This is a genomic window from Nonomuraea phyllanthi (assembly GCF_006334985.2).
In the GTDB taxonomy this organism is placed as follows: domain Bacteria; phylum Actinomycetota; class Actinomycetes; order Streptosporangiales; family Streptosporangiaceae; genus Nonomuraea; species Nonomuraea phyllanthi.
In genome coordinates this window covers 1-57,671 of sequence record NZ_VDLX02000021.1, presented here as the reverse complement: position 1 = coordinate 57,671, position 57,671 = coordinate 1, and the positions used below count along the sequence as shown (strand labels likewise).

The following is a 57,671-nucleotide window of genomic DNA, read 5'->3' as shown; positions in this document are numbered from 1 at the left end:
GTCCCGCCCGTGGCCGGGAGCCAGGTCGTCGCCCCGGCGGTGCGGACTCGGGTCCGGCCCGCCAGGCTCGGCGCCGCGATCGCCGGAGGTGTCCGCCAGATCCGGTGAGCCGAAGTCGGACTGATCGCCGAGGTCCAGGCCGGTCGGCACACCACCTTGCCGGCCGGCCCGTGGGGACGACGGCCAGGACTCGGGGAGATCGCGGCCGGGTGAGAGATCGACGTCTGTGAGGTCGATCTCGGGGCCCGCCTGGGGGTTGATCCCGGGTGGTTCCTTCTCCACGGAATCGGGGAACCGCGGGAAGATCTCGGCGAGGTCGTTGTTGAGCGCGCGCAGGTGCCGGCCGGCCGGCTCGTCCTGCGGTCCGAATTCCCAGCCGTGGTCGATGGTTCGGTAGACGTCGGGAACTGAGTCGTTGATGCTGCCCAGCAGGTCGAATGTGACCTTGCTCCAGGATCCGCCGGTGTTCTCCACGACGTCCTTGTGGTGGCGCAGCGTCTCGCCGAGCGCGTCGAGCGGGCCGTCCATGCGGTCAATGCCGCCGCACAGGTCTCTGATCGTCACGTGCAGGAGCCGCAGCGCCCGCTGCGTGCGTACCGAGGCGTCGCCTTCCCAGATCCGGGCGAGCTCCGCGCTCACGTCGTCGATCGTGTCGAGCGTGCGGGCCAGTACGGTCGCGGCCGAGCGATAGGCGGTCGCGGCCGTCTTCACCCCGTCGGGGTCGAGCGACAAGAGGAAGGTCTTGATCTCGGCCACGCTCCGGCCGTCGTCGTCGACCTTGAAGTCGCCGAGGCCATGCCGGATCCAGTGTGTCTTCTTCGACGAATCGGCCATGACCCGCTACACGGGCCTTCCGTCGTTGAGGGTGGCGTCCGTGGCGTAGTGATAGACGCCGCCGGCCGATCCGATCAGCGCGATCGTGTCGCGGAGCCGCTGGTTCACCTGGTGGTAGATCGTGGTCAGCTCGCGATGGCCGGCCCGGAGCGTGCCGCTGAGATCCTGCCCGCCTCCCCAGCGCTCGATGCTCTCGAGCTGGGCCTGGAGCATCGACAGATCCGCCTTCGCCTGCAGGTCGAAGGCGGAGCCCTCGGCTTCACCGGCAAGCTCCTGAAGCCTTTCCTCGAGCAACCCCGCCAGAGCCGCCAACCGCTTCCTCAGGTTCTCTGGATGGGTTACGCCGTCCCGCTTCGGATCGAGGGCGGGCCAGTTCTTCGCACAGTGCTGGTGATCCTTGAAGGTCATGAGGCCCTTCCCCGTTGCGCGTCATGGCGGACAAGGAACGCTAGATCGGCCGGATCGACCGGTGAATCCGCAAGGTGACCAGTGTTGACCGGCCGGTGTCGAGGTCACCGCTCCGGTGCGGCGGTTCGCCGGAGCGCAGGCAGGACCCGGTCGGCGACCTCGGCCAGGGCCGCGGCGTGGTCGTCCGAGGCCAGGCGGAGGACCAACTGCCTGGCACCGGCCGCGACATACGACTGCAGCCAGCGCACGGCCTCGTCCGCCGGCCCGGCGAACATGGCCTGAACCTTCTCGACCGCTTCCAGCGGGGCGTTGTAATAGCGCTCGATACTCGCCCGCAACCTCTGCCGTGCCCGCTCGGGATCCTCGTCCAGGCACAGCGTGGCATACAGGGCGGGGGTGACCGGCCGTACGGCATGCTCCCTGATGACGGCCAGATCCCGGGCGTAGTCGGCGACCAGCGGCGGGTACGGCAGCCAGCCGTCGGCCAGGCGCGCCACCCGGCCGAGCCCTGGACCGCCGCCCGCCAGCCAGATCGGCGGCCCGCCGCGGCGGGCCGGCGCAGGGGCCAGGACGATCTCGTCGAAGGAGAAGTGCTCTCCTCGGAAGGACACGGGACATCCGCTCCACAGCAGCCGCATCGCCTCGATCGATTCCTCCAACCGGCTGACCCGGCGGCTGAACGTCACGTCCAGCGCGGCGAACTGCGCCTTGGTGGCGCTGTTGGGGAACCCGGCTCCCATGCCGGCGACCAGCCGGCCTTCGCAGAGCCGGTCCAGTGTGGCGAGCTGATGGGCCAGCAGGATCGGGTGGCGCAGTGCGGGCAGGAGCACGGCGGTGCCGAGCGTCAGCCGGGTGGTGGCCGCCGCGACCGCGGAGAGGACGAGCAGCGGATCGGGGCGCGGCCTGGTCAGCGGGCTTTCGCCGGCCCACACGGAGTCGAACCCGAGCGTCTCGGCCCGGCGGGCTTGGTCGAGCAGCGGTTCGAGGGTGTCCTCGCCGGCGAGGATGTGGTCGCGGGTGGGCAGCAGATAGCCGACATGGAGCCGGGTGCTGTGTCCACCGATGGCTTCGGGAAGCTCGGTCATGAGGTCACCGTGGGAGCGAATGCCGCCCGATGCAGGGAGACCCATTCGGCATAGGTGAACGCACGCCGTCCGGTGAGCTCCTCGACCGTGGGCAGTGTCGCGGCGGGCTCGCCGACTCTGGCCGCGAGCCCGTCGAGGAGCTCGTCGGCGGCCGGCGCCGGCATGCCGTGCTGGACCATCTGCTGCCTGACCGTGTCCCGGGGCAGCTCCTCGAACCGGACCGGCCGGCCGATCGCTTCCCCGATGATCCGCACCCGGTCGAGCTGGGTGAGCGACTGCGGTCCCGTGACGGTGTACGTCTCGCCGGCGCGCTCCTCGAGGAGGGCGTGGACGGCGACCGCGGCGATGTCGCGCGGGTCGACCGGGGCCAGCGCGGCCTCGCCGTACGCGCCGCGAACGACTCCGCCGCCGGCGATCTGGGGCGCCCAGGCGAGATCGTTGGTCATGAACGCGTCCGGCCGCACGAAGGTCCAGGGCAGCCCGGAAGAGGCCACGACCTGCTCGGCGCGCAGGTGCTGCTCGCCGATCCAGCCGCGCGAGGGAAAGCCGGCAGCGGCGGAGGACAGCAGGACGACGTGCCGCAGCCCGGCCTGCCGCCCCGCGCGGAGAAAGCCGGCGATCGCGTCGAAGACGGGGAACAGGAATACCTGCTCGATCCCGGCCAGCGCGGCGGGCAGGGTTTCCGGTCGGCTCAGATCACCCCGCACGACCTCGGCCTCGCCGGGAAGCGAGTGCTCGCCGGGGGCGCGGGTGACGACGCGGACCTGCTCGCCCGCGTCAAGCAGTTGGCGGACGATATTGGCGCCGACATTGCCGGTGCCGCCGGTGACCAGGATCACGGTGGGGTCTCCTTCGGGTTCGTCGGTCATCTTGCCTCCGGACGCTACGAGCGCGCGGCCCGCACCCGAATCCGTCAGACGACCGGCCCCCGCCACGGGGCGTTGACAGCAGACAATCGTTTGCATGCGCTCGTTTGCATCCAGGAAAGTACCGGTGCCACCCGGCGTCTCACGGTGGAGAACAGGAGACGAGCTGTCCGACCTGACGAGACACCTTCTCGCTCGCGAGATCACGGAACGACCGGTCTTGAGCTTCTGCACGTGAGCTTGGCGACGGTGTTCACGCCCTGATGGCCAGTTTGCCCGCAGAAGGACAACAACGGCGTCATCGCCGGCAGGCGGCCACGTTCGCCATGGCCGGGCTCGTACCGGCTGTCCGGCGACGGATCGCTTTGATGATCTCGTGCACCACCGAGGGGTCACCACGTCACCGGGAGGTGATGCAGCCCGTACACCTTCGCGTCCTCCTTGAACGCGCCGGAACAGCGTGGTACAGACGATCTCCAGCTCCAACCGGGCCAGATCCTGCCCCCAGGCACTGGTGAATGCCGTAGCCGAAGGCGAGACGCCCGCGCGCGGAACGGTGCGCATCCAGCAGGTCGGGATCCTCGAAGTGAGCGCCATCCCGGACATCGCCTCGTGGTCGAACATGTCTGCTTCCTGGTAAGTGACGACCAGGCGGTACAGGAAGCGGCGTATCTCGCCCATCGCCTCCGTGCCCCGAAGCGCCCGCTGCGCATCTGCCGCACCCGCTCGACCGTGAACTCGGTGGTGACCATGCGCCGGTGCGTGTTGTGCTCCGGGCGGCGCATGGTCAGGGTCGAGCCCTTGAGGCTCCGCCCGAATTGGCAGGTGCGCGGCATGGAAAACCTCGCTCGCACGCCTCCTCGTGAGCGTCGTGAACGGCGACTCGACCGTAGGGGGGTGCGAGTTGTGCCCCGAATCCGTCACTGAACAATCCGCCTCACGCTTCCGTTTCTTGAAGCGTCACCGCGTCGAGCAGCAGCCGGGCCAGTGGTTCGGGGTGGGTGACCATGATGTCGTGCGGGCCGTCGCACGCGACCGTGCGATATCCGATCGCCCTGGCCAGGGCTTCGAACGCCTGGGACGGCGGGCGGCAGCAGACGGCCGTGCCGCTGATCGTGTCGACCGCGCCGGTGAGCCGGCTGGGTTCGCTGAAGGACCGCAGTGCCTGGGGTCGCAGGCGCGTGGACAGCCAGCGGGCGTCCTCCTCGCCGGTGACGCCGTAGCGGGCCGGTGCGGGCGCGGGGATCGCGGGTCCGCCCTCGTGCGGCCGGGCCGCGCCACGAAGCGCGGCGACGAACGGCTCGGGTGCCAGGTCGAACAGACCGGCGCCGTCCGGGCCCGCCCAGCCGTCCACCAGGATGATGTGCCGCACGAGCCGCGGCCGCTGGTCGGCGGCCTGCCGTACCACGAGACCGGCGTAGCTGTGCCCGACGAGGACCAGGTCCGCCGCCGTCCGAGCGGCCTCGTCGAGCACGGCGACGACCTGCTCGGCGTGCTCTGCCAGTCCGGCGTCCGGGTCGAGGTCCGGCGTGATCGTGTGGTGGCCCGCTTCGTGCAGGTACGGCACGAGCCGGTCCCAGGCCGAGGGGCCGTGCCAGGAACCGTGTACGAGAACGAAGGTGGTCATCGGCGGGTCCTTCAGGTGAGGAATTGAACTAAGCACTTCCTGTTATTGAAGCACAAGATTCCAATTCTGAAAGCCCCTTGAGGAGGGTCAGGTCATGTGACGGATGCAGGGGAAATGCGAGTCGCCTTAGGTTCTCCGCAGAACGCATGACAACTCGACGAACGAGGTTTCCATGGGAAGAGGGTCGCAGCCGGATGAGGTGGTCCGCGGCTACGCCACCGCGCAGAGCGCGGGCGATCTGGTCGCCGTGGTGAACGCCTGCCATCCGGACGTGGTCCGGGAGTCGATCCCGTTCAGGCTGCTGTCGCGTGGTCGGCACCGGGTGCGGGAAGCGGTCGCCGCGCTGCTCCGTACCTTTCCCGACTACGACGTGCGGCTCGGCGAGTTGCGCCTGAAGGAGGAGCTGGTCGTGGGTACGGGCCTGATCAGCGCGACCATGGAGGCGCCGCTGGCCGGCCTGCCGGCCACCGGCCGCCGGTTCACGCTGTCGTTCGCGAGTCTCTGGAAGGTGCACGACGGGTTGATCCATCGCGAACTGCTCTTCTTCGACCTGAATCACATGTGCGAGCAGCTCGGTCTGAGCACCTGCGAGCTGGCCGCGCACCTTCGCTCATGGCGTCTCGGCCTCCAGGGATAGCGCGAGTTGCGCCAGCTCGCCCCGGCTCGCAACCTGGAGCTTGGGAAAGGCCTTGTGCAGGTGGTAGCCGATGGTCCGCGGGCTCAGGAACAGCTGGGCCGCGATCTCCTTGTTGCTCATGCCCAAGGCCGCCAGCCGGACGATCTGCAGCTCCTGGGCGGTGAGCTGGTCGATCAGGCCGGTGGGCGCGTTCGCTGCCAGGTGCCGTTTGCCGGCGGCGCGCAGCTCGCCCTGCGTCCGATCGGTCCAGGGGCGCGCGTCGAGGCGCTGGAAGATCTCCAGGGCCGACTCGAGCGGCTGCCGGGACTCGAGCTTGCGGCGGTTCCTGCGCAGCCATTCGCCGTAGAGCAGTTCGGTGCGCGCCCGTTCAAGCGGCCGGCCGCCCTGCTGGTGGAGCCGCACAGCCTGCTCGAAGTGGTCGCCCGCCTCCTCCGCCGAAGCCAGCAGCGCCCGGCATCGCAGGGCCACGGCCTGGGCCCAGGGCTGCCCGGTCGCCGTCGCCGACGCCTGCACGCGCGCCGCGGCGGTTCGGGCGAGGTCGGTTCGGTCCAGCCGGACCGCGGCCTCCACCACGTCCTGGGTGCGGTGCAGGACCATCATCGTGCGCGCCGCGGGGGAGTGCCGGTCGAACTCCAGCGCCCGGCGGACGATCGCCTCGTGTCTGCCGCCCGCGAGATCGAGCAGGTTGAGCGCTGCGCAACGTATGCCGCTGGTCGCCCCGTCGGTCACGTCCGCGATCTCGGCGGCGTGGGCCTGGCAGCGCTCCTCGTCGCCCTGGGCCGCCGCCACGTAGGTCATGATGCCGGTCAGCAGCGCCTGGTGATGGTGCTGGCCGATGTCCCTGGCGATGCGGTAGCCCTCCTGCGCGCTGGACAGAGAGTCGCGATACCGGCCCATGAACATCTGCGCGCGGGCCAGCAGGACGAGCGCCATCGGCAGCACGCCGACCGCACCTGAGGTGCGTGACTCGCGTTCAATGGCCACGGCCCGGTGGTAGGCGGCGGTGTCGTCGCCGATGACGAGGTCCCAGAGGGCCAGGGCGGCGCGGCGGCGGAGATCGGCCGGGCGGGCCGACTGGGCCAGCCCTTCGATCACCTCGCGCATGGACGACAGCGCGACGGGCGGCTCCTCGGCGGCCATCCGGCCGAGTCCGGAGGCAGCCCGCAGCAGCGGGTGCGCCCGCGGGATGCCGGCTGCACGGGTGGCGGTGCGGGTGACCGCGGCGAAGTCGCAGGCCAGCCAGGCGGCGGTGATCGCGTCGAAGTACATCTCGGCGGCCAGGTCGTCCGCGCCCTGCTCGCGTACCGCGTCCGCGGCACCGGAGAGAGTGGTGTGCGCGGTGTCGAGGTCGCCCCGGGCGGTGGCTACGGCGGCGCGGACCTGCGCCAGCCGGGCTGACTCGAGCGGCTCGCTCAGGTCGGGCGCCGCCCGGTCGGCGAGCGCTCCGGCGCGGTGATACTGGCCCAACTCGGCCGCGGCGCGCGCGGCGGCGGCCAGACGCCGGCCGCGCTCGGCCGCGTGCGGCGTGAGTTGGGCGGCCCGCTCGTAGGCGGCAGAGGCGCCGGCGTGGCCGCCCTTGCTCTCGGCCTGTTCCGCGCCGCGCTCCAGGGCCGCGGCCACGGCCTCGTCTGACCCGGTGGTGGCCAGGGCCAGGTGCCAGGCCATCCGGCCGACGGCGTCCGGATGGCCGTCCAGCGACTCGGCCAGCGCGCGGTGTGCCGCCTGCCGGGCCGCCGCCGGCGCGTGCTGGTAGGCCGCGGTTCTGACCAGCGGGTGGCGGAAGACGATCCGGCCGTCGGCGATCCGGACGAGCCCGGCGGCCTCGGCGGGCTCGGCGTCGTACAGGCTGCCGCCGAGCCGCTTGATCGCGTCGAGCACCAGGTCGAGGGTGCCGTCGTCGCAGGCCGCGACCAGCAGCAGCGTTCTGGCCTCGGCAGGCAGCGCGGCGATGCGCTCGTGGAAACTGCGCAGGATCCGGCTGGGCACCGGGCTCATGCCGACGGCGTGCAGCGGCAACTCGCCGGACCGCTGCGCGCCGGTCAGCGTGGCGGGCAGCTCGATGAGCGCCAGCGGGTTGCCCTCGGCCTCTGCGAGCAGGCCGCGGCGCACCTCCGGCGCGAGATCCGGGGCGTGTGAGTCGAGCAGCTGCTCCGCCGCGGTGGCTTCGAGCGCGCGGAGCTGGAGCTCGCGCACCCCGGGAGCATCGAACATCCCCTCGTCGTCGCGCGCGGCGAAAACCAGCACCACGCCCTCGGCGTCCAGCCGGCGCGCGGCGAACAGCAGCGCCTCCGCGGACGCCTGGTCGAGCCAGTGGGCGTCGTCGATCAGGCAGACCAGCGGGCGCTCGTCCGCGGTGTTGGCGAGGAGGGTCAGCACCGCCAATCCGACCAGGAACCGGTCGCCGGCGGCGAATCGCTCCAGGCCGAGAGCACCGCGCAGCGCGCGTGCCTGCTCCGTCGGTAGCGCGTCGATCCCGTCGAGCACCGAGTGCAGCAGCAGGTGCAATCCGGCGAAGGGCAACTCCATCTCCGGCTGGATGCCGGCCCCGCGCAGCACCAGCATCCGATCGCCGGCCAGCACCGCCGCCTGGTCGAGCAGGGCGGACTTGCCCACCCCCGCCGCGCCCCGCACGATGAGCGCACCGCTCACGCCGTTGCCCGCGTCGTCGAGCAGTCGCGTGATCACGGTCTGCTCCTCACTCCGTCCGTAGAGCATCGCCGTCCGCCTCCGTCGGTTCGTCCCTCAGGATAAGTCTTCGCGTGGAGACTCGAAAGTCTCCCCCCAGAGACATAATGCGCGAGCCGCGACTCGAGAGGAACGGCGGGGTGCCGTACGGGGGCCCGCGCCGTACGCCCGGTCCTCTGCCGGATTCGGCCAGGCGTCCGCGGTCCTGGAGTGGTCACCGCACCTGCACCGCCGGCAGGATCGCCGCGGGCGGCTGCCGCCGGCGCGTCCGATCTGGTCATGCGCCCGCCGGCCACCGACCAGCCGCGGGCCGTCCTGCCCGACGGCCACGACCTGGCCGTACGCCACTGCGTGACGGTCGCGGACCTGACCCGGCAGCCGTTCATCATGTGGACGGCCGGAGGTGAGCCGCTCATCATGACACGTGCGGGAGGCGGGCGCACCATCCTGCTCGCCCTCCCCGCCGACCCGCTCCCGGCGGCCGTCGCCGTCCTCCAACACGCGCTTGAAGGGATGTGCGGCGACCTGTGAAAGGCGCCTTGGATGACGAGTCGATTGACAGATTCCGCGCCCGCCGCCGCCGTATTAGCGTTCCGTCCCGGATATGGATGACCTGAGGAGTGGTGATGCGCGCGATCCGGCAGCGGGAATGGGGCGGAACCGAGTCGTTCGAGCTGGTCGATCTGCCGGTGCCGAAGCCGGGCCCGACCGAGGTGCTGGTGAAGGTGGCCGCGGCGAGCATCAACCCGGTCGATGTCTACACCTCGCGTGGACAGGCCTACAACATGGTGCTGAGCCTGCCGTTCGTCAACGGCTGGGACGTGGCCGGGGTGGTCACCGAGGTGGGATACGGGGTGACCAGGTTCAAGCGCGGTGACCGGGTGTTCGGTATGCCGTGGTTTCCCAGGGAGGCGGGCGCGTACGCCGAGTACGTGACCGCGCCGTCCAGGCACCTGGCCCGGATGCCGGAGACGATGTCGTTCACGGAGGCGGCGGCGCTGCCGTTGGCCGGGCTGACCGCCTGGCAGATGATCGTGGACGCGGCCGGGGTCGGGCCGGGTGCGCGGGTGCTGGTGTCGGCGGCCGCGGGTGGCGTCGGTCACCTGGCCGTGCAGGTGGCCAAGGCCCGCGGCGCGTACGTGATCGGCACCGCCAGCCCGGCCAAGCACGAGTTCGTCCGGGGGTTGGGCGCGGATGAGGCCATCGACTACACCAGCGTCGACCTCCCCGAGGTGGTCAGCGGTGTGGACGCGGTGATCCAGATGTTCGGCGGCGACGCGGCGATACGCGCGCTGGAGTGCCTGCGTCCCGGTGGTGTCCTGGTCAACGCACAGGGCGCCTGGACGCCGGGGATGATCGAGCGAGCGGCCGAACTCGGCGTGCGGGCCACCTGGTACCTCGTCGAGCCGGACGCCGACGGCATGGAGCGCCTTGCCGACCTGCACCAGAGCGGTCAGCTCGCAGTACACGTCTCCCAGGAGTTCCCGCTCGCCGCGGTCGCCGACGCACACGACCTGGTGGCGAAGGGGCGTACGGTCGGCAAGGTCGTCCTTACGGTCGGGGACCCCGGCGACGCGCCGGCCTGACTGTGACTCCGTGGTGTTCGGCACGACAACTCGCCGCTCCAGATGGTCGACGAGCCGTCGCACGAGGTCGTTCTCCGGCGCGCACCGTCCCGCGCTGACCAAGGCGTGCTGATCGAAGGGGTTGGCTGTGGCCCCCGCGCCATCGACGCGAACGCGACGTCGGCGTGGTCAGTGGACGCGGGAGCCGCCACTGACGTCGTAGGTGGCTCCGGTGATGCCGGTGTCGACGGAGTCGCGTGCGGCGTTGCGTGCGAACCGGGCGGGTAGGTCGGGGGTGGCGAGGAAGGCCCTGCCGTACGAGAGCAGGTCGGCGTACCCGGAGTAGAGAACGGCCGAACCGGCCTCCTTGCTCGCCGACCCGGGTTCTCCCGCGGTATCGGGCTGAACGAGATGGTGCGGATGATCGTCGATCTGGGCGCGCACAGCGCGCAACGGCAGGGCCACGGGCTTCTGGGTGAGCACCGCGACGGAACGGGACCGGTTCCCGGGACCCGGATCCGGCCGCGTCAAGGCGTACCGAGTTGGTCTTCCCCCGGGCGTGGCGGACGCATTCGATGACACGTCGAACCGGGACTTCTGGAGCCTGCACGCGATCGGAACCGTCTCATCCACCCCGGACGGCCACGACGGCAACGGGTTGAAGCCGGACTACGACTTCACTCAAAGATCTGCATGAAGGCGGAAGGACATGTCCACCGGACGCGCCTTGAGGTCGTCGACCGCAACGGGACCTTGCACACGATCGAGCTCGCATTCACCACCGAAGCGGGCAACCTGAGGAGGCGTCGCCGGTCCCGTGGTGACCCGGTTGGGGAGAAGGAGTTGTCCGGGCGAAGGCCTCGCGCTGGATCGCCGACCACAGCAACGCCGAGGGCCACGCCGGGAACGTGCGCGGCGCCGTCAAGGACGTCGACGTCTTCGTCGGGGTGTCCGCGCCGGGCATCCTGACCGGCGACGACATCGCCACGATGCCCAAGATTCCGGTGGTGTTCGCGCCGGCCGACCCCGGAGCCCGAGGTGTCGCGCGAGCACGCGGCCGTGGTGGCCACGGGGCCCGCGGCACAGTCCATCGAGGCGTGGCTCAGGGCGCGGAGAGGAAAAGAGGTAACACGACATCATCCACAATTCCGACGATCAACTCGTCGGACACCGGCGCAGCCCCGAAGAGGAAGTGCTCGTGTATCAGTGCCTGTCCAACCTCCAGCCTGCTCGATCTGATCGCCTCGCAGGCGACCTCGCCGCGTTCCGCGGCCTTCCGCACCACCGCTTCCATGACCCCCCTTCCGAGGCCGTGAACCAAGCTGCGAGCGTCCCTCATATGCTGCGAATCACTCGGCGCCTCGCTGAGCAGACCCCGCATCCCCTCGCCTGCCGGCCCGGAGAGCACATCGGCCATTCCGCGCAGCAACGCGAGCACGTCGTCACGGAAGTCGCCCGTGTCCGGTGTCTTCATTGCCTCACTGAACAGCGCGGCAACCACGGCGGCCACCAACGCCGTCCGAGTGGGCCAGCGGCGATAGATCGACGCCTTACCCGTGTGAGCGCGTTTGGCGACGGCTTCCACGGTCAGCCGCGGGTAGCCGGACTCGACCAGGTGAGCGACGACTGCGCGAAAGATCGCGGCCTCAAGTTCGTCGCCACGCCGACGTGATTTACGGCGAAAATCTTTGCTCATCACGTGAGAGCCGTTCTTTCGGTTCGGAATTCGGGGAGCACCTGGACGGCTTGTCGGCCGGAAATCGGCACGCCCGTCTCCCTGGCTGCCGGGCTTGGAATTGGTGACGCGCAGCGCCCGCTGCGGCCGGGTTCCGGCCCAGCTACGTACATCTGATCGCAGTCGAAGAAGAGCCGTTTCCGATGTATCAGTCATTCAGGGGTTGCCTGGATCGCAGGTGAAGGCAGTTCGAAACGTCACAGGGCGCGGGAACTGCAACGTGGACGCAATGTCTCCAGACTTGTGGGGACTTCGCAGGAACGCACCGCATCAATTACAGGTGTCGGCCGGAACCATGGCGACGACTGCATGGCCGTTCCGCCGAACGGCCGCTCGGGCCGGACGACGCACAACGCTATGCGACGAGCTCCGCCGTCGAATCGGTCACGTGACCAGTGCGCCTGCGCACGTCTTTGAATCGAAACGCCACGGTATGGTTGATCGCGCCTTGTGATCGTCAGGGTGCGTGCGTGAGTACGGCGCGTCCGGATCGTCAGTGGCAGCGACGTCATGCAAGGCGACGCGTGACATGGGTCTAAACTTGTCGGCATGGCCTTCACGGAGAGATCGGCGGCTACTCGATCGGCAATTCTTTCGGCTGCGCGAAAGCTTCTCGCCGAGCGTGGATATGAGGGCACAACTATTCGCGCGGTCGCCGGCATGGTCGGTATCGACCCGTCTATGGTGATGCGTTACTACGAGAACAAGGCGGGTCTGTTCAGCGCGGCCATTGATCTGGACCTGAATCTGCAAGAAGTCGAGCCGCCGGCGCCAGAAAAAGTGGGCGAGGTGCTCATCCGCCACTTCCTTTCCCGATGGGAAGGGAACCTGGCGGACGAGGCCATCATGCTCCTGCTGCGTTCGGCGACCACGAACCCTGTCGCAGCCGAGCGCATCAGAGCCATCTTCACGTCCCAGATCGCATCGTTCGTTGTTCGCGTGGCACGCTGTGACGACGCCCAGGCCACCCACCGAGCCGGCCTGCTGAGCACCCAGCTGCTAGGGCTCGCTTTCGTCCGCTACGTTGTCGAGCTCGAGCCCATCGTCTCCATGGATGTGGAAAAGCTGGTGCACGACATGGCTCCAGTGCTTCAGTACTATCTCGCCGGCGACCTCACCGTGCGGTGACGAGGCGCCTCACGCCCGCCTCAGGACGGCCATGTCACTGGGTCGGGCGTACGAGAAGCCAGGGGCGAGGTGTGCGGCATCCTCCACGACCAGCGGCGGCAACCTCGAGAACGCCGTACTCGCAAGATCGTTGGGATCATGCACGACTCAGCGTGATGCTGCGACATGTACTGTCACCCCGAGTCTGCGACGAAGCCGTTATCCAGGTAGACCGCCATCTGACTGGCCGCGCCGGCTCAGGCCGGACAGGTTTGCCGCCAGGCGGTGACGGACGAAGTACGACCGCCCGGCCAAGCTCAGGACGAGATTGCGGAGGGGGCGGCGGCTCGGCCCGAAGTTGGCCACCTCGGTGAGCCGGGTGACCTGCGACACCACGCGCTTGGCCACGTCGCGGCGCGCGGTGGCAACCTCTTCGAGGAGGGCGGAGGAGCCGCCGTCCAGGACGACATGGAGAGCCTCGCCGAGCAGGACGGCATCCTCGATGCCGAGATTCATGCCCTGGCCCCCGGCCGGCGAGTGCACGTGCGCCGCATCGCCGATGATCAAGACACGGCCATGGTGGAAAGTGTCGGCCACCTTGTGGTGGGCCAGGTGACGCGAGCCGTACACGACCTCCTCGACGATCGCCGGACGCACCTGCGCGCCGCGGGTGTCAAGCAAGTGCTGAACGAACGTCGCGTCGGGAGCCCGCGGCGCCGTGTCCACGGCGGCCACGATCCTGTGCAGGCCGCCGGGCAGCGGCGCCACCACGACGAGCCCGGCGCGGGAGAAGTAGAGGACCACCTCGTCGCAGGGCGCGTACCGCAGTCGCACGTCGGCCAGCGTGAACGACAGCGGATGGGTGCCACCGGAGAAGGGGATGCCTGCCAGCTCCCGGACTGTGCTGTTCTTGCCGTCGGCGCCGATCACGTAGGCGGCGCGGATCCGTCTGCCGTCCTCGAATGTGGCGGTCACCCCGCCGGGATCAGGATCGAGGCCGGTGACGCGGGCCGGTCTGATCACGTTGCCGCCCAGCTCCTTCAGGCGTCCCACCAGGAGCGCCTCGGTCTCCGCCTGGGAGATCATCAGTGTGTAGCGATAGCGGGACGGCAGGCCGTCGAAGGGCACGGGGATGAGCACGCGGTCGCGGTCGCGGACGGTGAACAGCGGAGTACGGACGCCGCGTGCCACGAGCCTCTCGCTGACGCCGTACTGTTCCAGCAGTTCCAGGGTGCGGGCGTGGACGACGGCAGCTCTGGATTCGTTCACGCCTTCGGGCAACTGATCGACGATGGTCATTCTGCGCCCGTGCTGGGCCAGGACGACTGCGGCTGACAGCCCGACGGGTCCGGCGCCGATAATCAAAACGTCTGTACTGGGAGCAGCCATGGCAGGACGGTAGGCTGCGCCGTTACGCCGTGAATCTGTCCTATGACTGGTCCGCAATGAGCGGCACCCTGGCACAGTGATCGCCCCATGCCATTTTCCTCTCATCAACTGGCACAGGAATCCGGTAACCCACCTCTACTCGACCCCGGGGCACACCAAGCTCTCCATCGACCTGGTGGCGCAAGCCAGGACGCTCGGAAAGGCGGTGTTGGCGGTGAGCTGAGGACTGGTCACCCGACAGATGCGGGCCTCCCACGCCCGTCCTTACAGTCGTCACATGCACATCTCCACGCCGTTCGTACTGGTTCACGAGCCCGGCACGGTCCTGGGTGTGCGATTGCCTGATGCCGGTCCTGCGCGCGGCCGGATGCGATGTCATCGCTCCCGCGCTGAATGAGAACGCCGAGCAGATCGCCCTCTGTCGCTGAACCGCTGTCGGATCATCAAGTACGGCATGCCGCTGGTCAACGTCCGCGCGTTCCCGCGCGGAATCTGTCGCATCACCTGTCGTATGACTGATGTTCACACGACTCGATCATCGGAGGGAGCATGAGAGGACAGTTCAGATTCGCCCTGCCGGCTGCTGCGGACAGCTCTGTCGCGGAGGCTGGAGGGGGCGAGGCACAGGCGGGCCGCCCGGATACGACGTTCGGCTCCCGCCCGACGCAACCCGCCAGGCAGTACTCACACTTGACCTGGCCCGACGTCGAGGTCTCCAGCGGCCACGCCGCTCCATCGTTGCGCATGGCCAAGCCGCTGATCTCCGAGGCGCCGGCCGAGGACTCGGCCATGCGGCGTGGTGTACTGGACGTCAACCACTGCAAGACCTGCGCCGGCGGGCACTGCGGGCCCGTCTTCGCCGATGGCGCGATACGGCTCTCCGCGGTTGGGGCGGCCGTCGAGCCTGTCGCCTTTCGGCCTGCCGCGTACGGCGAGCAGGTGGCTGGGCAGCACAGCGTCTCCACCGGCGTGGCAGCGGTGGGTTTCGGGACATGGCGGCAAGGATGACGGCAAGCGAGCGGTACAGCGTGTGCAACCTGTGCGAAGCGGTCTGTGGCCTGCGGGTGCGGGTCGAAGGCGAGCACGTGGTGTCGATCAAGGGGCTGGAGGAGGACCCACTCTCCCATGGGCACATCTGCCCCAAGGGCGTGGCACTGACCGACCTGCATCATGATCCCGATCGCCTGCGGCGTCCGGTCCGCAGGGTCGGCGACGAATGGCACGAGGTCGGCTGGGATGAGGCGTTCGATCTGGTCGCCGGTGAGCTGTCGCGTATCAGAGCCGAACACGGGCCCGACGCCGTCGGTGCGTACCTGGGCAACCCGGTCACTCACAGCCTCGGGGCGATGACCCATGCCCCGGCGTTCGTCGACTTGCTGCGTACCGGCAACAAATACTCTGCCGGCTCGGCGGACACCTGGCCGGCCCAGTTGGTGGCGCTGCTGATGTACGGCCACCAGTGGCTGCTCCCGATTCCCGACGTGGACCGCACCCACTACCTGCTCGTGTTCGGCGCCAACCCGATCGCCTCCAACGGAAGCCTCATGACCGCGCCCGGCTTCCCACGCAGGCTGCGTGAGATGCGCGGACGCGGTGGCAAGCTCGTGGTGTTCGACCCGCGCAGGACCGAGACCGCCAAGGTCGCCGACGAGCATCACTTCATCAGGCCAAGCGCTGACGCGGCCGTTCTGCTGGCGATGGTCAACGTGGTTCTGGAGGAGGGCCTGGCCACCCTGCCGGCTTACGCCGACGGGCTCGACGAGGTACGGCGGGGCATCGCCGATCTCACCCCAGCCCTGGCGGCGCGATGGTCGGGGGTCGACGAAGCCGTGATCAGGCGGGTGGCCCGAGAGTTCGCCATGGCGAAGTCGGCCACGTGCTACTCGAGAACGGGTCTGAGTACCCAGCGGTACGGCGCGCTCGCCCACTGGGCGGTTCAGCTGCTCAATATTGTCACCGGCAACCTCGACCGGCCCGGCGGCCTGATGTTCACCAGGCCGGCGGTGGACGGTATCGACAGCGGAACCCTCAAACCCGGATATATCGGCTCGCGCCGATCGCGTGTGCGAGGGCTGCCCGACTTCAGCGGCGAGTTCACCGTCGCCACGCTGGCCGACGAGATCGAGACGCCGGGCCCCGGCCAGATCAGGGCCCTCCTGACCGTGGCAGGCAATCCAGCGTTATCGGCACCCGGCGGTCATCGGCTGAATCGAGCGCTGGCAGGGCTGGAGTTCATGGCGGCGATCGACTTTTACGTCAACGAGACGACCAGGCATGCCCACGTCATCCTCCCACCAACCGGGCATTTTGAGCGCGACCACTATGACGTGCTCTTCAACGCGCTGGCTGTACGTAACACCGCGCGCTTCAGCCCCGCGCTGTTCCCGCGCTCCGCTGACGCCAGGCACGAGTGGCAGATCTTCCAGGAACTGGCCAAGCGATATCGACCGCGCGGCACAATGAAGGAGCGGCTGATGCTGTCGCTCAGCCCCAACCGCCTGATCGACCTCGGACTGCGGGTCGGGCCATATCGGCTTTCACTGCGCAAGCTCCGCCGTAACCCGGCAGGGATCGATCTCGGCCCGCTGAGTCCCGCGCTGCCCGGGCGGCTGCACACCCCGGACAAACGCATCGACCTGGGGCCACGCGAGCTGCTCGACGACCTGCCGCGACTGCGCGATTCTGCGCCGGAGGACGGCGAGCTGCTGCTCATCGGCCGGCGGCACCTGCGGGACAACAACTCCTGGATGCACAACAGCGGGCGCCTGACCAAGGGAGTACCTCGGCACCATCTGCTGGTCAACCCCGCAGATCTGGCCGCGTTCGGGCTGAACGACGGCGACACGGCATACGTGCGGTCGCGCTCCGGTGCGGTGATGGTCGAGGTCAAGGCCACTGACGAGATGATGCGCGGCGTGGTCAGTCTCCCGCACGGTTACGGTCACCAGCACCCGGGCACCCGGATGACCATCGCCTCCGCAGTACCCGGCGTCAGCGCCAACGACGTCACCGACCCCGCGGTGCTCGACGACGCCAGCGCCACGGCGGTGCTCAACGGTGTCCCGGTTCGGATAGAACCCGTGTGAAGCACGGCAGGACGGTCGCCAAGGCTGGGTCGTCGGTCGAGCGGAGCTCGATAGGTGGGTGGAGCAGCGCTCGGCGGAGGTCTTGCAGGGTGCGCGGGCCAGGTTTGCCAGTAGGCGGCCTTGACCTCGGCTTGGTCGCCGGCGCTGACCTTCGCGAGCACGTTTCTGGCGCGGTGAACGAGACACCTTTGGCGCGGTGAGGAGGGGAAGACCTGTTCGGCGGCGCTGATCAGGCCGGGCGCGCCGTCGGAGATGATCAGCAGCGGCGGTTCGAGGCCACGGGTGGTCAGGTCGGACAGGAGGTCGTACCAGGCGTCGGTGGATTAGGCCGCTGCGGCGGAGGGGCCGGCGAAGACGGGCTTGCCGGCGGTGGTTATGCCGCAGGCGGCCAGGATCGGCTCGGCGGCTGCCGTCGTGCATTCAGAAATGGTGTGCGTCCAGGAACAGGTAGTCCAGCTCGAGGTGTGTCAGGTCGCGGCGGCACCAGGCGTCATACTCGGCGCCCCACCACCTCGGCCCCGGCTGCGTGGTGATCGACGCCCATATTCGGATGCGCCGGTCGACGACCCGGCCTATGTCGGGACGGCGCCCGTACCGTCGCCTCGACGACGTCGGACGCCCGGTGGACGCGCATCACCGTGCGGGCGGCCGGTGCGTACAGTGCATATTCCTCAGAGCGGCGCACCATCAGGTCCAGGAAACTCGGCGTTGCGTAGCGCATGCCGTTGGCCCCTGGGCAGCGGGCGTCGGCGATTTGCCGGAGCAACGGGCGCGCCCGCTTTCGCCCCCCTCCTCCGCGCACGCCCCCGATCACGTCGTGCAGGAATGTCAGCCCCTTCTCAGGCTCCTCCGTCGCGAGCTGCCCGAGTCCCGCGACGGCCCGCCATAACGGGTGGGACCGCGCGCCTTCGGGCAGCCTGGCGGTGCGGGCGGTGATCCTGGGCAGTACCGGGTAGTCGCTGGCCAGCCGGCGGCCGCTGCCGCGCTCTTCAGCACGCAGGGATACCAAGAAACGAGCATGCGCCAGATCGCGCCGCGCACGCGGGCGTCGGCCTCGCGCTCGTGCGGCGGTTCTTCGGCGGGAAGGAAGAGCTGTTCAGAGCGCATGCGGGGGAGCACGTCCCCGGGACCTGCTCGGTATGCGGCCGGGCTCGACGTGATGGTGGGGGCCGAACGCCACGAGGTGGCGGCGTGTGTCGCCCCTGCTGTGCAGCCTTGCCTCACCGGTCGTGGGCCCGGTCATCTGTCAGATTCCGCCGGCGGCTCGGCATCCTAGCGTGAGGCGGCGTGACGAAGAAGAAGATCAATGTGATCGGTGGCGGGCTCGCAGGGCTTACGGCGGCCATCACCTGCGCGGAAGCGGGCGCGGAAGTCACGCTGCACGAGGCGCACCACACGCTGGGTGGCCGGGCTCGTGCCACGGCCCCACCGTACGTCGCCCATGAGGGTGCCCACGTCTTCTATTCTGACGGTCCCCACTGGACCTGGATGGTTGAGCGCGGGCTGACCGGCCCGCTCGGCCGGCCCTCCGCCAGTGACGCGACCAGGATCGGCTTCCTGCTTGACGGGCGCCTGCGCCGCCTGCCGCCCGCAGGTTTCCTGCGCATGATGCTCATGGGCAGGAACAGGAAGGCGCCCGTGGACGAGGACTTCTTCACATGGGCGACAGCCTTGTACGGCGAGCGCATCGCCAGGGTGGCGGCCAACGCCATCAGCGTTGTCACCTTCGACTCCGACACCGGGCGGCTCTCGGCTGCCTTCGTGTGGGACCTGCTGCGCCGCGTGTTCGCCCCCGGCCCTCCTGCGGTTCGCTGGGCGATCGGGGGATGGCAGGCGGTCATCGAGCGCATGATCACCCGCGCCCGCGACCTGGGCGTGCGCATCGAGCTCGGCTCCCGGATCAACGCGTTGCCTGACGGGCCCACGATCGTGGCGACCGAGCTGGCGTCGGCTCGCATCCTGCTCGGCGACGACTCCTTGCGCTGGGAGAGCGGCGACTGCGTCATGTTCGACCTGGCAGTACGTAGTAATCCCCGTGACCGGTTCATCTGCTGGGACCTGGACGCCGGCGGGTTTCACGAGAGCTACTCCATGCAGGACCCCACGATCGCGCCTTCAGGGGAGACGCTGTTCCAGATCGACATCCCCGTCCGCGAGGGTGAGGGCAAGTCGGCAGCGCGGGAGCGGGTCAAGGCGTTCGCGGACCGGACCGTACCCGGCTGGCGGCAGCGGGTGACCTGGCAGCGCCTCGGGTCGGCCAAGGGCAGGACGGGCGCGCTCGACCTGCCAGGGCTGACTTGGCGCGACCGGCCCGCCATCGACAGGGGCGACGGCGTGTTCTTGGCCGGCGACATGGTGGCCGCGCCCGGCATGCGCGGCGAGATCTCGGTCAACAGCGCGATCCGCGCCGCTGAGGGAGCGCTGGCCGCCTGGCGCATGGAGACCCCGAATATGCTCGGCTGAATGCTGAAGGCAGCACCTCATGCCTCTCGTTTCACTCCCTGCCGAAGTTCTCGACCGAAGCGGCAGCGAAGCCGAAATCGCGACGGTGGCCATCAGCACGTCCTGACGCTGGTCGCGTGGCAGGGGTCGCTGGTCACCTTATGGATTCCACTCGCGCCAGGCCCTTCCTGTAAGGCCTACGACGGTGACAAATTCGCTTCTCTCGCGGTCGCCGTAGTGGTGTTCGATCGAACGAACTCTGGCCTGCTTGCCGGTCTGGCGCAGGCGTCAGCGTATCTGCCCGCCCTTTTCGCCGGCCCCCTGCTTGGCGCCTTGGCCGACCGGTTGCCTCGTCGGGCGCTGCTCATCGGTTGCGATGTCGCCCGTCGGGCCAGAAGCGGATCGCCCGGGAATCTTGGGGGCCACGATCCCTGCGAACTTGTGAATGACGTGGTGGATTCCTCGCCCGACAGAGGACTGCCGCATACGCCTTCGGCGTGATCTCGGCACGGAATGAGCGAAGCCTCGCCTTGGTGCATCAGGAAACCCCATTGCATGGTTTCCGGCATCACGTCCACGACGCCGCGCCGACCGCTGCGAAGGTCGATTTCCCGCGCTGCGCGAAAAGGTCGCGGTCGGCCGGCAGCTCACGCGGCGAGCGAACGGTGAAGCGCCCACCAGCCGGGCACGAAGCCATCACCTCGACGCCTTCAGGCTCTCCGAGAGGTGTCCGACGCCTCCCAAAGATCGCTGAGGGCCGGCGAGAAGGCGGGCGCAGGGCGCGTGAAGGGCGCCATGGCGAGCCGGCCCTACCGACGATCTGTCCGGAGCAACCGGCCGACGCCGCGAGACCCCTCGACATCTGGGCTCTGACCAGCTGATACGGGGCGACCACCAGGGGTACACGACCCGAGTGCCCTCCTCGTCGAGGAACACCACTCTTCCCATTTATGTATCTATATACGTAAGATGATGACTAAGGAGCCTCTGGGAGGAACTATGACCGGGAGTGATCGGCGCATCCGAGTGGTGGCACTGGGCGGCACCATCGCCATGGCGCCCAGGAACGAGCTGGGAGGTGTCGCCCCCGCGCTTGACGCGGACGAACTTGTGGCGGCCGTTCCTGACGTGCCGAAGCTGGGCCGCATCGAAACCGACGCCTTTGCGCAGGTGCCTGGCGCACACCTGCGGCTCGTCGACCTGGTCAGACTGAGCCGCAGGATCGAGGAGGCGTTCAAGGACGGTGTCGACGGAGTCGTCGTGACTCAGGGCACCGACACGATCGAGGAGAGCGGGATGGCCCTCGATCTGCTCCTCAACACCGACCGACCCGTGGTCGTGACCGGCGCGATGCGGCACCCCACCCAGTCCGGTGCCGACGGCCCCGCCAACCTCCGCAACGCGATCCTCGTCGCAGCCAGCGAGAAGGCCCGCGGCCTGGGAGTGCTCGTGACGATGAACGACGAGATCCATGCAGCGAGGTTCGTCCGCAAGGCGCACGCCAGTCGTCCCTCCGCCTTCACCTCGGCGAGTGCCGGAGCGCTGGGCTGGACGGCCGAAGACCGGGTCAGGATCCCGCTGCGGCCGGTCGGCCGGGTCTTCGTGGACCTTCCGGACGTGGAAGAGCTTGCCGCGGTGGCGCTGGCCTCCGTGGCGCTCGGCGATGACGGGCGGCTGCTGCGCCTGCTGCCGGACCTCGGTTACCAGGGCGTTGTCGTGGCGGGGTTCGGCGTGGGTCACGTACCCGCACGGATGATCGAGGACCTGACCGCGGTCGCGTACCAGGTGCCGGTCGTCCTGGCCTCGCGCACGGGAGCGGGGGAGACGTTCTCGGACACCTACGGCTTTCCCGGCTCGGAACGGGACCTGCTGGCCAGGGGTGTCATCCCGGCAGGGGCGCTCGCACCACCCCAGGCCCGTGTCCTGCTGTCGCTGGCACTGAGCGCAGGCTGGCCTGCCGCACGCATCGCCGAAGCGTTCGACGTGCTTTCGGGTTGAGGGAGGGATACATGCCACACGTTGATCAACACTTGAGTGGCGATTGGCTCGAAGCCGACGAGAGTGTACGGATCCGACTGGTCGCCAATGACCAGGAACTGCCGGTCGAAGCGCCGCCACGGTGCACTCTGGCCGATGCACTTCGGGACAACGGGCTCAAAGGCACCCGGCTCGGCTGCGAGCAGGGCTCGTGCGGTGCTTGCACGGTTCTGCTCGACGGCCGGCCCGTCAGGTCCTGCCTGATGCTGGCCGTGCAGGCCGAAGGTGGCAGGCTCGAGACCGTCGAAGGGCTCGCGGCGGGTGGGGAACTGCACGCGTTGCAGCGCGCCTTCCACGATCACGGCGCGCTGCAGTGCGGGTTCTGCACCTCGGGGTTTCTCATGCTGGCAGCGGGGCTGCTGCGCGAGGAACCGGATGCCGGCCGCGAGCGGATCCGTGAGGTGCTGTCGGCCAACCTGTGCCGTTGCACCGGAGGCGGGCCCATCCTGCAGGCCGTCCTCGCCGCACAGCGAGAGCTGCGAGGTGGGCGCGGATGAAACCGCCTCCCTTCGCCTACCGTCGGGCCTCCTCACTGGAGGAGGCGTTGCGACTGGCTGCAGAGGCCGGCGAGGATGCCAAGTTCATTGCCGGAGGGCAGAGCCTGATGCCGCTGCTGGCCTTGCGCCTGTCGCGGCCGAGTCATCTCGTGGACATCAACCGGCTGCAGGAGCTCGGCGGCGTGCACCAGGAGAACGGCGCCCTCCGGGTAGGCGCTCTCGTCCGTCACGCGACGCTGGAACGCTCCCCGGATCTGGACGGTCCCTGGCAGGCGCTGCGCGAAGCCGCTGCGCTCATTGGCCACTATCCCATCCGGCTGCGCGGAACGTTCGGCGGAAGTCTCGCGCACGCGGACCCGGCGGCGGAGCTTCCTGTGGTGAGCACCGCGCTGCAGGCGACCTTCATCGCGCGATCAGCGTCGGGTGAACGGGAGATTCCGGTCTCCGAGTTCTTCGCCGGGCCGCTCATGACGGTACTCGAACCAGGTGAGTTGGTGGTGGAAGCCCGTTTCCCGGCTCCGAGCCCGGGGACGCGCAGCGTCTTCGAAGAGTTTAGCCCGCGAGCCGGAGACTTCGCCTTCGCCGCCGCGGCCGTCGTTCTGGCCGCCGATGACGGTGGCCGGGTGCGGAACGCCCATATCGCGCTCGGGGGAGTGGCCGCGATCCCTGTCCGCGCGCATGAAGCGGAAGCTGCGCTCGAGGGCGAGGTCCTTACCGGCAGCGCGGCGCAGGAAGCCGCGCGACTTGCCGCTGCGGGCTGTGACCCGTCAGGCGACGCGCACGCGAGTGGCGCCTACCGCAAGGAACTGGTCGCCACGCTCGTCGGGCGAGCCTTGTCGCGGCTGAGGGAGGAACGATGACATCCGGATATATCGGCGTCAGTGTTGAAAGGGACGATCTGGCCTTTCTGGACGGGACGGCCTGCTATGTCGCCGATGTCGACCGAGAAGGCCAGCTTTACGCCAGGGTCGTCCGCAGCCCCGTCGCGCACGCCCGCATCCTGGACATCGACGTGGCCGAGGCGCTGGCGCAGCCAGGCGTCGTCGCGGTGATCACGGCCGCCGACATACCGGAGACCCGCATCCCGATCCGCCTTCCCATGGCGGAGACACCGTACACGCACCTGTTCCTGCAACCGCCGCTTGCCCGAGAAGTGGTGCGCTACGTCGGAGAGCCGGTCGCGGTCGTCGTGGCGAGTGATCCCTACCTGGCCGAGGATGCCGCCGAGCTGGTCGACGTCGACTTCGACGAACTGGACGTGGTGAGCGACATCCTGTCCGCCACCACGCAGGGAACGCCGCTCGTGCACGCCGAGGCAGGGACGAACATCGTCGCGACCGTTCCACTGGGTTACGGGGATGTGGAGGCGGCCTTCGCTCGTGCCGACGTCGTGATCAGGGACCGCTTGCGGATGCATCGACACACCGCCGTCCCGATGGAGACACGCGGCCTGCTGGCCGAGATGGACCACGGGACCGGTGTGCTCACGCTCTGGGGTGCGGCCAAGGTCAAGCACTTCACCCGCAGCGCGCTCAGCAGCATGCTCGGCATCGAGCGGCACCGTATCCGCCTTGTGGAGAACCACGTCGGCGGAGGATTCGGCGTACGCGGCGAGCCGTACCCGGAGGACTTCCTCGTGGCCTTCCTTGCGCTGCGGCTCGGCCGTCCCATCAAGTGGATCGAGGACCGCGCTGAGCACTTCGTCGCCACCAACCATGCCCGCGAACAAGAGCACGACCTGGAGATCGCGGCCACGGCCGACGGGCGGCTGTTGGCCTTCCGCGACCGCGCCTGGTGCGACCAGGGGGCCTACGTACGCTCGCAGGGCATCCTGCCCGCGCTGCTGCCCGCCCTGCACCTGCCCGGGCCGTACCGGTGGGAGGCCTTCTCCGTCGAGACCCGGGGCGTTCTCACCAACCGGACGCCCGTCGGCACCTACCGCGGGCCGGGCATGACCGAGGCCACATTCGTCCGTGAGCGCATGCTCGACAAGCTCGCTGCCGAGCTCCGGCTCGACCCCGCAGAGCTGCGGCGTCGCAACTTGATTAGACCGGGGGAGCTGCCTTTCAGCTTCGAGCCGGCACCCATCACCTACGAAAGCGGCGACTTCCCGGCCGGATTCGAGCACCTGCTCGACGAGGTCGGCTACGACGACCTGTGCAAGCAAAGGCAGGTCCGAAGGGCGAGCGGGGAGCACGTCGGCATCGGATTCGCCGCGTACACCGAGATCGGCGCCATCGGGCCGTTCGAGGAGGCCAGAATCGTGCCCCGTTCTGACGGACGGTTCGTCGTCCACGTCGGGGTGGCCTCCCTCGGCCAGGGTGTGGAGACCGTGCTTGGCCAGATCGCCGCAGAGAAACTCGGTGTGCCGATGGATGCCGTATCCATAGATCATCACGACACCGAGAAGCTCGCCGACGGTTTCGGCGCGTTCGCCAGCCGGTCGACGACTCTGGCGGGCAACGCCGTCGCGCTGGCAGCAGAGGACCTGCGTGCCAAGGCCGCTGCCAGGTTGGACGTGCCCGCCGGAGAGATCCGATTCGTCCAGGGGCAGGTCAGGGAGCCGTCCGGTCGCACGATCCCGCTGGCCGAGGTGGGGGAGGGACGCGGTCGCTTCGACAAGCCCCATCCCACTTTCTCCTTCGGCGCCGCGCTCTCCCTTGTCTCCATCGACCGCGAGACCGGACTCGTGAAGGTACTGCGCCATGCGGTGCTGCACGACGTCGGCCGCGCCGTCAACCCCGAACTGCTGCGCCGCCAACTCGCCGGTGCAGCCTCTCAGGGCATCGGCGCGGCACTGCTTGAGGAGCTCCTCTACGACGAATACGGCCAGCCACAGTCGACCATCATGGCCGACTACCGGATGCCCACCGTCGAAGAACTGCCCGACATCGAGGTCATCGTGGAGGAACGCCCCAACACCGCCAACCCGCTGGGGGTCAAGGGCGGTGGGGAGTCAGGCATGGTCGGCACCCCCGCCGCGATCGCCAACGCCGTTGCGGATGCGCTCGGCGTGGAAGGCGCCCGTGTGTGGCGGCTTCCACTCACGCCCGACCGCGTTCGAGAAATGCTTCGTCACCACTGATCAAGGAGATATCTGTGTACTGCTGGCCCGCACCTGTCGTGCCCGAGATGACCGAGCGCCAGAAGGGCTTCTTCGCGCCCAACCTGAGCCCCGTAGGGCTCGAGCTGATCCCCACCGAGCTGGCCAAGGGAGTCTACGGACTGATGGCCAATCGGCTGCCCAAGGACAACAACGGCCTGATCATCGGTAGCAAGGCCGCTTTGGTCGTGGACGCCGGCATCACGCCGGGCGTCGGCAAGTACCTCCAGGAGGTCGTCAAGAAGATCACCGACAAGCCGGTCCGGTATCTCGCGAACACCACCTTTCATGGTGATCACACCTTCGGCAACGTCGCCTTCCCCGACGACGTGGCGATCGTCTCGTCTCGGCTCAACAAGGCGTCGATGACCGATCTCGAGAAGGAGAAGGAGCTGCGTGGCGAGAGCATGTACGGCGACCCCGGCATGGAGGAAGTCGTCACCTGGCGCGAGCCCGACATCGTCTTCGACCGGTTCTGCGAGATCGATCTCGGAGGGCGGGTCGTGCACCTGTGGCACTTCGGCACCGGCAACGGCTCGGGCGACACGCTGGTGCACGTTCCGGATGCGCGCGTGGTGTGGGCCGGCAACTTCCTCCGGCACGCGGGCATGCCGCCGATGTTGCTCGCTGGAGATCCCATCGGCTACAGCCGCTCGATCCGCGCGATGAAGGCCACTTTGGAACTCGACCGGTTCGTCCCCGGCCACGGTCCGCTCAGCGACGCCGAGCCGTCCGTGAGCTGGATGCTGTCTTACCTCGAGAACATGGCCGCCAGCGTTGACCGCTACCGCTCCGAGGGGATGGATCTCGACACCATGATGGACACGATCGAGCTCAAGGACCCTCTGACGCTTCCCTCGGAGATCCCCGGCGCCGATCGCTTCCCCGCGTTGATGGATTCGCTGCACCGGCTGAATGTCCTGCTCGCCTACAGGTACCTTGCGGCAACAGGCCGGTGAACGATCATGCACATCGAGAACAGCTTCACCGTCCCCCTGACCTTGGACCAGGCATGGATCACGCTGCTCGACATCAGGCGGGTGGCCGAGTGCATGCCGGGCGCCGTGCTCGACTCTGCCGACGGTGACATTTTCGCCGGGCGGGTCAAGGTCAAGGTGGGGCCCGTGAGCCTCACCTACAAGGGACAGGCTGAGATCACCCAGCGCGACGAGGCGAAGCACGTGGCCATGCTGGTCGCCAAGGGACGCGATGCCCGGGGCAACGGCACAGCCGGAGCCAACGTCACCATGCGGCTCGCCGATGATGGTGGGCGTACCAGAGTGGACCTGCTCACCGAGCTCGATATCACCGGACGTCCTGCGCAGATGGGACGCGGCGTCATGACCGAGGTGAGCAACAGGCTCATCAACCAGTTCGCCGATGCCCTCGCGGGCAAGCTCGCGGCCGAGCAGACAGCCGGGGCCACCGTCGCGCCCAATCCGGATGCTCTCTCGGCGCCCGCTTCGGAGCCCGCCGCATCCGTCCCCCGCCACGCCGCTCCCATGCGAACCACCCCGCCCTCGCCGGCCGCAGCGGAGATCAACGTGCTCAGCCTGGCGGGCCGGTCCATCGTCCGTCGCATGTGGACGGGTTTCGTCCGCCTGTTGGGCCGCCTGCTGGGCCACCGTTGACCGGCACCGCCATCGTCCCAGACAGGAGGATCATGCCAACCGGCACCCGCATCACCGAAGTCCAGACGGACTTCCTGTCGATCCCGCTGGATCGGCCCCTCGTCACCGCGGCCTTCCCCATCCCCGCAATCGACACCGCGCTTGTGCGCGTCCGCACCGGCGACGGCCACACCGGCGTGGCCTGGAGTTTCGCTTTCGGACGGGGGAAGGTCGCGGCACTGGTCAGATTGATCGACGATCTCGGCGACCTCGTGGTCGGCGCCGACGCGTCGGCCACGGAACAGCTCTGGACGCGCATGTCCAAGGCGGTCGGCTTCGTCGGCCGGCACGGCCTCGCCGCGCTGGCCATGTCCGCCATCGACACCGCCTGCTGGGACGTCAAAGCCCAGGCGGCAGAGCTGCCGGTGCACCGGCTGCTCGGTGGCTTCCGCGACAGCGTCGAGGTCTACGCCAGTCAGGGACTGTGGCTGGACAGATCCCGCGACGAACTCGCCAAGGAAGCCCGCGACCTGGTCGACCAGGGCTTCCGCGCGGTCAAGATGCGTGCGGGGCTGCCTGATGAGGACGAGGACGTGGCCCGCGTCGCCCTCGTTCGTGACGCCATCGGCCCCGACGTCAAATTGATGGTCGACGCCAACCAGGCGTGGGACCTCAAGCAGACGGTGCGCATGGCCAGGCGGCTGGCATCCCACGACCTGTACTGGCTGGAGGAGCCGATGCCGTACACCCAGGTTGAGGCGTACGCCGAGGCCCGCCAAGCGCTCGACATGCCGCTGTGCACGGGCGAGTCCAACTACCTGAAGGGTGACCTGCTGGCCCTGGCAGAGCGGCGAGGTGCCGACTACATCATGCCCGACCTCATGCGCATGGGCGGGATGACCGAACTGGTGAAGGCAGCCCACCTGTGCGAGAGCTTCGAGTTGCCGGTGACACCGCACCTGTTCATGGAGCACTGCCTGCACCTCGCGGCCGGGCTGCCGAACGTCGTCTGGCAGGAGTACCAACCCTGGTGGCAGCCCATCATGGCGGAGCCCCTTCAAGTGATCGACGGCCGTGTGGAACTCGGTGACAAGCCCGGTTTCGGCATCACACTGTCGGACGAGGCCGTGGAGAGGTTTCGTCTCTGATGGCTGATATCGATCTCCTCATCACCGGCGCCACCGTGGTGAGCTCCCAGGGCCGCCGACCGGCCCACGTCGCCGTGCGCGATGGACGCGTTCTGACGCTGGACGGAGCGGACCTTTCAGCGGCTCGTACGATCGACGCCACCGGGCTGCTCCTGTTGCCCGGCGGGGTCGACACACACGTGCACCTCATGGATCCGGGCAGCACCGACAGGGAGGATTTCCCGAGCGGGACCCGAGCCGCCGCGGTGTCCGGGGTCACCACGATCATCGAGCACTCACACGGCAGGCCGGTGCGTACGGTGGCTGATCTGCAAGAAAAGGCGGCCTACCTTCGGGGACGGTCGAATGTGGACTTCGCGCTGGCGGCGCACGCCTGGCCGGGCGACACCGCCGCGGTCGCCGCGCTCCGGCAGGCCGGAGCCGCCTTCTTCAAGGTGTTCACCTGCACGACCCACGGCATCCCTGGCCACGACGCCGCCGCCCTGCACGCCCACCTGCGGGCATCGGCCGAGGCAGGTGCCGTCAGCCTCATCCACGCCGAGGACGAGTCGCTCACCGCCGCCGCTGAAACGCTGCTGCGCTCGGCCGAACGCCACGACCCCGGCGTCATCCCCGCATGGCGCAACCGCGACGCCGAAGTAGTCGCCGCGGCGGTGACCGCGCTGCTGGTCAGACGGACCGGCGCCCAGGCCGTGGTCGCGCACGTGAGCCATCCCGAGGTCGCCCGGTACATCGCTGCGGAACGCGGCAGGGGAGCGCGCCTGCACGCCGAGACCTGCCCGCAGTACCTGCTGCTGCGAGAGGACGAGGTGCACGCGCACGGAGCATTCCGTAAATTCACGCCGCCCGCGCGAGCCAGGCATGAGGCAGACGAAGCCGCGTTGTGGGAGTTGCTGCGCGACGGCGGGCTCACCCACATCTCCTCCGACCACGCTCCATCCACGGCGGCGCAGAAGACCTCCGGCGACATCTGGGACGTTCACTTCGGACTGCCCGGGCTGGACAGCACCATGGCGGTGCTTCTGAGCGCCGCAGCGCGCGGAATGATCGCCTACGAGGACATCGCCAGGCTCTACAGCGAGACCCCGGCGCGCATCTACGGCCTGTGGCCGCGGAAGGGGCGCATCGCCCCGGGCGCGGACGCCGACCTTGTGCTCGTCGATCCCACGGCGAGATGGACGCTGCGCAATGCCGATGTGTTCTCCAAAGCGGGCTGGACGCCGTACGACGGCAAGGAGATGACGGGACGCGCTGTCGCCACGTATTCGCGAGGTCGACTGATCAGTGAGCACGGCAAGCCGGCCGACGAGCGCACGGGTCAGATCATCGCTCCTGGCGGCCCGGCCGCCTGACGGCCGGCCGACCAGGCAATGCTCCGGCCGGGCGTCAAGGAGGGCGCGCCCGGCCGGATCCATTCTGCGCTTCGGCCCTGACCAGGGCCGAAGCGCAGACCATGCAGCAGCATCTGAGATGAATGGGACCGCTGCGCCCCTATTTATGGCGAAGACCAGCACACGAGTCGGCGCGTGCATGCCAGGGAAACGTTGTGATCGCCCTGGGTTCGGTGGAGATTGTGGTGCGCCCCGGGTTGGGTAGAGGTGGGGTGCTGGATCTGCTCCAGGCGGGGCATAAGGTCACCGACCTGGCGCAGGTCTTCACGACGCCACTTCCCGGCCGACATCGGCCGATCCCTCCATTCGTCATAGCCCGATCTCGAAACCCGATAGACGGTACATCATGGGGAGGCGAAGCTAGCCTCCTCTGCGTGGATCAGCGAGAACTTCTCGCCGGCTACTGCTCCCTCGCAAAGAAGGCGCATTTTTTCAAGAAGGTGTTCTCCTGCTCAAGTTCCGCGATCCGGCGTTCCATCTCGCGCTCCCTGGCATCCCGAGCCGGCTTTGTGTTCCCCGATCGGCGGCGCTTCTCCTTGGTTACCCAGTTCCGCACGGTCTCCCGCGATACACCGAAATCCTTGGCAGCTTGCCTGATCGTCGACTGCTCGTCCAAGACGGCCTTGACGACCTCCTCCTTGAACTTCTCTGAATAATTCTTCCCCGCCACGAACCCTTCTTTCCAGACCGGTCAGCACCCTACTTGGCACCGTGTCCGGAAGATCAGGGGCACCTCACAACGCCGACCGCCAACCGTGGCCCGGTGCCGGGGTTGCCGAGCTCACCGGCCTGCTGGACATGTCCGGCTGGCCCAAAGGGCATGCGCGTCATCGTCCATGAGGAACGCCAGCACCCCGATGCCCAGCCGCGCTGCACCGATCTTGACGGGCACCGCTTCAACTGCTCCGTCACCGGCACCCCTGGTGGCCAGTTCGCCGACCTGGAACTGCGCCACCGCCGCGCCCGCGCCGAAGACCGCAGCCGCGCGGCCAAGGACGCTTGGTGTGTAGGCGTCTCCGACGTCCGCATCAAAGCTGACCGCAAGAGACGCACTCACATCCGCGCTCAGACCGTCACGTACCACAGGTCGGTGGCCGAGAATGCGTCCGAGTCCAACCGTGCCACCGCTGCCTCGCCGAACGCGGCCGCCAGCGCCGTCTCCGGGCACGACAGCGCCGGCTCGTCCAGATCGCCCACCGCCACGGCGACGACCTCGGCGGGCAGCGCCGCACCCGCCAGGCGGTCGGGCGTGGCCAGCAGCAGCGGCAGCCGTATCGACACCAGCGCCGTCACCTCATCGTCGTCGAGCGCGCGGACCCATGACTCGCCCGCCCTTTCATCCCAGTCCACCGACCCGCTGGGGGCCAGCAGGGCGGCGGTGCTCAGCGCCGCCCCCGGCCCCCAGGCGGCGGCCTTCGACACGGCGCTCAGCACCTGGTCGCCGATGTCGGTCACCGTGGGCTGCCCGGTGAGCCGTGGATGAACCCGTTCTTGTTCCGGTAGACGTTGACCCAGGTCGTCGGGGTGCCGTCACCGAGGTAGCCGATCACGCCGTTGGAGACCGGTACCTTCGCCTTGGGGCCGACCCACAGCCCGAAGCGGTCGGCGTAGGCAGCCGCGTCCAGCACCGCCTTGCCAGAGTTGACGTGGAAGCCGAACTGGCTCTTGCCCGGTGTGCCGTTGATGTGGGGATCCATGCCGGTGGAGTCCAGGGTGTACCTCCCGTTGGTGAGCCGCCCGTGCCGGTCGACCGAGATGGACGGCGCTGAGAAGATGTCGCACCGGTCCGAGTTGTGCACCAGGACCGGCTGATCCCCTGCCTCCACATAGTAGGTGTGGAGGTCGCCGACTGTCAGGTTGTGCATGTAGCGGGCGCCGTCGAAGACACGTACAGCGGCGATCTTCACCTGGTCGCCGCCCGGGGCCTGGAGGGACTCTCCTGCGTGTAGGTCGGCGGCGTCGACCCACTTCTTCGAGGTGGCGTTCCAGAACGGGTGGTGCTGGGTGGTGCGGATCGTGAGGGCTTTTCCGCCGGCGGTCCTGATGGTGACGTCGGCCAGTTCGGTGTCGCGGTTGCGGTGCAGTGCCGTGACCTTTTCGGCACTTGTCTCGCCCGTCTCGGGATCGGTGGCGAGGACCTTGTCGCCGACCTCGATGTCCTCGATTTCCTCGCGGGTGCCGTCGGCCATCAAGACGGGGGTGTCGGGGGCGAAGCTGTTGACGCATTTCGTCGCCGATCTTGCACCCGTGGCCTTCTTGCCGCCTTTAAGGACCTTAAGCCTTTTGGCCAGCTTGCCCCAGGGGGCAATGGAAACGAGGGTCGCTGCGCAGCTTTTCCCCTTCCCGGTCTTGCAACTCGCGATGTCATCCACCGGCCAGATCGCCTTTACAATCCCCTTCAACAGGGAGTGGTTGTGGTCTTGCTGAGGCTGGGGCATCTCGTTCCATCGCATGTGCAGGACTTGACTGCAGAAGCTGGAGCCGCCTAGCCCTCCGTCCCGCTCTGACGTCGCGCACTGCCTACGGGCCCATAGCCGCTGGTTGGCCCATTCCGGAGTTTCCTCCTTATAAAGATGAGGGGCCATGGAAACGAGTTCCGTATTGGTGGGTATACGGACGCCTTCGATGACGGTCGCGTCCTGGACGCTGACCTGATCGACGTGCGGCTTTTGGCCGCCGGGAACATAGCCGCTCTGGTTGGCGATCGTGGTGGCGGTTGAGCGCGCCGCGCTCGCCGCGCCCTTGACCGCGCGATCGAACCACGATCCGAAGTCGAACAGCAGGCCGGTGGGGTCGCTGAAGGTGATCGGGTTGTTACCGGAGTAGGCGTATCCCTGATATTGCTGCGGGTTCTGGACGTCCAGGATCGGGTCGACGCTGATGAAGCGGCCGGTGGAGGGGTCGTACTCGCGGGCCCCCAGGTGGGTCAGCCCCGTGGTCTGGGTGTCGTCGATGCCGCCGACGAACCCTCTGGTGCCCGGCCAGCCGTTGATCTGCGGGCCTCGAGGACCGCCGAAGGGCAGCATCCGGCGCTGGCTGAGCTTCTGGGTGGCGGAGTCGAGCGCGATCTGGCCCGTGCCAAGGTGGTCGGCGATGGTGAAGGTGATCGCGCCGTTGTCGCTCTGGACGGCCTGGTGGCCGCCGCCCAGGTCCAGGTAGCGGGTGGCTTTGGGGGTGGTGGAGTTCTTGGCCAGAACCACCTCCGTGCCACCCAGGTAGAGGGTGGTGCCGGTGGGGGTGCGGCCGATCAGGCGGCTGCCGTCGGCGTCGTAGAGGTACTCCGTGACCGTGTCGCCTTCGGCCACCTTGGCCAGGTGGCCCTCCGCGTCCCATTCCAGGACCTGGCCGGGCCGGCTGGTGGTGTTGCCAGCGGCGTCGTAGTCGTAGGTGTCGGTGGTGGTGCCGGACGGCCCTTCGGCGGTGACCGAGGTCAGGGCGTGCGGACGGTCGCCTCCAGCGGCTGGGTAGGTGTAGGTGCGGGTGATGTCCTTGGCGGCGTCGCCTGACGGGTGGTGCTGGGTTTCGGTGTGGCGGTTGCCCACCTTGTCGTAGGTGTAGGAGTGCCAGTAGGCGGCCGGCCCCGTCAACGCGGCACCCGAAGGGGTGCCGGCGCAGGTGGCCGGGGTCCACGCCTCCGTGAGGCGGCGCAGGTAGTCGTAGGCGAAACACTGGGTGTCGGTGCCGTCGCGGGAGACGTCCGCCACCGCCAGGATGTTGCCGGCCTCGTCGTATCGGTAGGTGGCGCTCCTGTCGGTGCCGGGCACGTCCTCGGTGTCCACGCTGCTGACCGCGAGCCGCTGGGTGCCCCACTCGTAGCTGTATCCGACGGTGGTGGTCTTCCCTCCGGAGCGGGACATCACGATCTCGCTCGGGTCGCCCGTATGGAAGTAACCGGTGGTGGCCGTCACGCCCAACCCGTTGACGACCGCCGGCCACAGCGTCTTGTCCTGATAGGCGAAGGCCACGGTGGCCGCCGGAAGCGCCCCGGCTGCCGGAAGCCCGAGGCCCTTGACCATGCCGGCGTCCTCGTAGGAGGTCTTGAAGGTGTACGTGCCTTTCAAGGCGCCCTCGGCGTCGGGGATGACCACGCTGGAGGAGGTCACCCGGTACAGCCGGTCATAGGTGTTCACCTCCTGCACGTAGGCATGTCCGCCCACGTGCCGGATGGACTTGGCCAGTTGCCCCTTGGCCCCGGGGATCGTGTCGTACTCCCACGAGGCCAGCACCGTGCCCGACTTGTCGCGCAGCTGGGTCTTGCGCCCGAGCCCGTCATAGACGTACTGGAGGACGGCCTTGCGAGCGTCCTGGGTCGAGGTGAGCTGTCCTCTGTCGTCGTAGGTGCTGATGCTGCGGCCTTTGTCGGGGTCCTGAGACACCACCTGGCGGCCCAGGAGGTCGTATTCGTAGATCCAGTCGTTCCCGTCCGGATCAGTGATCTTCTTCAGCTTCCCGGCCGGGTTGTAGGCGTAGGTGGTGATATCGGCGGCCGAGGCGGCGCTGCGCTGGTGATGCTGGTGGAGCGCCACGGTCCGGCCGCGGGCGTCGGTGACCGTCGTGGTGGCGGTGGCGCCGGCCGGGGGGATGACCGTCACCCGGTCACCGCCGTAGATCGTGGTGGTGGTGCTCACCGTTTTGCCGCCGGTGCTGTTGCCCGCGACGAGTGCGGTCCTGGTCTCCCGGCCCAGGCCGTCGTAGCTGTGGTGGGTCTGCGTCTCGACGCTGAGCGCGTCGTCGGGCTGGAACAGCCCGGTTCGAGGGAGGCCGGTGGTGAAGTAGGAGGTGAACTCGATCGCCTCGAGACCCCGCTCGTTGTAGAAGGTGTCGGTGATCAGGCGGCCGCCGTCCGGACCCGGTTCCTGCACCTGCCGCGGCCGTAGCAGCCCGTCGTACAGGGTGTACGACGTCTGCGTGGTGCCGTTGAGCCCGGTCGAGGTGGAACCGACGGCGACCGCGTCATTTTCCGTGATCCGGTAGCTGAACGCGTAGGTGGGGGTCTGCCCGGTGAGCCGGTCGGGCAGCCAGACCTTGGTGAGCCGCCCGAGGGCGTCGTAGGCCAGGTTGGTGACCTTGCCGTTGGTGTCGGTCGTCGTCAGCACCTGCCCGCGCGTGACGTCGTGGGTGGTGGTGGCCGTCTGCGCGGTCGCCGGGTCACCGGGTTCGGCCGGCGGGCCGGTCACCTTCGTCGTGGTGACGAACCCCGTCGCCGGGGTGCGCGTCGTGGTGGTGGTCCGGCCGTCGGTGCGGGCGGTCCTGGTGATCGCCCCATTCGCGGCGATCTTGACGGTCGCGGTCAGGTCGGTGCTGGTCAGCACCCTGCCGTAGTCGTCGTAGGTCGACCCGGACTCCAGATACACCGCCGTGGTGTCCTGATACTCCTTCAGCGTGGCCGTCGCGGTCGCCGCCCCTGCCGTCGGGGCCGCGCCGTACGTGCCGCCGTCATAGGCGGTCCGCACATCGGTGATCACGTCGCCTGGCCGCTCGGGTGCGGCGGCACATGTCCTGGCCGCGACCTCCACCCGTGAGGGCAGCGTGAGGTTCTTGCCGAGGGCGTCGGTGGCGTAGGTGGTGCGGGTGCATTTGTCGTCCGCGGCCGTCGCGTCGTCGCCGAGGTCGTCGATGGCGACGATCCGGCCCGCTACGGTCTCATAGGTGTTCTTGACGGTGGTGGTGCGCCATCTGGCTCCCGTCCCGTCGTCCAGTGAGGTCCACGTCCTGCTCTGGGCGGCGCCGGTAAGGTTCGCGGTGATCGTCCCCCATGGCCGCGTCCGTGTCGCGGTCTGGTGCCGCCATGGCCTGGTCACCGACTTGGACAGCACCTTGCCGCCCGGACCGGAGAATTGGACGGTCTTGTAGGTGGCCCCGGCCAGCGCTTCGTGGTCGACGATCGGCTGTCCCTCACCCTCGCTCAGCGACACGCTGACGTCCTTGGTGGCGTCGCCTTCGGGTGCGGCCTTGTCGCCGTGCATGCCGCGCAGGAAGTAGGTGTCGGTCTGCGACGCCGTGGTGAGCACGCGTACGTGCTGGTAGCCGCGCCACTGCGACCAGGTCTTGCGCTTCTCCTCGGTCAGCCCGTTGTCGTCGTCGTAGTGCCAGGCCGCGTCGCCGAGGTATTCGTACCTGAGCACCTGGTCCGGTGCGCCGCCGGTGCGGTCGGTCGTGGTGACGGAGGTCACCACGTACTTGTTGAACCACTGCTGGGTGGGAGGGTCGGTGATGCTGCCGCCGTAGAACTGCGGGAAGCATCGGGTGGTGTTGGTGTGCGGGGTCGGCAGCTTGTCCCAGGCGCACGCCGGGGCCGAGTACTGCGCGTCGATCTGGCCGCCGTACTCGTCGGCCACCGACGACAGCCGGCTCTTGATGAACGGCGGGTACCCGTCGCCGGTCTTGTCCAGCCTGTTGGCCAGCTGGGTGTACGCCAGCGTGACCTTGGGCATGGTGATCGCCGTGCTCCCGGTGTGGCCGGTCCGCTGGATCGAATCGAGCAGCAACTGGTAGTCGACGTCCGCCTGGCCCCACCGGTGCGCCAGCTTGAACGAGTCGACCTTGCTGCCTCCGGCGTACGTCGTGATGGAGGTCAGCCGCTTGCGGGTGAAGAACGACGGCGACAAGCGTCCGTCGTCGCAGTCCTCGCCCTCGCCACAGTTCAGGTCCCAGGGGGTGTCGTACCAGTAGGCCGCGTCGGTCTCGATCGACGCGCACGTGGTCAACGAGTCCGGCAGGCACCGCTCGCCGCTGGTGAAGTCCACCTTGGCCAGGGCAGGCGTGGTGTACATCGCGTCTTCGTCCAGGCCGTACTCGATGCGGTCCAGAGTGCCGCCGCGCACGTAGCGGGTGTTGTCGGTGGCCTTCAGGTTGCGGCCGTAGGAGTTGGTCTCCTTGTCGTAGAAGTAGGCGATCGCGTTGCCGCGCGGGTCCACGACGTAGTCCAGGTTCCACCGCCACGCCTGCCGGCACCACGACTCGGTGAAGGTGTCGCCATGGCAGTCCTCACCGGTGTCGTCACCGAACACCGGTACCGTCCACACCGAATCGGTGGTCTCCTTGCCCGAACTCCATCCGGGCAGCCGGTTGTAGCCGAAGTAGTACTTCACCCCGTTGGGAGCGGTGATCAGCCAGTACTCGTCCTTCCTGGCCCCATTGCCCCGGACATCGCCGTTGTCGCCCTGGATCCGCTCGATCTTGCTGCCGTCGTCCGCCCGGAACTTCCAGGTGTTCTCCCCGGCCGGGACGAGCTCGCCGCCCTGGCCGTTGAACGAGACGAACGCGTTGTCGTACGCCCAGCACAGGTCGCCGGGCTTCATCCCGTCGGCGTTCTCCACGCCGTCGTCCGCGCACGACTTGTAACTGCGCTCGATGTAGCCGGGCCACAGGTCGAACCCGTCCCCGATCCAGGACGACTGATTGTTGGTGTTGGCGGTGCGGCCGTCCACCGCGCCGGAGGAGTAGCCCAGCTCCACGTCCGGCGCCAGTCCGCCCGGCACCTCGGGCACCGGGATGCCGTACGACCAGGCGAAGTCGCCGGTGTTCAGGTTGACCTGCCAGGTGGACGACGGTGACAGTGGCGTCGCCTTGTAGTCGCCCGAAGCGCCCGATGTCCCGGCCACTGCCGCCAGCACGGTGGGCGTGCCGCCGCGCAGCTTCACCTCGTCCACCGACAGGGTCCGCCGCTCGGCGTCGTTGACCGTCTTCAGCGGTGTCGCGGTACGGCATTCGGGCGCGTCGGGCGTGCTCAGCGCGCAGGCGGGCAGTTCGACCAGCGTCAACCTGGAGGCGTACGCGCCGCCGTACAGGCCGGCGAAATCCGAGTAGTCGAGACCGGCCCCCACCGCCCCCTCGGCTCCGGCCGTCGACCGCAGCGTGAACACCGGCCCGCCGGCGCCGGTCTTCAGCGCCGCCTTACGGGGAAGGACCGCGACCTCGACCTCGCCGACAGCGGCCGTACCCTTCATGGTGAGCGTCAGCGGCGTTCCCGGTGCGGCGGCCGCTGCCCTGGCTCCCGCCGCAGGCGGCGTGACCAGCGCCTTCTTCTCCTGCGGCCAGGCGCTTCGCGGCCGGTTCCGCGGTGTGGCCGGCTCCTTGGGCACCGGCCGCGGCTTGGCCCGTAACACCTTGCCCGCCACCGGCCTGTCCCGCTCGGCCTCGGCCGAACGTCGTTCGCCGGACGGCAGCGCGGCGCCCTGGATCAGGGACGTCACCACGACCACCGACATCGCCGCCGCGGCCCGTCTGAACAGTGAGGAGTGCTTCATCCGATTCCCCCGGGGACTTCGGTCGGCAGGCCCGGCATGCCGATGGACAGGTGAGCGATCTGCAGTTCGGTGAGCGCCCCGTGGAAGGCCCATACGTCGGACACCGCGCCGGGCCAGTGCTCCCCCCACGTGGACGAGCCGGTCCTGAACCGGCCGAGCTGCATGGGCTGGGCCGACCTGAACGTCATCACGTTCTCCTTCCAGGAGGCCAGGTCGGCGCAGCCCGAGCTGTCCTCCCCACCGTCGTCGGCGCAGGCGGCGTCCTGGAGATTGCCGTTCACGTAGAGCCTCAGCTCGTCGGCGAACGCGTCGTACACCAGGGCCACGTGGTTCCAGTCGGCAGGGCTGAAGAACTGCCCGTTGTCGACGCTGGTGAGGGTGGCGTCGGCGGTGTCCTTGCCGGCCGTGACGATGCGCCAGCGGCCCGGGTCCGTGGCCGGATCGGAACTGGGCACGTATCTCACCGCCAGGGCGCTCTGCTGCGTGCCGGGGACGCTGAGCAGCGTCACCTGCCGGTCGGGGACGGCCGCCGTCTGGGCCCACGCGCTGATCGTGAAACTGGCGCTGGTGTCCACGGGGCTCTTCGCGGTGACGGCGAAGTCGTCGACGCCGTCCAGCGTCACGCTGCCGTCGATCCCGCCCGGCCCCACCTGCGCTCCGCCGTTCAGGGTCATCGCATTGCCGGACGTCGAGTCGTCCCGCGTGACCGGCGGTGTGCCTTCCGCCTCGGTGAAGCGCCAGCGGGCGGCGACCACCGGCCGCTGCTTGAACAACTGCTTGACCTCATCGGCGGAGACCACCCGGTCGAACAGGCGGATGTCGTCGATCTGCCCGGGGAAGAAGTTGCCGGGGACGCCGTTGTACAGACCGGCGCCGACCTGGAACACACCGGCCGCGTACCACGGGGTATTCAGCGCGACCTGGCCCGCCTTCACGCCGTTCACGTACAGGGTCAGGGTGTTGGCCACCGTGTCGTGCACGCCGACCAGATGCGCCCACTCGCCCGCCTGCGGCAGGCCGCCCGCGGACTGCACGGCCAGGACCTGCCCGGCATCCGGCGTGTCGGACTCATGCTGGTTGAGCACCCACCGGTCCAGGTACGCGGAGTAGAACAGCTCCACTCCGCTGCGGTGCCGGCCCTGCTGGGTGAGCAGCACGGCCGAGTGACCGGGTTTCGTTTCCAGCCGTGCCCAGACCGACACGGCGAAGCTGCGGAAGGTGTTGATGTGCGGCGTGCCGACGACCGCGTAATCGTCCGTCCCGTCGAGCGACAGCGCCTTGCCGCTCACGCCCACGGCTCCGGCCGCCGCCCCGCCGCGGAAGACCGCGGGCATCACCTGGGCATGCCCGGCCACCTCGGTGGCACCGGCCGCTTCGTCGAGGCGGAAGACGGCGGTCGCCGGCCGGTTGCCGCTGGTCACCGGCTCCTTGGCGGAGAGACTGGCCACCTCGCCGTCCGCCAGGGCACGGTCGAAGATCTCCACCTGGTCGAGTGAACCGGGCAGGAAGTCCCTCGCCACGCCCTTGGTGGCGCCCGCCCCCAGCCGGATGCCACGAGCGGCGTTCCACCCGATGTCGTGCGGCACCGACCCGGCGAGGGTGCCGTCCACGTACAGCCGCAGCTGGTTGAGGGTCGCGTCGAAGGACCCCACCAGATGCGTCCACACACCCGTAGGGACTCCGCCGGCGGTGCTCGGCATCGCCCGCACCACGCTCGCGCCGGCCTTGTCGGCGGTGTAACTGGCGAACACCCAGCGGTTGTCCGTGTTGGAGTAGGCCAGCTCGTAGCCGGCGGTCTCGTTGCCGAGCTGCGCGGCGACCACGGCGGGGTGGTCAGGCAGCGTGTCCAGCTTCACCCAGGCCGAGACCGAGAAGCTCTGCGTGGTGTCCACCACGGACAGGTCGGTGGCGGCCTGGGCGTCGGTGCCGTTGAGGGCCAGCGCCGTGTCGATCACGCCCTCGGCGCCGAGAACGGTTCCGCCGGTGAGGGTGAGGGGGCGTGGGGGAGTGGAGCCCTGCGCCTGCGTCTGGCCGGCGTTCTCATCGAACTGCCAGGTGGCCCGTTCCGGCTGCCCCGCCTTGACGCGGAACCGGTAGCCGGTGGGCGCCGACGCGTTGCCCGCCGCATCGAAGGACTTCACGTACAGCGTGTTCACGCCCGCCCTCGGCGGCAGGAAGGTGATGGTCTTGGCCGCGCCGTTCGTCGTCGTGACCGCGTTGCTGGACGACGGGTCCACGTTGATGCCGTACCAGTACTTGGCCGTCTGGGTGTCGTTTCCGCCGATGACGAACGAGCCGTACTTGCCCACCCCGTCGTACCAGGGGTCGTTCGGATCCTCGGGGTTCTGCTCCGGGTAGTCGCCGGAGGAGATGGCCGGCGGCTTCGGTGCGTCGGTGTCGTAGCGGAAGTAGCAGGCGGTCGCGTCTCCCGCGTGGGACCACGGCGAATACTGCTCGCCGTCGTAGACGCGCACATACCAGCGGACCGCCTTGTCCTCCGGGATCGACGACGGCAGCCGGAGGGAGAAGTCCGACCCCGACCGCTTGGCGGTGGTGCGGGCCGGCTGCCACGTGCCGCCATCCCAGGCGGCCTGGAACTGCACCGACACGTTGTCGCCGTCGGGATCGGTGATGTTGTTGGCATAGATCATTCCCAGCGACCGCACCCACGGCGCGTCACCCGGCTGCTTGCAGACACCGCCGTACTGCATGGTCAGCTGCGACATCCGGGGCTGTACCGGCGCCCGGTTGTAGGAGACCCGCAAGTAGGCGTCGTCGGAGAAGCGCTTCCAGCTGTACCGGTCGTCCTCGTCCGCCGCGGGTGCCCGCAGACCGAACGTGATCGTGGCCCACCTGCCGTTGGCCGCCTGCTGCACCACCGCGTCCACGTCGAACTCGGCATCCCTGGCGGCGCAGCCTTCGTAGCCGTAGGCGAACTGCCTCGTCTTCAGGTGATCGATCCAGAATCCGGATGTGTTCTGGGTGTTCCAGGTCGTGGACTCGGAAATGCTCTTGGTGCGCCAGAGTTGCACGGACGCGGCGGTACACGAGGCCGACCACGTGTTGCGCACGACGAAGTCCGCGTCCAGCACCGTGGTGCCCGCGAACCTGGAGACGGGTATGCGGTAGAACAGTCGCTTCACGTCGTAGGGATTGCAGTACTCCCAGCCGCAATAACCCATGCCCGCGTCGGGCTTGCCGTTGAACTTCCACTGCGGACTGGACGCCCAGTGCTTCGAGGCCATCGTCCACGCGGTCGCCTTGGGCGTGTACCACTGCGGGTCGATGAACACCGGGTACACCGTGTCCGCTCCGGTAAGGAGGTCCGCGTCCGGCTTCAGCACCAGCCCGCGCCCGCCGTCCATCAGGTCGACGCCGACGCGAGCCTGATTCGTCCCCTCGTCGCCGGCTGCCCGGGCGTGTTTGGCGTCGGCGTCCTTTTTCGAGTCCCACATGACCGGAGGTGCGGCCTCGAAGATCGTGCCTCCCGCCGCACCGTCGACGGCCGCGAGCCCGCCGGCGTCGGTCTTCTTCACGCTGATGCCTGAGGTTCCCATCGTGAGCCTGAACTCGCCGGCTTGCCGGGCCGCATCGGGGGTCTTGACCACCAGCAACTGGGTGAACCCGTCCGCCTGCGCGCCCAGCCGGAGATCGACCCCGGGCAGCACGTCGGGGTAGACGGCGGTGGCCCCCTCCAGCCGAGGCTCGGGCAGCTTGCCCGGCCAGGACAGCGCCAGTTCCCGGCCGGCCCTGCTCATCCGGACCATCGGTGCGTCGCCGCCACCGGAGAAGCGCAGGCCGACTGTGGCCGCCTTCGGCGCCACCGTGCCGTCGTCGCTCGTGGCCAGCGTGGTGTCGATCGGACGCCACTGGCCGTCCACCCGCGCCCGCACCGGACGCAGATGCTCGCGGGCCTCCAGCGTGCCGTCGGGAGTGGCGAAGACCTCGCTGCTCTCCCCACGCAGTGAGGCGATCTCCACGAGCCGGCCGGTACGCTCAGCTCGCGCCAGCGCCTGCTCTTCTGTCTGTGCCTGCTCTCCGGCCGGAGATCCCGTCAGTGGCTTTGTCACCGCGATGGCTGGACCAGGCGGCGATTCGATGGTCCCGACGACGATCATCGCCGTCAGCAGTGACGCCGCCAACCCTAAGCGGCGGCAAGAATGAATGGTCACAGGATCAAAGATCGGCAGCGCGTTCCCACCTCGCATCTGCCAACTGACCTGTGTGGGAGTCGTGTCCCCTCGACGGGCGTCCGGAACGCCGGCTCGGGACGGCGGATGCAGAGGGTCTGGGAGTCCTCCGTCCTCGCTCCCTACGCCCAGCCGCGGAGCACGTCACCGATGGATCGATCGAGAGTTTCGATCGCGACATCGATGTCTTTCCTGCTGATGGTGAGGGGAGGCGCTATCCGCAGGCAGTGGGCGCGCTTTCCCGTCGGTATGGCGTGGACGGACAGACCGCGCTCGAGGCAGAGTGCCGCGACCTGCGCCGCCATCCCATAGGCGGGGGCGAGACTCTCCTGGCTCTCCACGAACTCCACACCGATGAGCAGACCGCGCCCCCGTACGTCGCCGACACAGTCGTGCTTCTGCCGCAGCGCCGTCAGCGCGGTCATCAGATAGTGCCCCAGCGCGGCAGCACGTTCATGCAGCTTGTCCTCTTCCACATGGTCGAGCACGGCCAGGCCGGCGGCGGCGGGAAGCGGGTCGGACACGTGCGAAGTGACATGAGAGAAGCCTTGGGCGGCGCACCGTTGCTCGATGGCCGCTGTCGTCACGGTAGCCGCCAGCGGCACGCCTCCGCCCAGCGTCTTGGACAACACCACGATGTCCGGGACGACGTCGTCATGCTCGAAACCGTAGACGGATCCCAGACGGCCGAGGCCGGTCTGGGACTCGTCCACGATCAGCAGCATGTCCCGCTCGTCGCAGAGTTCCTTCGCTCTGCGAAGGTATCCGTCAGGGGGCACGATGACGCCGCCCGAGGAAAGCACGGGCTCGACGATGAACGCGGCGAGCGAACCGACGGATGCCTGATCGACCTGTTCGAAGCCGGTTTCCAGACAGGTCATGTCGCACGCATTGGCGCAGTGCCGAATCGGGCATCGATACGCGTACGGGGCAGGTATCGCATGCGCCCCTGGCAGAAGGGGCCCATATCCGCGCCGTGCGGGCAGGAAGGTGTAGGAGGCGACGCCGCCTGCCACCCCGTGAAAGCTCCGCGCGACGCCCACGACCTCGAATTTCCCGGTGTAGGTCTTGGCGAGCTTGAGCGCGACCTCGTTCGCCTCCGCCCCGGTACTCACGAAGATCGACCGGTTGAGCGTCTCCGGCAGTGATTTCGCCAGTCTCGCGGCAAGCTGGAGGACGGGCTCGGAGAGCATCTTGGAGTCAAGATGGATGACGGTGTCGAGCGCCTCGCGGAGGGCATCCACGATGCGTGCGTTGCGATGTCCGAGAGTTGAGCAGATCTGCCCGGACGCGAAGTCGAGAATCCGCCGCCCGGACTTCGTGCGGAGCCAGGACCCTTCCGCGGATTCGATGACCACTGGCGCGAAGGCGCCTATGTATCGGATGAGCAGGGCGGCTCTGGGATCGTCCGCCGGCCCGGCCTCTGGCTGTTCCTCTGGTCCTGGTCGTTGCTGCTTCGTCGCACCACTCATCGTGGGGCCTCTCTTTCGGGATTGGTCACGGCGCGTGTGTCATCTGGGGCGTTGTTCGCTGCGCGCCCGATGGGGGCTGCGACGCGGATGAGGCCCGGACTACTGCTTCTTGGGCTTTCTGACGCCCTCGCGCCAGATCTGCTTGGCCATTCGGGGGTGCCGGCGGCCGTGTCCTCGCTCATCAGATGGCGTGTCACCGTCGCGGACTCGAAAAGCCATCCCGGGCCTATGATCGGCCAGTCGAGCATGCTCGCGCGGACCGGCGATTCCATTCGGGAGCCGGCCACTTCGATCAGGGGACGCGACGGATCAGGCTGCAGGTGGCGAGCGCCGGGGCGGTTCAGCCGGAGCGCGCCGGCATATGGTTCCGGTGCCGAGACCCCGGTGAGCGGTGCTGCTGATGGGGATCCTCGGCGAGCCCCGGCTCACGTGGGTTGTAGAGCGGCTTCGCCTGCCCGGCGGTGGGCACGCGGGGAGGGTCATGGCTCCCTCTCTGGGCTGTTCCGTCGAAACGGGACTCACCCTACGAACGGGCCGCCTGGGGGCACATCTGCCACTTGACCGGTCTGGAAATGAAGGCGTACGGATTCGGTGTGTCGGTGCCGCCGATGATTCCCGCACCCGCCTGACGCGGGTCACCCACCATCCGCAACCGATAGTGGCGGAAACCCCGACTGCTGGGAGATCTGCTCAGGCGTCGAGGGAGCCGGCTCGGTGATGCGCTGCTCGCAGTACGGTAACCGGTCTTTGCTCCGGTCCAGCGGGTGGCATGACACCGTGCGGACGAGGGGCCGTGCAATCGTCAGGGGCGGCTAGTGTTGCAGGCACCACGGCGCGAGCGCCGCGACGGCCTGGTCGGGAGCGAGCCCCGTATGGTGCGCGGCCAGGTAGCCGTCCGGCCGGAGCAGGAACACGCTCGCGTGCCGCGCGCCGAGCTTGCGTGCGAAATGGCCCGCGACGTCCACGTAGACCGGGGCGCCCATTTCGGTGGGATCGATCACTCCTTCATCCACGACCAGGTGTGGACGCACGGCCGGGCCGTAGGTCTGGGTCACGCCGGCGATCAGACCGGCGATGTGCCTTCGGTCCGCGGCGAGGCGGTCGGCGGTGGCGAAGACGAACAGTCCGTAGCCGGGGTCGCGCAGGAGTTCGTACAGGCGAATTGATGCCCGGTGTGCGATCCACAGGTCGGCGTCGGGAACCCGGTCACCGGGCTGTAGTGCCGCCCTTCTCCGGCGTTCGCCGAGGTGGGCGTGGCGATAGTTGATGGAGATGCCGGACAGGCGTCCAGCCAGGCGCCGTTGCACCGGTGCCCGGGTCACCACGGTTCTGGTGAGGATGCCGCGGGCCAGCTGGAGCGCAGGGTTGGTGAGCGTGAACGCCCTGAACATCTGATCGGTCCCGTGGCGGACGCTGGTGTGCACCGCGTGCCGTTCCAGGTCGTAGGTGTCCAGCAGCCTTGTGGGAGCTTGTGACCGCAGCACCATCGCGAGCTTCCAGCTCAGGTTCGCCGCGTCCTGCAGTCCCATGTTCATGCCCTGCCCCGCTGCGGGGCTGTGCGCGTGCGTGGCGTCGCCGGCCAGGAAGAATCGATCGACGCGGATCCTGCGGACTTGGCGGCTCGGCGCAACATACCGGGTGAGCCATGAGGGCTCGGTCAAGGTGATCTTCGATGGGGCGATGGCGTTCACCGTCTCTTGGAGTTCCTCCAGGGTGAGCGCGTCGTTGCGGGTGTGGTTCTGCCGGGAGAAGTCCACTGCGAACACGCGGACGTGGTCGCCCAGGAAGGGCAGCAGCGAGACGAATCCGCGGGACGATGTCAGATTCGTGATGCGCGACCGTACGAGATCGACGTCGGCTTTCACGTCGCCGATGAGCACCAGGCTGTCGAGTTGCTTACCTTCGAAGGGCAGATCCAGCAGGCGGCGCACGGTGCTGTGGGCACCGTCGCAGCCGATCAGGTAACGAGCGCGGATCCGCTCTTCGCGCCCGTCCTTTGCGCGCACCGCCGCGACCACGTGATCGGGATGCTGCTCCAACGCGACGACCTCGGAGCCGCGCTCGACGGTGACGCCGTAGGAGCTCAGCCGCTCGGCGAGAATCTCTTCCGTCTGCCGCTGCGGGAGCACCAGCATGTACGGGAAGCGAGTGTCCAGCGTGCGAAGGTTCACCGATACGGGCCGGCCCCTGCGCTGGAGACTCACGTCCAACCCCGGGGCCGGGTACCCGCGTTTGACGAATTCGTCGGAGATACCTCCCAGGTCCATGATCTCCAGCGTCCTGGCATGGACGACGAGCGCTTTGGACAGCGAGTCACGCGTCGTCTCGCGATCAACCACGCGCACAGCTATTCCGCGTCTCGCCAGTTCGCCGGCCGCCATGAGGCCCACTGGCCCCGCCCCTACGACCAGGACCTCGCTCATCAGCCCGTCAGCGCCACTCATCGCAGGCTCCCTTCGTTGCTGGTCGACGTGGCCCGCCGGGAGACGAGCCGTGGCGTTTGCCAACAAGCGTAGGCCAACACATGTTGGTAATCAATTGTTGGCCAACCGGCTGGTCTGTCGGTCGCTTTCGGGCTGGACCGGTCAAGCGCCGGATGCGGACGAGTCGGTCGCCGGTCTTGCGCCCGGACACGGTCACCATCTGTCGCTGAGCGGGTCTCCAGCGATGTCACGGGGGATGGCGCGCTCATCATCGCGGCGGATGAAACTGGTCACGTTCGGCGACGACCGGACCGTAATGCGGCACGCCTGCGATGCCCGCCGTGCCGAGTGGCCGCGACGCACCAGGTGCAGGCGCAGATCGACGCCGGCAGCGGTGAGCAGGTGTGTGCGGCGAACCCTAGTAGTCGGCTCGAAGCTGCTGGAGGAGCCCGAGGCGGTCGATGACGGCGTGGCGCTCGCTGATGCGATCGCCTTTGAACCGGAACAGCGCGAAGGCCTCCATGCTGATCTCGCGCCCGGTGGCGGGTATGCCCATCAACTCACCGGCGTGCGTGGCCCGCATCCGCCAGCGCACGGTGACCTGGTCGTCCTCGGCCACCATGTCGAGGATCTCGAAGCTGGGATCAGCGTAAGCGGCGTGCACCTCACCGATGGCCGCCTTGAAGCCTTCGGGTCCGACGATGTTCTGGTGCTGTCCTTCAGTGGTGATGAAGTCTGGGGTGAACAGTTCGTTGGCCAGATCGAGGTTGCCGGCTTCCAGACCCTCATACAGACGTCGGATGACGTCCTTGTGGGAGTGGGCAGTCATGAATCTCCCTTTGCTCGGGTTCGCCTCGCCGGCCGACGAGAACGGCGGGGCGGTCTTCGCTTCTTGACGTTGCATGACGGCCTGCGGGAACGCCCGGCTCAGCGTTATCGCGGCGCCGGGCTCGTTCCCGAACACCGAAACCGTCTTTCGGACGAGCCGTTCGCCACCCGTTGAGGCCTGCGAAACGCTCTACTTCGGTCTCAAGCCATCAGGGCGCGCCACCGACGGCGACGAGTCGAGCGTGGCTCGCCCGATCGGGCGGCAAGGATCACAGTTCGATGCTTCTCGACCCCAAACAGCCCCAAATCTGTCATATGACCAGTCCTGATCCAGCCACTTGATCGATGTGCCCGACGGTGAATAGTCTCCGAACCGTCCCGTTCGGTTCGGCAGAAGGGAGGCGAGGCCTCATGGAACTCCGAAGCCGTGAAGATGCGAAGGTGCGGCAGATCCGGCAGGCCGCCAAGGCGTTGTTCCTGCGGCACGGGTTCGCGGCCGTGAGCACCGCGGCGTTGGCCAGAGAGGCCGGCGTCTCCAAGGAGACGCTGTACTCGCGCTATCCCAACAAGGAAGCTGTGCTCGCTGATGTGCTGGAACATCTGATATCTGCGGGACGGCTGCGCACCAGCGCGACCTCGTCGCCGAGGACGAGGGACGAGGTCGATGGCGCGCTGCGGTCGCTGGCCCGCGAGCTGAGCGGTGAGCTCATGGAGCGCGAATACATCGAGCTGGCGCGCATCGTGATCGCTGAGACGCCGCGTCTGCCACACGTCGGGGAGATCTTCCGCCTGTCCGTACCGGAGCGAGCATTCGAGCTCACCACGGATCTGCTCATGGCAGGTAGGAAGGCGCATGTCATCCGCGACCTGGACATGGTCACCGCAGCTCGCCTCTTCGTGGGCCCGCTGGTGGTGCACGCGCTGACGAACGTCTTGCTCGTCGCACCCCAGATTGCCCGTGACACGCCTACGCCGCCATTGGATGTGGACAAGCACGTTGACGTGTTCCTGACCACGGTTCTCCAGGAGGAGCGATGAGTACGGAAGTCTTGATCATCGGTGCGGGGCCGACCGGGCTCACCATGGCCATCGAACTGGCGAAGAGAGACGTGGCCGTCCGCATCGTGGACGCCGCTTCTGCCCCGACCAGCCAGACAAGAGCGCTCGGCGTCCAACCCAGAACGCTGGAGCTGTTCGAGCGCCTGGGCCTCGCAGAACCCGCCGTGGAGGGCGGCGTTCCGGTGACGCAGTTCAGGCTGTTCAGCGAGAACAAACAGTTCCTGGATCTTGGCTTGAGCGGCCTGGAAACACCGCACCCGTACCTGCTGATGTTGCCGCAGCCCGCCGTGGAGGAACTGCTCGGCAGGCGGCTCAAGGACTACGGCGTCATGGTCGAACGCGGCGTCGAGTTGACGATGCTGTCCCAGGGGGTGAGCGACGTCGAGGCCGCGATGCGGCACTCCGACGGCACGGTGGAGCGGGTGCGCGTACCGTGGCTCATCGGCTGCGATGGCGCCCACAGCACGGTGCGGCACCAACTGGGCGTGTCCTTCGTTGGCGCGGCGTTCGAGGAGAACTTCGCGGTGGCTGACGGTCGTGTTGACTGGCCACTGTCGTACGACGTGTTCTACTCCTTCCTCAACAAGGGGAACTTCGTCGCCTACTTCCCGATGCCCGGAGGCCTGCACCGCATCACCATCGCCTACCCGCCGGGTCAGGCGCCGACTGGTGACTTGACCTTCGAGGAGGTGCAGAAGGCCGTTGCCCTGTGCTCGCCGTCCGGCACTCGGCTCGTGAAGATCGATGAGGCCGGCCGGTTCCAGATCAACCAACGCAAGGTCGAGCGGCACAGCGTAGATCGGGTGTTCCTCGCCGGCGACGCCGCGCATGTGCACTCGGTGGTCGGCGGACAAGGCATGAACACAGGCATCCAAGATGCCTTCAACCTCGGCTGGAAACTCGCCGCGGTCGTCCAGGGGCGAGCCCGCGCAAGCCTTCTCGACACCTATGCAGCGGAACGTTCCCCTGTCGCGCATCGGCTCGTGAAGGGCACCCGCCGGGCCACCAGGATGACACTGCTGCGCAACCCCGTGGCGACGGCCGCGCGTCGCAACCTCGCCCCGCACATCACTGCGCGGCCGGCCGTCCGGCGCATCCTGTCGCGAGCGCTGACACAACTGGATGTTTCCTATCGCGACGGAACCGGCGGCACCAACGATGAGCGGCTCGCGGTCGGCGACCGCTTTCCCGACATCGAACTGCTGCATCCGTCCAAGCACACGCTGCTGATATTCGGCACCGAGCCGCCGGGACTGCACGACACCCTCGGGGACCTGGCGGATCTGATCAGCATCCGGCACATGACCGATGGGCGAGCGCATCTCCGCGGCGGAATCGGGGGTGACGGACTGGTGCTCGTCCGCCCAGATGACTACATCGCCATTCTCGGTGGGGATGTAGCTGATCTTCGTGAATACCTCGACACCACATACGTTCCACGGAGGAACACATGAGAGCAATCCGCATGCACGCGATCGGCGGTCCGGAAGTGCTGCGCCTGGACCAGATCGACACCCCCGTTCCAGGCCCCGGTCAAGTCCTGGTGAAGGTCGAGGCCGCCGGCATCGCCTATGGCGATGTCATGAAGCGCCAAGGCGGGTTCGGGCAGGAGTTGCCGCTACCTTCTGGGCTCGGGCTGCAGGTGGCGGGCACTGTGGTGATCCACGGTCTGGGAGAAGGCGCCCCGGCTCCCGGCACACGCGTGATGGCCTTGGTCGAGCATGGCTACGCCGAGTATGCGCTGACCTCGGCGGTGACTCCGCTGCCGGCCGGTATCGAGTTCAACAGCGCGGCCACGTTGCCGGTGCAGGGTGTGACGGCGTACCAGACGCTGCGCGAAGCCGGTGGCCTTCGGCAAGGGGAGTCAGTGCTCGTGCACGCCGCCGCGGGAGGCGTCGGCAGCTTGGCGGTGCAACTGGCCAAGCTGCTGGGGGCTCGGCTGGTCATCGGCACCGCGAGTCAGCCGAAGAAGCTCGCCCACATCAGCGGCCTTGGGGCGGTCGCCATCGACTACCACTCCGACGACTGGCCTCGGAAGGTGCTGGATGCTACCGGCGGTCAGGGTGTGGACCTCGTACTGGACTCCGTCGGTGGCAGCGTGGCCGCGCGAAGTTTGGACTGCTTGGCCCCGTTCGGCCGGATGGTCAGTTTTGGTGCGGCCAGCGGCTCTCCCGCTCAGGTTTCCAGCATGTCCCTCATGCCAAAGAATCTGTCGCTCACCGGATACGCACTCCCCGGACGGTTGCAGCAGCCCGGCGGTGTCGAGGCAGCCATCGAAGAACTCCTGCGATACGTCGCCGCCGGTCGCCTCGAAGTCGCGATCGGCCAGGTATTTCCGTTGGAGAAAGCCGATGAGGCCCATCGCGCCATTGGGCGGCGGAATACGACAGGGATGACGGTCCTGGTGCCCTGAAGGGACACGGGTCTCACCTGAGGGATCAGACGGTACCGGGGGGAACCGCAGCGGGAACGATCGAGTTGCCGGTTCTCCCCGGCGGAGCATGCAGGCACGCAATGACGCAGGGGATTCACTCACCATCTCCGTGGACTCGGCTTGGATGAGATGTCCACGTCTTGATGATCGGCATGTTCGCCGGCAGCCGGAGCACGAAACGAGCGCCACCGGTGGGCGAATCCTCGACGTGGAGGCTCCCGTGATGCGCCAGAGCTACGTCGCGGGCGATCGCCAGGCCAAGACCAACACCGCCCTTGTCGCGGCTACGTGAGGCATCGAGCCGGGCGAACCGTTCGAAGATGCGTTCCCGGTCAGGAGCCGCGATGCCGGGTCCGTCGTCGGCGATCGCCAGTTCGATGACAGCGCCATGTCGGCGAACCTGGACCTGCACCGAGCGCCGAGCGTGCCTTTGCGCATTGTCGAGCAGGTTGGCCAGCAGCCGGTTGATCTGCACACGGACGGCGCTGATTGTCGCTTCGCGCGCGAACTTCACGTGGATCTCGACGCCGAACGACCGTCGAGAGGCCTCGGCCCGCACCAGCTCGGCCAGGTCCAGCATTTCCTGTTCTGAGGGCAGGTTCGTTCCCACCTGTGCGAGGAAGAGCAGGTCGGCGACGATCGCTTCGAGTCTTTCGACGTCCCGCAGTGCGCAATCAAGCACCTCGGACAGGTCGGTCTGGTGGGGATGCATGCGGGCCTCCTCCAGCTCCGCACGCAGCCCTGCGAGCGGAGTGCGCATCTCGTGCGAGGCATCCGCGGTGAGCTGTCGAGCCCGATCGAGCGTACGGTCTGGGTATTCCTGGGCCCGTTGGCCCGTCTCCCGGCTCACGGGCACTGGTCGGCAAGTCATTTCTGATGCCTCCTCGGCTCGGCGCGCTGAGGAAATGTCTGTATATAGGTAAGCTTATACGTAAACTCTAACTTGATCGGTTACATACCGTCAAGGCACCTTCCGGTCGAACAACGGGCGAGGTCGAGGGCCTGGTAGGAACGCATCCGGCAGGATGGGCTGTCGTTGCCGACGATGATGCCGCGGTGCAGCAACCGGTCGATGAAGGCGGCGGCGAGCATGACATCGCCCAGCCGCTCGCCCCATCCGTTGATCCCGACGTGGGGATGGTGATGGCCGGGCCCTTGAGATAGCGGGCGTTGATCACTTCGGACAGCCGAGAGCGGCCGTCTTCGTCCAGGAGGCGGTTGCCGAATTCGTCGATCACCAGAAGGTGGGGCTGGACGATGAAGCGCGGTCCGGTGGTCAGCCGCTGCTCGGCGATCACTCTGCGCCGGGGGCGGATGAGGTCGTCGGTTGGAGTTCGCTGAGTCGAGAACCCCGGAAGGTGGCTCCGCTGTGCGCACCCGAGGTCGTCCTGGAGCCCGCCGCGATGCTGGTCGAGGCGTGGTTCTCAGCCGCGCGTCCAGAGCAATGCGTTGAGTCCGTACACGTTAGGTTCAGAGATAGTGTTAAGGGAACGTACCTGCATACTGATAGGACATTACTCATGTCGCTTCGGCACGCTCTGCTCGCTGTGCTCACCGCGAAGCCGATGACCGGCTATGACCTGGTCAAATACTTCGACGGCAGCGTCGCCTTCGTGTGGAGCGCACCGCACAGCCAGATTTACCCCGAACTTCGCCGCATGGAGAATGACGGGCTCGTCGAGGTACAGGTGGTTCCGCGCGGAGAACGGGCTGAAAAGCGCGTCTACTCGATCAGCGAAGCCGGGTTCGAGGAGTTGCGGGACTGGCTGGTCACGCTCGCTCCCTATCAGGGAGAGCGCGACCCTTACCGTCTACGGTCAGCGCATTTCGAGATCGGCACGTACGACGCCGCCAGGCGCCAGTTGCAGGAGCATGTGAGGCATTACTCCCGAGCGCTGCGCGAATGGGAGCAGATGATCGATGACGTCGAGGCCCATCGTGTCTCCTTGCTCCGTCAGCGGCTGGCCAATCGTCCCGAGACGGAGCACGAGGCGATCGTGGCCTTCAGAAGGTTGGCATTCCGTGGCGAGGCAGCCAAGGCGCGAATGGAGATCGCGTGGGCAGAAGAGGGCCTGGAGCTGCTCGACGAGCTCGAACAGAAGGGAGTGGAGTTGTGGGGTGAGAAGGGCACCGCGTCCGTCGGTCGTCGAACGGAGGCCCGGAAGGCTCGGACCGGTCGGCGCAAGGCGGAGTAGCGCGTAGGGGCCTGTCTCCGGGCTCCCCGCGGGCATCAAAGCCCAAGCCCCACAACGTCTGGGAAGGCAGTATGAATACGCGTTCCGGCTCATGTGGATCGGCGCGACAGGCGTTCCTCCGCGGATTCGGCAACGCGCTGCTCCGCCTGGACGGCTGACCCCCGCTCGGCTCCCGCCCGCCGGCACGACGTCAGCAAGACCGCTGAACGCGCGGAGGCGCTCATCGAGCACGCTGACGACAGCGCTCGGCAGCGGCCGTCCGTCGGCGGGTGGATCTTGGTGGTGAACCCGCCGCGGGAGCGCCTGAGCACTCCCCGGTCCGACCACCTCCGCCAGCTGTCAGTAACCGGAGATCACGTGGATGGTGTCGGCGGCGCCTTCGTCGCCGAGGTCGGCCAGGCTCGGCAGGCCCGCGCGGGCGACGGCCAGGGCGGCGACGGCCAAGGCGGCGACGGCGTCCGGCGTGCAGCAGGGCGGACAGGAACCGCACGGTCTCCCGGCGTACGTCGACTGATTGAGGCGCCTTGTCCTGCCTGGTCACGCGGTGGTGGCGCCGGCGCTGGCACTGGGGCGGGCCACAAGACGGAACCTCTGCTGCACTTGGCCGAGCATCAGCAGGGTTGACAAATTAAGCGCTTGCTGATTTAAATCGAGCCGTGACCACAGAGGGAAAACGGCGGCGCGGGCGGCCGCGGAAGGACGAGGAGCAAGACACGCGGCGACTCTTGCTGGACGCTGCACTGGAACTGTTCGCGGCCAAGGGATACGCCGGGACGAGCGTGCGCGAGATCGCCAAGCACGCCAACGTCCACGACAGCGCGATCTACTTTCACTTCGCGAACAAGGACGCGATGTACGCGGCGCTGTTCGAGGAGATGGGTCCTCCCTCGCTCGAGGCGTTGTGCCCTGACCTGGACGTACTCACCGCGATGGCGCCGGCGGACGCGATCCGTTCCCTGGCCTGGCAGCTGTTTCGGGTGTGGTCCAGCCCGCGAGGAAGGCAATTCGCCGGCGTGGTGCTGCGCGACGGATCCGGTCAGGAGGGAGCACAGGGCCTGGCCGACGCGATCGAGGCGGCCAAGCGCCGACTGGCCCAGCCGTTCGAAGCGTGGCAGGCCGCCGGCCTGCTGCGGACGGACCAGTCCGCGGAGCAACTGGTGTGGGAGTTGATGGCGCCGCTCGACGTCATCTGGTTCATGAGGCTGCGCCCCGACGCCTGCGACGAGGAGATCGCGGCAGCGGAACGTCTCGTACAAGCACACCTGGACTACTTCTTGGCCTGCACCGAAATCAAGGAGGAACGCTCATGACCGTTCATGACACGCAAGTGCTCGTGGTGGGCGCGGGGCCGACCGGGCTGACCGCAGCGATCGAACTGCTGCGCCACGGAGTCGACTGCATCCTGATCGACGAACGGAAGGAACCGGCCCGCTATTCGCGTGCCCTGGTACTGCAGGCGCGCTCCCTGGAACTGCTGCAGATGCATGGCCTCAGCAACGCCATCGTTCGCGACGGATATCTGGCTCCCGGCTTCAACTTCGGCGCTGACGACCGTACGCCCGCCATCGTGGAGATGTATCACACGGGCAGCCGCTACCCCTTCATGCTCACCCTGTCGCAGGAGGAAACGGAGCGAGCGCTGGCCACGAAGCTCCGCGAACTCGGCGGTGGTGTCAGCCGCGGACTGAAGCTCGTGGCCGCCTCCCAGGAACACGACTCGGTGGTCGCCACAGTGACCGACGCGGCGGGCCAGCACAGTAGCGTGCGTGCCCGCTACCTGATCGACTGCAGCGGTTCACACAGTGTGCTCAGCGGTGACTACGGAGCGACCAAACGGAGCCCCCTGTTCGACGGCACCGCGCTGATCGCCGACGTGCAGGTGGAGGGCGATCTGCCGCGTGGGTTCGTCAGCCTGCACACCAATAGGCGTGGAGGCCTGGCCCTGCTTCCGTTCCAGAACGAGTACGTCCGGGTCATCGCCTTCGACCTCACCAAGATGGGCATCTCCCACAGAGAGCCACTGACGCTCGACGACGTCCAGGAGACCGTGGACGCCATCGTCCCGTACCCCCTACGTATCAGCGACCCGCAGTGGATCACCAGGTTCCGAGCTGAAGACCGGTTGCTGACCTCCTATCGGGCCGGAAGGATCTTCTTCGCCGGAGACGCAGCCCATCTGTACATTCCGGTGGCGGCGCAAGGCATGAACACGGGGATTCAGGATGCCTTCAACGTTGCCTGGCGGCTGGCCTATGTGTGCCAGGGCAAGGCGCCTGAGTCGCTGCTCGATGGCTATGACGAGGATCGCCACGCCGTGGGCGAGCGGACCCGCAAGCTGTCAGATCTGCTGTTCCGGCTCTTCATCAACCAGGCGCGTTCCACCACCTACCGGAAACTCAGCAGCAAGGTCCTGGGTTTCGCGCTGGCCAGGGAACCGGTACAGAACCTCATGAGCGGGCGCGTGTCCCAGACCGGAGTGCACTACCGGCACACGACGCTGTCGAAAGCGCAACGCTTCCCCGGCCTCCGGAAGGGCGCGATCAACGCCGGAGACCGCATACCTGACCTTGACCTCGCCGACGCCGGCGGCCCCGGTGTGCACCTGTACGACCTGATGCGCACGCCGGGATACCTTCTCATGGGATATGCGTCCTGCTACACATCCGGCAGCAAGAAGGCCGCGATGCTGGCTGCATTGTCGCGGCTGCAGCGAAGCTACACCGGCTCGCTGCAGTGTCTGATGGTGCTGGGGGAGGGGTTGCCTGGCACGGAGGAGGTCCCTACGTTTCTTGATGCCAAACGCGAGGTTCTCCATCGCCTCGACGCGAAGCCCGGTGATGTCTTTCTCATCAGGCCCGACGGCTATCTGGCCTTCCGCACCGACGACCCGCGCCGGCTGCCTGGATTGCTCGAACCTTGGCTCACACGGGCCGCTGCCGACCTGCTGATGGCCTGAACCTGTTGAGAGCGTGTCATCTGACGCCACAGGTCTGAGGCCGGCGAGACGGTGGACGCTCGCATCATCAGCTCGCGCGAGCCGCAGCGGTACGGCGCTACCGTCGACGCATTGTCGCCAGGTGCGGTACCCGTATGACCTTGGGCGAGATCGGTGAAGAGCCTGCCGCGGCGGTATTGCCCGCCAAGAACGCCGCTCTGGTCGTGGTCGGTTCCCGCGGTCTGAGCGCCCTGGCCAGAGCCGTCGTCGGCTCGGTCGCCGGATACGTCGCGGCCTACGCCGACTGCCCCGTGATCGTCGTACGCGGGCCGGGACCCCTGCCCGTCACGACGACTACGGAACCGATCGTCGTGGCAGATGAGGAGCCGGACGCCTCCGTCCTGGAATTCGCGTTCGGGCAGGCCGCCCTGCGTCAGGTTCCGGTGTCCGCTTCGAAGGACCTGACCGGACGGGCGGAACGCCATCCGGGCGTCCGCATCCAGCGGGGGCGAGGACCATGCTGGGGCGGCGCTCATGGTCGTCGGGCGCAAGCGAGCCGCGTGGTTCGGCGCGGCGCCTTCGTTGCTCCAGCACGCGCCCTGCCCTGTGGCGGTGGTGCCCGAAGCATGAGGTCCGCTGACGGCGGTAGGGCGTCATGGCCGATCCCCGATGCCGCGCAGGCGTACGGCGGTGACCTTGTACTCGGGGCAGGAGGTCACGGTGTCGGCGTGGCTGGAGGTGAGGGCGTTCGCCCGGCCGGCGGTGAAGTGGAAGGTGCAGAAGAGCTGGCCCGGCGGGATCTGCTCGGTGATGCATGCCGCGAAAGTGGCCTGTCCGTGCCGGCTTTCGACGAGCACCGCGTCGCCGTCGCGAACGGTGTGGTGGGCGGCGTCGGAGGGATGGATGTCCAGCCGGTCGGAGGGGTCGAGTTCGATGGTGCCGGATCGGCGGGTCATGTTGCCGGAGTTGTAGTGGGCCCACCGGCGGCCGGTGATGAGGATCAGCGGGTAGTCGTCGTCGGGGCTTTCCCCGGGCGGCAGGTAGGGGCGGGCGGCGAGGTGCGCCAGCCCGTCCGGGGTGGCGAACCGGTCCAGGTGGAGCTTGGCCTGTCCGGGGCGGTCGGGGTCGGGGCAGGGCCAGGGGATGGCGCCTTCGCGATCCAGACGCCGGTGGGATATGCCGGCGAAGGCGGGCGCCACTTGCCCGCATTCGGCGAGCGCCTCGGCCGGGGTCGCGCAGCCGAGGTCGGCGCCGTAGGCCGCCGCGATGGCGTGGACGATGGTGAAGTCGGTGCGTGCCTGATCGGGCGGGTCGAGAGCGGGGCGCACCCGTTGGAAGCGGCGGTCGAAGTTGACGAAGGTGCCGTCCTTCTCCAGCCAGGACGCGGCCGGAAGGATCACGTCGGCGTGGCGGGCGGTCTCGGAGAGGAAGAGCTCCTGGCTGATGACGAGCGGGCATGCGTCCAGCGCTTCGACGACGCGGTTGGCGTCGGGGTCGGTGGCGCACACGTCCTCGCCGATGATCCACAGGGCCCGCAAGGCTCCCTCGCGTGCCGCCGCGAACATCTGCGGGATGCGCAGGCCGTCGTGGCCCGGAAGCGGGGTGCCCCAGATCCGCTCGGCCCTGCCTCGCGCTGCGGGGTCGCTGACCTTGCCGTAGCCGGGCAGCAGGTCGGGCAGGGCGCCCATGTCGGAGGCGCCCTGGACGTTGTTCTGCCCTCTGAGGGGGTTCACGCCGAATCCGCGATCGGTGCCGACCGCGCCGCGCAGGATCGCCAGGTTCGCCAGAGTGCGCACGCCGTCGGTGCCGTGCAGGTGCTCGGTCACGCCGAGACCGTAGACGATGGCCGGCCGCTGGGCCTGCCCGTACAGGCGTGCTGCGGCGACCAGATCCTCCGGGGGCACGCCGGTGATCGCGGCCACCTGGTCGGGCGGGTAGTCGTCGAGGAGCGCGGCGAGTTCCGGCAACCCGCCGGCTCGAAGACGTAGGAACTCCTCATCGATGAGGCCTTCGGCGAGCAGGACATGGGCGAGCCCGTTGAACAGGGCGACGTTGGTCCCCGGGCGGGGGCGCAGGTGCACGTCGGCGTGGCAGGCCAGGCCGACGGCGCGGGGGTCGGCCACCACCAGCCGTGCACCCCGCAGGACTTGCTGGAGCAGCCGCGCCCCGACGACCGGATGGGCCTCGACGGGGTTCGCGCCCACCACGAGCAGGCAGTCGGCCTGCTCCACGTCCTCCAGGCAGTCGGTGCCGCCGGACAGGCCGAACGCGGCGGTCAGCCCGGCGGCCGAGGGGGAATGGCACAGCCGCGAGCAGTTGTCGACGTTGTTGGTGCCGATGGCGACTCTCATGAACTTCTGGATCAGGTAGTTCTCCTCGTTGGTGGCCCGGGCCGAGGAGATCGCCGCCACCGCGTCGGGGCCCGCCTCGGTCACGGCGGCTCGCAGCCCGCGAGCGATGTGGTCGAGCGCCACGTCCCAGCTCACCGGCTCCAGCCCGGAACGGCCGCGTAGCAGGGGCTGGGTGAGCCGCTCCGGAGAGCGCAGGAACCCGTGGGCGAAACGGCCCTTGACGCACGCGTGCCCGCGGTTGACCGGGCCGTCGTGGGCCGGCCGCACGGCGGCGACCTCGCCG

41 protein-coding genes and 4 pseudogenes (1 of these 45 running past the window's edge) are annotated in these 57,671 nt (G+C 68.3%); 23 read left to right on the top strand and 22 right to left on the bottom strand.

Going from position 1 to position 57,671, the window contains the following annotated elements; genetic code table 11:
• The 5 genes from FH608_RS40610 to FH608_RS40585 all read right to left on the bottom strand — a co-directional run.
• On the bottom strand, nucleotides 1–834 hold the 5' portion of the coding sequence (locus tag FH608_RS40610) for a WXG100 family type VII secretion target (RefSeq protein ID WP_139635747.1). The gene continues 378 nt to the left of window position 1, outside the view; 834 of the gene's 1,212 nt are visible here — the first part of the coding sequence; its start codon is at nucleotides 832–834; its stop codon lies off the left edge, out of view.
• 6 nt (nucleotides 835–840) lie between these two features.
• Nucleotides 841–1,242 carry a hypothetical protein gene (locus FH608_RS40605; RefSeq protein ID WP_139635746.1) on the bottom strand — a complete coding sequence of 134 codons (402 nt, stop codon included), beginning with the start codon at nucleotides 1,240–1,242 and terminating at the stop codon, nucleotides 841–843.
• Nucleotides 1,243–1,346: 104 nt separating this feature from the next.
• The gene (locus tag FH608_RS40600) at nucleotides 1,347–2,327 is read right to left on the bottom strand and encodes an LLM class flavin-dependent oxidoreductase (RefSeq protein WP_139635745.1); all 981 of its coding nucleotides are present in this window, start codon (nucleotides 2,325–2,327) and stop codon (nucleotides 1,347–1,349) included.
• Nucleotides 2,324–3,196, bottom strand: coding sequence for an NAD(P)H-binding protein (locus tag FH608_RS40595; RefSeq protein ID WP_193318904.1), 873 nt, complete (start codon nucleotides 3,194–3,196; stop codon nucleotides 2,324–2,326). The genes FH608_RS40600 and FH608_RS40595 overlap by 4 nt, the downstream gene beginning before the upstream one ends.
• 934 nt (nucleotides 3,197–4,130) lie before the next feature.
• The gene (locus FH608_RS40585; RefSeq protein ID WP_139635743.1) at nucleotides 4,131–4,820 is read right to left on the bottom strand and encodes an alpha/beta hydrolase; all 690 of its coding nucleotides are present in this window, start codon (nucleotides 4,818–4,820) and stop codon (nucleotides 4,131–4,133) included.
• 172 nt (nucleotides 4,821–4,992) lie between these two features.
• Between FH608_RS40585 and FH608_RS40580 the strand changes: the two genes are divergently transcribed.
• Entirely contained in the window at nucleotides 4,993–5,457 is a 465-nt protein-coding gene (locus FH608_RS40580; RefSeq protein WP_139635742.1) for an ester cyclase, read from the top strand.
• Here the strand turns inward: FH608_RS40580 and FH608_RS40575 are convergent.
• On the bottom strand, nucleotides 5,431–8,172 hold the full coding sequence (locus FH608_RS40575) for a helix-turn-helix transcriptional regulator (protein WP_139635741.1): 2,742 nt from the start codon (nucleotides 8,170–8,172) through the stop codon (nucleotides 5,431–5,433). The two genes, FH608_RS40580 and FH608_RS40575, sit on opposite strands and share 27 nt — an antisense overlap.
• A gap of 249 nt (nucleotides 8,173–8,421) precedes the next feature.
• On the opposite strand from FH608_RS40575, the gene FH608_RS40570 reads away from it, so the two are divergent.
• The gene (locus tag FH608_RS40570) at nucleotides 8,422–8,673 is read left to right on the top strand and encodes a hypothetical protein (RefSeq protein WP_139635740.1); all 252 of its coding nucleotides are present in this window, start codon (nucleotides 8,422–8,424) and stop codon (nucleotides 8,671–8,673) included.
• Nucleotides 8,674–8,768: 95 nt separating this feature from the next.
• A complete protein-coding gene (locus FH608_RS40565) occupies nucleotides 8,769–9,728 on the top strand; it encodes an NADP-dependent oxidoreductase (protein WP_139635739.1) in 960 nt (319 codons plus the stop codon).
• Nucleotides 9,729–9,896: 168 nt separating this feature from the next.
• Here the strand turns inward: FH608_RS40565 and FH608_RS51955 are convergent, their stop codons facing one another.
• Together FH608_RS51955 and FH608_RS40550 are read right to left on the bottom strand one after the other, a co-directional pair.
• Nucleotides 9,897–10,190, bottom strand: a complete 294-nt coding sequence (locus FH608_RS51955) for a hypothetical protein (RefSeq protein WP_193318903.1) — start codon at nucleotides 10,188–10,190, stop codon at nucleotides 9,897–9,899.
• Nucleotides 10,191–10,809: 619 nt separating this feature from the next.
• On the bottom strand, nucleotides 10,810–11,403 hold the full coding sequence (locus FH608_RS40550; protein WP_139635850.1) for a TetR/AcrR family transcriptional regulator: 594 nt from the start codon (nucleotides 11,401–11,403) through the stop codon (nucleotides 10,810–10,812).
• A 588-nt stretch (nucleotides 11,404–11,991) separates the two neighbouring features.
• Between FH608_RS40550 and FH608_RS40545 the strand changes: the two genes are divergently transcribed.
• Nucleotides 11,992–12,570, top strand: coding sequence for a TetR/AcrR family transcriptional regulator (locus FH608_RS40545; RefSeq protein ID WP_139635738.1), 579 nt, complete (start codon nucleotides 11,992–11,994; stop codon nucleotides 12,568–12,570).
• 198 nt (nucleotides 12,571–12,768) lie between these two features.
• Here FH608_RS40545 and FH608_RS40540 read toward each other — a convergent pair whose 3' ends face one another.
• Nucleotides 12,769–13,995 (bottom strand): FAD-dependent oxidoreductase, encoded by a 1,227-nt coding sequence (locus tag FH608_RS40540; protein ID WP_226900339.1) that lies wholly within the window; start codon nucleotides 13,993–13,995, stop codon nucleotides 12,769–12,771.
• 633 nt (nucleotides 13,996–14,628) lie between these two features.
• Between FH608_RS40540 and FH608_RS40535 the strand changes: the two genes are divergently transcribed.
• Complete coding sequence (locus FH608_RS40535; RefSeq protein ID WP_139635737.1) at nucleotides 14,629–14,946, top strand: hypothetical protein; 318 nt, start codon at nucleotides 14,629–14,631, stop codon at nucleotides 14,944–14,946.
• On the top strand, nucleotides 14,931–17,024 hold the full coding sequence (locus FH608_RS40530) for a molybdopterin-dependent oxidoreductase (protein ID WP_317135610.1): 2,094 nt from the start codon (nucleotides 14,931–14,933) through the stop codon (nucleotides 17,022–17,024). The genes FH608_RS40535 and FH608_RS40530 overlap by 16 nt, the downstream gene beginning before the upstream one ends.
• A gap of 104 nt (nucleotides 17,025–17,128) precedes the next feature.
• Here FH608_RS40530 and FH608_RS54760 read toward each other — a convergent pair.
• Together FH608_RS54760 and FH608_RS51950 are read right to left on the bottom strand one after the other, a co-directional pair.
• Nucleotides 17,129–17,525, bottom strand: a pseudogene (locus FH608_RS54760) (transposase); the annotation flags it as partial.
• Nucleotides 17,515–18,033 (bottom strand): hypothetical protein, encoded by a 519-nt coding sequence (locus tag FH608_RS51950; RefSeq protein WP_193318918.1) that lies wholly within the window; start codon nucleotides 18,031–18,033, stop codon nucleotides 17,515–17,517. The pseudogene FH608_RS54760 and the gene FH608_RS51950, both read right to left, overlap by 11 nt.
• A 278-nt stretch (nucleotides 18,034–18,311) precedes the next feature.
• Between FH608_RS51950 and FH608_RS40515 the strand changes: the two genes are divergently transcribed.
• From FH608_RS40515 to FH608_RS40475, 9 genes are all read left to right on the top strand, one after another.
• Nucleotides 18,312–19,487, top strand: a complete 1,176-nt coding sequence (locus FH608_RS40515) for an NAD(P)-binding protein (protein ID WP_139635734.1) — start codon at nucleotides 18,312–18,314, stop codon at nucleotides 19,485–19,487.
• A gap of 978 nt (nucleotides 19,488–20,465) precedes the next feature.
• Nucleotides 20,466–21,464 carry an asparaginase gene (locus FH608_RS40510; protein ID WP_139635733.1) on the top strand — a complete coding sequence of 333 codons (999 nt, stop codon included), beginning with the start codon at nucleotides 20,466–20,468 and terminating at the stop codon, nucleotides 21,462–21,464.
• A gap of 11 nt (nucleotides 21,465–21,475) precedes the next feature.
• On the top strand, nucleotides 21,476–22,000 hold the full coding sequence (locus FH608_RS40505; RefSeq protein ID WP_139635732.1) for a (2Fe-2S)-binding protein: 525 nt from the start codon (nucleotides 21,476–21,478) through the stop codon (nucleotides 21,998–22,000).
• Nucleotides 21,997–22,860, top strand: a complete 864-nt coding sequence (locus FH608_RS40500) for an FAD binding domain-containing protein (RefSeq protein WP_139635731.1) — start codon at nucleotides 21,997–21,999, stop codon at nucleotides 22,858–22,860. Before FH608_RS40505 ends, FH608_RS40500 begins: the two co-directional genes overlap by 4 nt.
• Nucleotides 22,857–25,085, top strand: a complete 2,229-nt coding sequence (locus FH608_RS40495) for a xanthine dehydrogenase family protein molybdopterin-binding subunit (protein ID WP_139635730.1) — start codon at nucleotides 22,857–22,859, stop codon at nucleotides 25,083–25,085. Before FH608_RS40500 ends, FH608_RS40495 begins: the two co-directional genes overlap by 4 nt.
• Nucleotides 25,086–25,132: 47 nt before the next feature.
• A complete protein-coding gene (locus tag FH608_RS40490; protein WP_226900338.1) occupies nucleotides 25,133–26,062 on the top strand; it encodes an MBL fold metallo-hydrolase in 930 nt (309 codons plus the stop codon).
• A 6-nt stretch (nucleotides 26,063–26,068) separates the two neighbouring features.
• Nucleotides 26,069–26,734 carry an SRPBCC family protein gene (locus FH608_RS40485; protein ID WP_139635728.1) on the top strand — a complete coding sequence of 222 codons (666 nt, stop codon included), beginning with the start codon at nucleotides 26,069–26,071 and terminating at the stop codon, nucleotides 26,732–26,734.
• Between the two features lie 32 nt (nucleotides 26,735–26,766).
• The gene (locus FH608_RS40480) at nucleotides 26,767–27,861 is read left to right on the top strand and encodes a mandelate racemase/muconate lactonizing enzyme family protein (RefSeq protein ID WP_139635727.1); all 1,095 of its coding nucleotides are present in this window, start codon (nucleotides 26,767–26,769) and stop codon (nucleotides 27,859–27,861) included.
• Nucleotides 27,861–29,213, top strand: coding sequence for a dihydroorotase (locus tag FH608_RS40475; RefSeq protein WP_139635726.1), 1,353 nt, complete (start codon nucleotides 27,861–27,863; stop codon nucleotides 29,211–29,213). Before FH608_RS40480 ends, FH608_RS40475 begins: the two co-directional genes overlap by 1 nt.
• 439 nt (nucleotides 29,214–29,652) lie before the next feature.
• Here the strand turns inward: FH608_RS40475 and FH608_RS40470 are convergent, their stop codons facing one another.
• A complete protein-coding gene (locus FH608_RS40470; protein WP_139635725.1) occupies nucleotides 29,653–29,922 on the bottom strand; it encodes a transposase in 270 nt (89 codons plus the stop codon).
• A gap of 65 nt (nucleotides 29,923–29,987) precedes the next feature.
• Between FH608_RS40470 and FH608_RS53305 the strand changes: the two are divergent.
• Nucleotides 29,988–30,249, top strand: a pseudogene (locus tag FH608_RS53305) (IS1380 family transposase); the annotation flags it as partial.
• A 68-nt stretch (nucleotides 30,250–30,317) separates the two neighbouring features.
• Here FH608_RS53305 and FH608_RS40460 read toward each other — a convergent pair.
• From FH608_RS40460 to FH608_RS40435, 6 genes are all read right to left on the bottom strand, one after another.
• A complete protein-coding gene (locus FH608_RS40460) occupies nucleotides 30,318–30,707 on the bottom strand; it encodes a hypothetical protein (protein ID WP_139635723.1) in 390 nt (129 codons plus the stop codon).
• Entirely contained in the window at nucleotides 30,704–37,501 is a 6,798-nt protein-coding gene (locus tag FH608_RS40455) for a polymorphic toxin-type HINT domain-containing protein (protein WP_139635722.1), read from the bottom strand. The genes FH608_RS40460 and FH608_RS40455 overlap by 4 nt, the downstream gene beginning before the upstream one ends.
• The gene (locus FH608_RS40450; RefSeq protein WP_226900337.1) at nucleotides 37,498–41,481 is read right to left on the bottom strand and encodes a LamG-like jellyroll fold domain-containing protein; all 3,984 of its coding nucleotides are present in this window, start codon (nucleotides 41,479–41,481) and stop codon (nucleotides 37,498–37,500) included. Before FH608_RS40450 ends, FH608_RS40455 begins: the two co-directional genes overlap by 4 nt.
• A gap of 332 nt (nucleotides 41,482–41,813) precedes the next feature.
• Nucleotides 41,814–43,049 carry an aspartate aminotransferase family protein gene (locus tag FH608_RS40445; protein ID WP_264372943.1) on the bottom strand — a complete coding sequence of 412 codons (1,236 nt, stop codon included), beginning with the start codon at nucleotides 43,047–43,049 and terminating at the stop codon, nucleotides 41,814–41,816.
• A gap of 926 nt (nucleotides 43,050–43,975) precedes the next feature.
• Nucleotides 43,976–45,607, bottom strand: coding sequence for an FAD-dependent monooxygenase (locus tag FH608_RS40440; RefSeq protein ID WP_139635719.1), 1,632 nt, complete (start codon nucleotides 45,605–45,607; stop codon nucleotides 43,976–43,978).
• A gap of 397 nt (nucleotides 45,608–46,004) precedes the next feature.
• Nucleotides 46,005–46,550: an ester cyclase gene (locus FH608_RS40435; protein WP_139635718.1), complete on the bottom strand. Its 546-nt coding sequence runs from the start codon at nucleotides 46,548–46,550 to the stop codon at nucleotides 46,005–46,007.
• A gap of 275 nt (nucleotides 46,551–46,825) precedes the next feature.
• Between FH608_RS40435 and FH608_RS40430 the strand changes: the two genes are divergently transcribed.
• From FH608_RS40430 to FH608_RS40420, 3 genes are read left to right on the top strand one after another with little or no spacing between them, the layout of a single operon-like run.
• Nucleotides 46,826–47,452 (top strand): TetR/AcrR family transcriptional regulator, encoded by a 627-nt coding sequence (locus FH608_RS40430; protein WP_193318902.1) that lies wholly within the window; start codon nucleotides 46,826–46,828, stop codon nucleotides 47,450–47,452.
• Nucleotides 47,449–48,927: an FAD-dependent monooxygenase gene (locus FH608_RS40425; protein WP_139635716.1), complete on the top strand. Its 1,479-nt coding sequence runs from the start codon at nucleotides 47,449–47,451 to the stop codon at nucleotides 48,925–48,927. The genes FH608_RS40430 and FH608_RS40425 overlap by 4 nt, the downstream gene beginning before the upstream one ends.
• Nucleotides 48,924–49,886, top strand: coding sequence for a quinone oxidoreductase family protein (locus tag FH608_RS40420; RefSeq protein WP_139635715.1), 963 nt, complete (start codon nucleotides 48,924–48,926; stop codon nucleotides 49,884–49,886). The genes FH608_RS40425 and FH608_RS40420 overlap by 4 nt, the downstream gene beginning before the upstream one ends.
• Before the next feature lie 115 nt (nucleotides 49,887–50,001).
• On the opposite strand, the gene FH608_RS40415 is transcribed toward FH608_RS40420, so the two are convergent.
• The 3 genes and pseudogenes from FH608_RS40415 to FH608_RS54540 form a co-directional block, all read right to left on the bottom strand.
• Nucleotides 50,002–50,778, bottom strand: coding sequence for a sensor histidine kinase (locus FH608_RS40415; RefSeq protein WP_139635714.1), 777 nt, complete (start codon nucleotides 50,776–50,778; stop codon nucleotides 50,002–50,004).
• An 80-nt stretch (nucleotides 50,779–50,858) separates the two neighbouring features.
• A complete protein-coding gene (locus tag FH608_RS53300; RefSeq protein WP_226900336.1) occupies nucleotides 50,859–50,999 on the bottom strand; it encodes a hypothetical protein in 141 nt (46 codons plus the stop codon).
• A gap of 62 nt (nucleotides 51,000–51,061) precedes the next feature.
• A pseudogene (locus FH608_RS54540) lies at nucleotides 51,062–51,250 on the bottom strand (hypothetical protein); the annotation flags it as partial.
• Nucleotides 51,251–51,427: 177 nt separating this feature from the next.
• Here FH608_RS54540 and FH608_RS40405 point away from each other — a divergent pair.
• From FH608_RS40405 to FH608_RS53985, 4 genes and pseudogenes are all read left to right on the top strand, one after another.
• A complete protein-coding gene (locus FH608_RS40405) occupies nucleotides 51,428–52,102 on the top strand; it encodes a PadR family transcriptional regulator (RefSeq protein ID WP_139635713.1) in 675 nt (224 codons plus the stop codon).
• Between the two features lie 656 nt (nucleotides 52,103–52,758).
• Entirely contained in the window at nucleotides 52,759–53,412 is a 654-nt protein-coding gene (locus FH608_RS40400; RefSeq protein WP_139635712.1) for a TetR/AcrR family transcriptional regulator, read from the top strand.
• Nucleotides 53,409–55,058, top strand: coding sequence for an FAD-dependent monooxygenase (locus tag FH608_RS40395; RefSeq protein ID WP_139635711.1), 1,650 nt, complete (start codon nucleotides 53,409–53,411; stop codon nucleotides 55,056–55,058). The genes FH608_RS40400 and FH608_RS40395 overlap by 4 nt, the downstream gene beginning before the upstream one ends.
• Nucleotides 55,059–55,192: 134 nt before the next feature.
• Nucleotides 55,193–55,303: pseudogene (locus FH608_RS53985) on the top strand (hypothetical protein); the annotation flags it as partial.
• 387 nt (nucleotides 55,304–55,690) lie between these two features.
• Here the strand turns inward: FH608_RS53985 and fdhF are convergent.
• On the bottom strand, nucleotides 55,691–57,671 hold a 1,981-nt coding region (gene fdhF / locus FH608_RS40385; RefSeq protein WP_139635710.1), incomplete at its 5' end, for a formate dehydrogenase subunit alpha.

Bases quoted from the DNA above. Each gene is read 5' to 3' on its own strand.
- FH608_RS40605 (WP_139635746.1), bottom strand. From the start codon at position 1,242: ATGACCTTCAAGGATCACCAGCACTGTGCGAAGAACTGGCCCGCCCTC.
- FH608_RS40600 (WP_139635745.1), bottom strand. From the start codon at position 2,327: ATGACCGAGCTTCCCGAAGCCATCGGTGGACACAGCACCCGGCTCCAT.
- FH608_RS40595 (WP_193318904.1), bottom strand. From the start codon at position 3,196: ATGACCGACGAACCCGAAGGAGACCCCACCGTGATCCTGGTCACCGGC.
- FH608_RS40585 (WP_139635743.1), bottom strand. From the start codon at position 4,820: ATGACCACCTTCGTTCTCGTACACGGTTCCTGGCACGGCCCCTCGGCC.
- FH608_RS40580 (WP_139635742.1), top strand. From the start codon at position 4,993: ATGGGAAGAGGGTCGCAGCCGGATGAGGTGGTCCGCGGCTACGCCACC.
- FH608_RS40575 (WP_139635741.1), bottom strand. From the start codon at position 8,172: ATGCTCTACGGACGGAGTGAGGAGCAGACCGTGATCACGCGACTGCTC.
- FH608_RS40570 (WP_139635740.1), top strand. From the start codon at position 8,422: ATGCGCCCGCCGGCCACCGACCAGCCGCGGGCCGTCCTGCCCGACGGC.
- FH608_RS40565 (WP_139635739.1), top strand. From the start codon at position 8,769: ATGCGCGCGATCCGGCAGCGGGAATGGGGCGGAACCGAGTCGTTCGAG.
- FH608_RS40550 (WP_139635850.1), bottom strand. From the start codon at position 11,403: ATGAGCAAAGATTTTCGCCGTAAATCACGTCGGCGTGGCGACGAACTT.
- FH608_RS40545 (WP_139635738.1), top strand. From the start codon at position 11,992: ATGGCCTTCACGGAGAGATCGGCGGCTACTCGATCGGCAATTCTTTCG.
- FH608_RS40530 (WP_317135610.1), top strand. From the start codon at position 14,931: ATGGCGGCAAGGATGACGGCAAGCGAGCGGTACAGCGTGTGCAACCTG.
- FH608_RS40510 (WP_139635733.1), top strand. From the start codon at position 20,466: ATGACCGGGAGTGATCGGCGCATCCGAGTGGTGGCACTGGGCGGCACC.
- FH608_RS40505 (WP_139635732.1), top strand. From the start codon at position 21,476: ATGCCACACGTTGATCAACACTTGAGTGGCGATTGGCTCGAAGCCGAC.
- FH608_RS40500 (WP_139635731.1), top strand. From the start codon at position 21,997: ATGAAACCGCCTCCCTTCGCCTACCGTCGGGCCTCCTCACTGGAGGAG.
- FH608_RS40495 (WP_139635730.1), top strand. From the start codon at position 22,857: ATGACATCCGGATATATCGGCGTCAGTGTTGAAAGGGACGATCTGGCC.
- FH608_RS40490 (WP_226900338.1), top strand. From the start codon at position 25,133: ATGACCGAGCGCCAGAAGGGCTTCTTCGCGCCCAACCTGAGCCCCGTA.
- FH608_RS40485 (WP_139635728.1), top strand. From the start codon at position 26,069: ATGCACATCGAGAACAGCTTCACCGTCCCCCTGACCTTGGACCAGGCA.
- FH608_RS40480 (WP_139635727.1), top strand. From the start codon at position 26,767: ATGCCAACCGGCACCCGCATCACCGAAGTCCAGACGGACTTCCTGTCG.
- FH608_RS40475 (WP_139635726.1), top strand. From the start codon at position 27,861: ATGGCTGATATCGATCTCCTCATCACCGGCGCCACCGTGGTGAGCTCC.
- FH608_RS40455 (WP_139635722.1), bottom strand. From the start codon at position 37,501: ATGAAGCACTCCTCACTGTTCAGACGGGCCGCGGCGGCGATGTCGGTG.
- FH608_RS40440 (WP_139635719.1), bottom strand. From the start codon at position 45,607: ATGAGTGGCGCTGACGGGCTGATGAGCGAGGTCCTGGTCGTAGGGGCG.
- FH608_RS40430 (WP_193318902.1), top strand. From the start codon at position 46,826: ATGGAACTCCGAAGCCGTGAAGATGCGAAGGTGCGGCAGATCCGGCAG.
- FH608_RS40425 (WP_139635716.1), top strand. From the start codon at position 47,449: ATGAGTACGGAAGTCTTGATCATCGGTGCGGGGCCGACCGGGCTCACC.
- FH608_RS40420 (WP_139635715.1), top strand. From the start codon at position 48,924: ATGAGAGCAATCCGCATGCACGCGATCGGCGGTCCGGAAGTGCTGCGC.
- FH608_RS40415 (WP_139635714.1), bottom strand. From the start codon at position 50,778: ATGACTTGCCGACCAGTGCCCGTGAGCCGGGAGACGGGCCAACGGGCC.
- FH608_RS53300 (WP_226900336.1), bottom strand. From the start codon at position 50,999: ATGCTCGCCGCCGCCTTCATCGACCGGTTGCTGCACCGCGGCATCATC.
- FH608_RS40405 (WP_139635713.1), top strand. From the start codon at position 51,428: ATGTCGCTTCGGCACGCTCTGCTCGCTGTGCTCACCGCGAAGCCGATG.
- FH608_RS40395 (WP_139635711.1), top strand. From the start codon at position 53,409: ATGACCGTTCATGACACGCAAGTGCTCGTGGTGGGCGCGGGGCCGACC.